54 protein-coding genes (2 of these 54 running past the window's edge) are annotated in these 56,185 nt (G+C 66.5%); 31 read left to right on the forward strand and 23 right to left on the reverse strand.

What is annotated here, in order from left to right; translation table 11 throughout:
* Nucleotides 1-295 carry the final stretch of a hypothetical protein gene (locus tag ACFWU2_RS07580; RefSeq protein WP_378603778.1) on the forward strand. 542 nt of this gene lie to the left of the window's left edge, so the window shows 295 of its 837 coding nt (coding positions 543-837); its start codon lies beyond the left edge, outside the window; its stop codon occupies nucleotides 293-295.
* 207 nt (nucleotides 296-502) lie between these two features.
* A complete protein-coding gene (locus ACFWU2_RS07585; RefSeq protein WP_378603336.1) occupies nucleotides 503-1,942 on the forward strand; it encodes an MFS transporter in 1,440 nt (479 codons plus the stop codon).
* Here ACFWU2_RS07585 and ACFWU2_RS07590 read toward each other — a convergent pair.
* Both ACFWU2_RS07590 and ACFWU2_RS07595 read right to left on the reverse strand, forming a co-directional pair.
* Entirely contained in the window at nucleotides 1,929-2,651 is a 723-nt protein-coding gene (locus ACFWU2_RS07590; RefSeq protein ID WP_378603339.1) for a DUF1906 domain-containing protein, read from the reverse strand. The genes ACFWU2_RS07585 and ACFWU2_RS07590 overlap by 14 nt on opposite strands.
* A gap of 111 nt (nucleotides 2,652-2,762) precedes the next feature.
* Nucleotides 2,763-3,695, reverse strand: coding sequence for a winged helix-turn-helix domain-containing protein (locus tag ACFWU2_RS07595; RefSeq protein WP_378603342.1), 933 nt, complete (start codon nucleotides 3,693-3,695; stop codon nucleotides 2,763-2,765).
* A 231-nt stretch (nucleotides 3,696-3,926) separates the two neighbouring features.
* Here ACFWU2_RS07595 and ACFWU2_RS07600 point away from each other — a divergent pair, with 231 nt between their 5' ends.
* Together ACFWU2_RS07600 and ACFWU2_RS07605 are read left to right on the forward strand one after the other, a co-directional pair.
* Entirely contained in the window at nucleotides 3,927-5,312 is a 1,386-nt protein-coding gene (locus ACFWU2_RS07600; protein WP_378603345.1) for a carotenoid oxygenase family protein, read from the forward strand.
* A gap of 26 nt (nucleotides 5,313-5,338) precedes the next feature.
* Nucleotides 5,339-5,926 carry a mismatch-specific DNA-glycosylase gene (locus ACFWU2_RS07605; RefSeq protein ID WP_378603348.1) on the forward strand — a complete coding sequence of 196 codons (588 nt, stop codon included), beginning with the start codon at nucleotides 5,339-5,341 and terminating at the stop codon, nucleotides 5,924-5,926.
* Here ACFWU2_RS07605 and ACFWU2_RS07610 read toward each other — a convergent pair.
* On the reverse strand, nucleotides 5,898-6,248 hold the full coding sequence (locus tag ACFWU2_RS07610) for a DUF1330 domain-containing protein (RefSeq protein WP_378603351.1): 351 nt from the start codon (nucleotides 6,246-6,248) through the stop codon (nucleotides 5,898-5,900). The two genes, ACFWU2_RS07605 and ACFWU2_RS07610, sit on opposite strands and share 29 nt — an antisense overlap.
* A 95-nt stretch (nucleotides 6,249-6,343) precedes the next feature.
* Between ACFWU2_RS07610 and ACFWU2_RS07615 the strand changes: the two genes are divergently transcribed.
* A complete protein-coding gene (locus ACFWU2_RS07615) occupies nucleotides 6,344-7,123 on the forward strand; it encodes a helix-turn-helix domain-containing protein (RefSeq protein WP_378603354.1) in 780 nt (259 codons plus the stop codon).
* 95 nt (nucleotides 7,124-7,218) lie between these two features.
* Nucleotides 7,219-7,434: a maltose regulon activator MalT gene (locus ACFWU2_RS07620; RefSeq protein WP_378603357.1), complete on the forward strand. Its 216-nt coding sequence runs from the start codon at nucleotides 7,219-7,221 to the stop codon at nucleotides 7,432-7,434.
* A gap of 52 nt (nucleotides 7,435-7,486) precedes the next feature.
* Here the strand turns inward: ACFWU2_RS07620 and ACFWU2_RS07625 are convergent, their stop codons facing one another.
* Complete coding sequence (locus ACFWU2_RS07625) at nucleotides 7,487-8,194, reverse strand: CPBP family intramembrane glutamic endopeptidase (protein ID WP_378603781.1); 708 nt, start codon at nucleotides 8,192-8,194, stop codon at nucleotides 7,487-7,489.
* A 315-nt stretch (nucleotides 8,195-8,509) separates the two neighbouring features.
* On the opposite strand from ACFWU2_RS07625, the gene ACFWU2_RS07630 reads away from it, so the two are divergent.
* Nucleotides 8,510-10,207 (forward strand): fumarate hydratase, encoded by a 1,698-nt coding sequence (locus ACFWU2_RS07630; protein WP_378603360.1) that lies wholly within the window; start codon nucleotides 8,510-8,512, stop codon nucleotides 10,205-10,207.
* 72 nt (nucleotides 10,208-10,279) lie between these two features.
* On the opposite strand, the gene ACFWU2_RS07635 is transcribed toward ACFWU2_RS07630, so the two are convergent.
* The gene (locus ACFWU2_RS07635) at nucleotides 10,280-10,666 is read right to left on the reverse strand and encodes a hypothetical protein (protein ID WP_378603363.1); all 387 of its coding nucleotides are present in this window, start codon (nucleotides 10,664-10,666) and stop codon (nucleotides 10,280-10,282) included.
* A 119-nt stretch (nucleotides 10,667-10,785) separates the two neighbouring features.
* On the reverse strand, nucleotides 10,786-11,616 hold the full coding sequence (locus tag ACFWU2_RS07640; protein WP_378603366.1) for an ABC transporter ATP-binding protein: 831 nt from the start codon (nucleotides 11,614-11,616) through the stop codon (nucleotides 10,786-10,788).
* Between the two features lie 344 nt (nucleotides 11,617-11,960).
* Here ACFWU2_RS07640 and ACFWU2_RS07645 point away from each other — a divergent pair, with 344 nt between their 5' ends.
* The 11 genes from ACFWU2_RS07645 to ACFWU2_RS07695 all read left to right on the forward strand — a co-directional run bounded on the left by ACFWU2_RS07645 (nucleotide 11,961) and on the right by ACFWU2_RS07695 (nucleotide 22,912).
* Complete coding sequence (locus ACFWU2_RS07645) at nucleotides 11,961-13,316, forward strand: 8-oxoguanine deaminase (protein ID WP_378603369.1); 1,356 nt, start codon at nucleotides 11,961-11,963, stop codon at nucleotides 13,314-13,316.
* Between the two features lie 79 nt (nucleotides 13,317-13,395).
* A complete protein-coding gene (locus tag ACFWU2_RS07650) occupies nucleotides 13,396-14,940 on the forward strand; it encodes an ABC transporter permease (protein WP_378603372.1) in 1,545 nt (514 codons plus the stop codon).
* An 11-nt stretch (nucleotides 14,941-14,951) separates the two neighbouring features.
* Entirely contained in the window at nucleotides 14,952-15,986 is a 1,035-nt protein-coding gene (locus tag ACFWU2_RS07655) for an ABC transporter substrate-binding protein (protein ID WP_378603375.1), read from the forward strand.
* 382 nt (nucleotides 15,987-16,368) lie between these two features.
* Nucleotides 16,369-16,623 (forward strand): hypothetical protein, encoded by a 255-nt coding sequence (locus tag ACFWU2_RS07660; RefSeq protein ID WP_169621603.1) that lies wholly within the window; start codon nucleotides 16,369-16,371, stop codon nucleotides 16,621-16,623.
* Nucleotides 16,620-17,276 carry a Rieske 2Fe-2S domain-containing protein gene (locus tag ACFWU2_RS07665; RefSeq protein ID WP_378603379.1) on the forward strand — a complete coding sequence of 219 codons (657 nt, stop codon included), beginning with the start codon at nucleotides 16,620-16,622 and terminating at the stop codon, nucleotides 17,274-17,276. Before ACFWU2_RS07660 ends, ACFWU2_RS07665 begins: the two co-directional genes overlap by 4 nt.
* Nucleotides 17,273-17,857, forward strand: a complete 585-nt coding sequence (locus tag ACFWU2_RS07670; RefSeq protein ID WP_378603382.1) for a glutathione S-transferase family protein — start codon at nucleotides 17,273-17,275, stop codon at nucleotides 17,855-17,857. Before ACFWU2_RS07665 ends, ACFWU2_RS07670 begins: the two co-directional genes overlap by 4 nt.
* 20 nt (nucleotides 17,858-17,877) lie before the next feature.
* Nucleotides 17,878-18,378: a thiamine pyrophosphate-binding protein gene (locus tag ACFWU2_RS07675; RefSeq protein WP_378603385.1), complete on the forward strand. Its 501-nt coding sequence runs from the start codon at nucleotides 17,878-17,880 to the stop codon at nucleotides 18,376-18,378.
* Nucleotides 18,375-18,998, forward strand: a complete 624-nt coding sequence (locus tag ACFWU2_RS07680; RefSeq protein ID WP_240955133.1) for a thiamine pyrophosphate-dependent enzyme — start codon at nucleotides 18,375-18,377, stop codon at nucleotides 18,996-18,998. Before ACFWU2_RS07675 ends, ACFWU2_RS07680 begins: the two co-directional genes overlap by 4 nt.
* Complete coding sequence (locus ACFWU2_RS07685; RefSeq protein ID WP_378603390.1) at nucleotides 18,985-20,535, forward strand: GMC family oxidoreductase; 1,551 nt, start codon at nucleotides 18,985-18,987, stop codon at nucleotides 20,533-20,535. Before ACFWU2_RS07680 ends, ACFWU2_RS07685 begins: the two co-directional genes overlap by 14 nt.
* Nucleotides 20,532-21,422 carry an aromatic ring-hydroxylating dioxygenase subunit alpha gene (locus ACFWU2_RS07690; RefSeq protein WP_378603392.1) on the forward strand — a complete coding sequence of 297 codons (891 nt, stop codon included), beginning with the start codon at nucleotides 20,532-20,534 and terminating at the stop codon, nucleotides 21,420-21,422. Before ACFWU2_RS07685 ends, ACFWU2_RS07690 begins: the two co-directional genes overlap by 4 nt.
* Entirely contained in the window at nucleotides 21,419-22,912 is a 1,494-nt protein-coding gene (locus ACFWU2_RS07695; protein ID WP_378603395.1) for an aldehyde dehydrogenase family protein, read from the forward strand. Before ACFWU2_RS07690 ends, ACFWU2_RS07695 begins: the two co-directional genes overlap by 4 nt.
* Before the next feature lie 46 nt (nucleotides 22,913-22,958).
* On the opposite strand, the gene ACFWU2_RS07700 is transcribed toward ACFWU2_RS07695, so the two are convergent.
* Together ACFWU2_RS07700 and ACFWU2_RS07705 are read right to left on the reverse strand one after the other, a co-directional pair.
* On the reverse strand, nucleotides 22,959-23,915 hold the full coding sequence (locus ACFWU2_RS07700; RefSeq protein WP_378603398.1) for an isopenicillin N synthase family dioxygenase: 957 nt from the start codon (nucleotides 23,913-23,915) through the stop codon (nucleotides 22,959-22,961).
* Nucleotides 23,916-24,004: 89 nt separating this feature from the next.
* Nucleotides 24,005-24,577 carry a helix-turn-helix domain-containing protein gene (locus tag ACFWU2_RS07705; RefSeq protein ID WP_378603401.1) on the reverse strand — a complete coding sequence of 191 codons (573 nt, stop codon included), beginning with the start codon at nucleotides 24,575-24,577 and terminating at the stop codon, nucleotides 24,005-24,007.
* Nucleotides 24,578-24,716: 139 nt separating this feature from the next.
* Here ACFWU2_RS07705 and ACFWU2_RS07710 point away from each other — a divergent pair, with 139 nt between their 5' ends.
* From ACFWU2_RS07710 to add, 5 genes are read left to right on the forward strand one after another with little or no spacing between them, the layout of a single operon-like run.
* Nucleotides 24,717-26,270 (forward strand): ABC transporter ATP-binding protein, encoded by a 1,554-nt coding sequence (locus tag ACFWU2_RS07710; RefSeq protein ID WP_378603404.1) that lies wholly within the window; start codon nucleotides 24,717-24,719, stop codon nucleotides 26,268-26,270.
* Nucleotides 26,267-27,346 (forward strand): ABC transporter permease, encoded by a 1,080-nt coding sequence (locus ACFWU2_RS07715; RefSeq protein WP_378603407.1) that lies wholly within the window; start codon nucleotides 26,267-26,269, stop codon nucleotides 27,344-27,346. Before ACFWU2_RS07710 ends, ACFWU2_RS07715 begins: the two co-directional genes overlap by 4 nt.
* Nucleotides 27,343-28,305 carry an ABC transporter permease gene (locus ACFWU2_RS07720; protein ID WP_378603410.1) on the forward strand — a complete coding sequence of 321 codons (963 nt, stop codon included), beginning with the start codon at nucleotides 27,343-27,345 and terminating at the stop codon, nucleotides 28,303-28,305. Before ACFWU2_RS07715 ends, ACFWU2_RS07720 begins: the two co-directional genes overlap by 4 nt.
* 54 nt (nucleotides 28,306-28,359) lie before the next feature.
* Nucleotides 28,360-29,382 (forward strand): BMP family protein, encoded by a 1,023-nt coding sequence (locus ACFWU2_RS07725; protein ID WP_378603413.1) that lies wholly within the window; start codon nucleotides 28,360-28,362, stop codon nucleotides 29,380-29,382.
* Between the two features lie 4 nt (nucleotides 29,383-29,386).
* Nucleotides 29,387-30,403, forward strand: a complete 1,017-nt coding sequence (add, locus tag ACFWU2_RS07730; protein ID WP_378603416.1) for an adenosine deaminase — start codon at nucleotides 29,387-29,389, stop codon at nucleotides 30,401-30,403.
* Between the two features lie 12 nt (nucleotides 30,404-30,415).
* Here the strand turns inward: add and ACFWU2_RS07735 are convergent, their stop codons facing one another.
* The gene (locus tag ACFWU2_RS07735) at nucleotides 30,416-31,462 is read right to left on the reverse strand and encodes an isopenicillin N synthase family dioxygenase (protein ID WP_378603420.1); all 1,047 of its coding nucleotides are present in this window, start codon (nucleotides 31,460-31,462) and stop codon (nucleotides 30,416-30,418) included.
* A 177-nt stretch (nucleotides 31,463-31,639) separates the two neighbouring features.
* Between ACFWU2_RS07735 and ACFWU2_RS07740 the strand changes: the two genes are divergently transcribed.
* The gene (locus ACFWU2_RS07740) at nucleotides 31,640-32,014 is read left to right on the forward strand and encodes a helix-turn-helix domain-containing protein (RefSeq protein ID WP_378603423.1); all 375 of its coding nucleotides are present in this window, start codon (nucleotides 31,640-31,642) and stop codon (nucleotides 32,012-32,014) included.
* A gap of 1 nt (nucleotide 32,015) precedes the next feature.
* Here ACFWU2_RS07740 and ACFWU2_RS07745 read toward each other — a convergent pair whose 3' ends face one another.
* The 4 genes from ACFWU2_RS07745 to ACFWU2_RS07760 all read right to left on the reverse strand — a co-directional run bounded on the left by ACFWU2_RS07745 (nucleotide 32,016) and on the right by ACFWU2_RS07760 (nucleotide 35,177).
* A complete protein-coding gene (locus ACFWU2_RS07745) occupies nucleotides 32,016-32,612 on the reverse strand; it encodes an ATP-dependent Clp protease proteolytic subunit (RefSeq protein ID WP_378603425.1) in 597 nt (198 codons plus the stop codon).
* A complete protein-coding gene (locus ACFWU2_RS07750) occupies nucleotides 32,609-33,220 on the reverse strand; it encodes a ClpP family protease (RefSeq protein ID WP_378603428.1) in 612 nt (203 codons plus the stop codon). The genes ACFWU2_RS07745 and ACFWU2_RS07750 overlap by 4 nt, the downstream gene beginning before the upstream one ends.
* Before the next feature lie 73 nt (nucleotides 33,221-33,293).
* A complete protein-coding gene (locus tag ACFWU2_RS07755) occupies nucleotides 33,294-34,643 on the reverse strand; it encodes an MFS transporter (RefSeq protein ID WP_378603431.1) in 1,350 nt (449 codons plus the stop codon).
* 60 nt (nucleotides 34,644-34,703) lie between these two features.
* On the reverse strand, nucleotides 34,704-35,177 hold the full coding sequence (locus ACFWU2_RS07760) for a VOC family protein (RefSeq protein ID WP_378603434.1): 474 nt from the start codon (nucleotides 35,175-35,177) through the stop codon (nucleotides 34,704-34,706).
* Nucleotides 35,178-35,462: 285 nt separating this feature from the next.
* On the opposite strand from ACFWU2_RS07760, the gene ACFWU2_RS07765 reads away from it, so the two are divergent.
* Nucleotides 35,463-35,888 (forward strand): ATP-binding protein, encoded by a 426-nt coding sequence (locus ACFWU2_RS07765; protein ID WP_378603437.1) that lies wholly within the window; start codon nucleotides 35,463-35,465, stop codon nucleotides 35,886-35,888.
* 129 nt (nucleotides 35,889-36,017) lie between these two features.
* Entirely contained in the window at nucleotides 36,018-36,518 is a 501-nt protein-coding gene (locus tag ACFWU2_RS07770) for a hemerythrin domain-containing protein (RefSeq protein WP_378603440.1), read from the forward strand.
* Nucleotides 36,519-36,543: 25 nt separating this feature from the next.
* Here the strand turns inward: ACFWU2_RS07770 and ACFWU2_RS07775 are convergent, their stop codons facing one another.
* From ACFWU2_RS07775 to ACFWU2_RS07800, 6 genes are all read right to left on the reverse strand, one after another.
* A complete protein-coding gene (locus tag ACFWU2_RS07775; protein WP_378603784.1) occupies nucleotides 36,544-37,977 on the reverse strand; it encodes a lipase maturation factor family protein in 1,434 nt (477 codons plus the stop codon).
* Nucleotides 37,978-38,058: 81 nt separating this feature from the next.
* A complete protein-coding gene (gene recD, locus ACFWU2_RS07780) occupies nucleotides 38,059-39,954 on the reverse strand; it encodes an exodeoxyribonuclease V subunit alpha (protein ID WP_378603443.1) in 1,896 nt (631 codons plus the stop codon).
* The gene (locus ACFWU2_RS07785) at nucleotides 39,951-43,283 is read right to left on the reverse strand and encodes a UvrD-helicase domain-containing protein (protein WP_378603446.1); all 3,333 of its coding nucleotides are present in this window, start codon (nucleotides 43,281-43,283) and stop codon (nucleotides 39,951-39,953) included. The genes recD and ACFWU2_RS07785 overlap by 4 nt, the downstream gene beginning before the upstream one ends.
* A gap of 14 nt (nucleotides 43,284-43,297) precedes the next feature.
* Nucleotides 43,298-46,588, reverse strand: a complete 3,291-nt coding sequence (gene recC / locus ACFWU2_RS07790) for an exodeoxyribonuclease V subunit gamma (protein ID WP_378603448.1) — start codon at nucleotides 46,586-46,588, stop codon at nucleotides 43,298-43,300.
* 161 nt (nucleotides 46,589-46,749) lie between these two features.
* Nucleotides 46,750-46,941 (reverse strand): hypothetical protein, encoded by a 192-nt coding sequence (locus ACFWU2_RS07795; RefSeq protein ID WP_378603450.1) that lies wholly within the window; start codon nucleotides 46,939-46,941, stop codon nucleotides 46,750-46,752.
* A gap of 119 nt (nucleotides 46,942-47,060) precedes the next feature.
* The gene (locus ACFWU2_RS07800) at nucleotides 47,061-47,339 is read right to left on the reverse strand and encodes a hypothetical protein (RefSeq protein WP_378603453.1); all 279 of its coding nucleotides are present in this window, start codon (nucleotides 47,337-47,339) and stop codon (nucleotides 47,061-47,063) included.
* A gap of 304 nt (nucleotides 47,340-47,643) precedes the next feature.
* Between ACFWU2_RS07800 and ACFWU2_RS07805 the strand changes: the two genes are divergently transcribed.
* Nucleotides 47,644-48,600, forward strand: coding sequence for a ferritin-like domain-containing protein (locus ACFWU2_RS07805; protein WP_378603456.1), 957 nt, complete (start codon nucleotides 47,644-47,646; stop codon nucleotides 48,598-48,600).
* 142 nt (nucleotides 48,601-48,742) lie between these two features.
* Nucleotides 48,743-49,447: a type 1 glutamine amidotransferase domain-containing protein gene (locus tag ACFWU2_RS07810; protein WP_378603459.1), complete on the forward strand. Its 705-nt coding sequence runs from the start codon at nucleotides 48,743-48,745 to the stop codon at nucleotides 49,445-49,447.
* Nucleotides 49,448-49,474: 27 nt separating this feature from the next.
* Here ACFWU2_RS07810 and ACFWU2_RS07815 read toward each other — a convergent pair whose 3' ends face one another.
* The 3 genes from ACFWU2_RS07815 to ACFWU2_RS07825 form a co-directional block, all read right to left on the reverse strand.
* Nucleotides 49,475-50,563: an alpha/beta hydrolase gene (locus ACFWU2_RS07815; RefSeq protein WP_378603462.1), complete on the reverse strand. Its 1,089-nt coding sequence runs from the start codon at nucleotides 50,561-50,563 to the stop codon at nucleotides 49,475-49,477.
* 57 nt (nucleotides 50,564-50,620) lie between these two features.
* Nucleotides 50,621-51,109: an FBP domain-containing protein gene (locus tag ACFWU2_RS07820; RefSeq protein ID WP_378603465.1), complete on the reverse strand. Its 489-nt coding sequence runs from the start codon at nucleotides 51,107-51,109 to the stop codon at nucleotides 50,621-50,623.
* A gap of 84 nt (nucleotides 51,110-51,193) precedes the next feature.
* Nucleotides 51,194-52,243 carry an ABC transporter permease gene (locus ACFWU2_RS07825; RefSeq protein ID WP_378603468.1) on the reverse strand — a complete coding sequence of 350 codons (1,050 nt, stop codon included), beginning with the start codon at nucleotides 52,241-52,243 and terminating at the stop codon, nucleotides 51,194-51,196.
* 151 nt (nucleotides 52,244-52,394) lie between these two features.
* On the opposite strand from ACFWU2_RS07825, the gene ACFWU2_RS07830 reads away from it, so the two are divergent.
* Complete coding sequence (locus ACFWU2_RS07830; RefSeq protein WP_378603472.1) at nucleotides 52,395-52,949, forward strand: TetR/AcrR family transcriptional regulator; 555 nt, start codon at nucleotides 52,395-52,397, stop codon at nucleotides 52,947-52,949.
* 222 nt (nucleotides 52,950-53,171) lie between these two features.
* Complete coding sequence (locus tag ACFWU2_RS07835; RefSeq protein WP_378603475.1) at nucleotides 53,172-53,696, forward strand: CarD family transcriptional regulator; 525 nt, start codon at nucleotides 53,172-53,174, stop codon at nucleotides 53,694-53,696.
* A 41-nt stretch (nucleotides 53,697-53,737) separates the two neighbouring features.
* Here the strand turns inward: ACFWU2_RS07835 and mqo are convergent, their stop codons facing one another.
* Nucleotides 53,738-55,192, reverse strand: coding sequence for a malate dehydrogenase (quinone) (mqo, locus tag ACFWU2_RS07840; RefSeq protein WP_378603478.1), 1,455 nt, complete (start codon nucleotides 55,190-55,192; stop codon nucleotides 53,738-53,740).
* 94 nt (nucleotides 55,193-55,286) lie between these two features.
* On the opposite strand from mqo, the gene ACFWU2_RS07845 reads away from it, so the two are divergent.
* Nucleotides 55,287-56,185: the 5' portion of a LysR family transcriptional regulator gene (locus ACFWU2_RS07845; protein ID WP_378603481.1), read on the forward strand. The gene runs 7 nt beyond the window's last position; the window shows 899 of its 906 coding nt (coding positions 1-899); it begins with the start codon at nucleotides 55,287-55,289; its stop codon lies beyond the right edge, outside the window.

A 56,185-nucleotide genomic window follows, 5' to 3' on the forward strand; every position in this document is an offset into this window, starting at 1 on the left:
GGCCGCCGGACAGGTCGGATTCGTCTTCACCGCTCTCGGCACCGCGCCTACCGCCGGTGAACAGGACCTGACCCTGAGCTGGATCAACGTCTCCAACGGCCGCAGCGGCACCCAGCCGCTCACCAACGAGGCACGCATCAACCCGGACGGTCCCGCCACGTTGACCGCCATCGCCGACACCGGCGCCGGCCAGGTCGTAGCGGTCGTCTCGGGTGGTATCACCACGCAGAAGGAAGGCACGGACCCGCGTTCGTGCACCTTCCTCCCCACCCTGGGCCTGGTGTCCGTGCCCTGACGGACACCGATAACAGAACAGCCGAAGACCGCCGGGATTCGTCCCGGCGGTCTTTGCGTGTCTGTACAGACCTTCGGTCCGGTGCGCTCGATCGAAACCGGTTGTGCATTAGCGGCATCCCCGTGCTAGACACGGTGGACCAACTAGTTGATATGGCGCACTAAAGTTTTCGGCCGCGATCTCGCCGGCCCGTGAGCGAGGAGAGGCATGGCCGTCGAAACTCCGATCCCGACGCGGGAGCAACCCTCTCCTTCCGGGATTGTCGCGGTCCTGGCCATGTGCGGGATCAGCGTCGCCCTCATGCAGACCCTGATCGTGCCGATCCTGCCCCGGCTGCCGCTCCTCGTGAACGCGTCCCCGGAGAACACGTCCTGGGCAGTGACGGCGACACTTCTGGCGGGTGCAGTCGTCACCCCGATCAGCGGCCGGCTCGGTGACATGTTCGGCAAGCGCCGGATGCTGCTCGCCAGCCTCGGCATGATGGTGCTCGGTTCCGCGGTGTGCGCGGTGGCGAACACACTCCTGCCCCTGGTGATCGGTCGGACCCTCCAGGGCGCCGCCGTAGGCGCGATTCCCCTCGGCATCGCTATCCTGCGGGACGAGCTTCCGCCGAAACGGGTTCCCGGCGCGATGGCCACGATCAGCGCGACCATGGGCGTGGGCGGAGCCATCGGTTTGCCCCTGGCGGCGCTGGTAGCCCAGCTCACCGACTGGCACATGCTGTTCGTCGCCTCGCTGGTGCTCGGCGCGGTCGGCATCGCCGCAGTGTGGAAGTTCGTCCCGGAATCACCGCGACGGAACCCGGGCCGGTTCGATTTCCTGGGAGCGGGTCTGCTCTCCGCCGCCCTGATACTGCTTCTCGTTCCGGTGACGAAGGGAAATTCGTGGGGTTGGACAGAGCCGGCCACCCTCACCATGCTCGGGGGAGCGCTGTTGGTCTTCCTGGGATGGGGTTGGTACGAGTTGCGCCTGGACCGGCCGCTGGTCGATCTGCGACTGTCCGCGCGCCGTCCCATCCTGATGACGAACCTGGCGTCGATCGCGCTGGGCTTCGCGATGTACGCGAACGTCCTCGCTTTCCCCCAATTGCTCATGGCGCCACCCGAAACCGGCTACGGGCTCGGGCAGACGATGGTCGCTGCCGGTATGGCCCTTGCGCCGAGCGGACTCGTCATGATGGCGTTGTCCCCGGTGTCGGCACGGATCACCGCCACGTTCGGCCCGCGTGTCACCCTCGCCTGCGGCGTCGTCTTCGTGGGAGCCGGTTATCTCACGGCGTATCTGCTGCACCGGGAGTTGTGGCACATCATCGCGGCATCGATGGTCATCGGAGCCGGCGTGGGTCTCGCCTACGCCGCCATGCCCGCGCTCATCATGAGTGCCGTCCCGCTCCACGAGTCCGCGGCGGCGAACAGTCTGAACACGCTTATGCGGTCCATCGGTACCTCGACGGCGGCAGCGGTGATCGGTGTCGTGCTCGCCGCGATGACCGTGCAGGTCGGCGACGCAGTCGTGCCGGAACTCAGCGGCTTCCGCACCACCTTCCTCATCGCGACACTCGCGTCGGTGGTGGCGCTCGTGTTCACCGCGTTCATCCCGCCCCCACCTCCGCGGGTTCGCGAGGTCGGACCGGCTAGAGGCGTGTAAGCGACCACTGTCCGTAATCGGCAGTGAAGACGCGGTTGACGTCGATACCGATTCCGTCGATGGTCCCGCCGCCCTTCTGGTGCAGGTGTGCGCGCGGATGGACGTAACCGGCCGGCGTGCCCCAGTCGTGCTGCCAGTAGAACGCACCGAGACCCACCGCGGACGCCCAGTCGATGGTCGGAGAGTTGGCATACACGCCGGTGTTCGCGGGGCCGACCACTTCCTGCCACGCGAGAAGGTAGGGCACGATCCGGGTGGTGAACTGCTCGAAGGTCGGGTTGTCGTCGATGGATGCGTAGATCGGCCGGTCGTCGGGTCCGCCCGCTGCGCGGTGCAGTTCCAGACCGCGTCGCGCGTGCCTCAGGCCCGCGTCGTAGCCACCGAGCCAGTCGGCGGTCTCCGCCTTGCCGAACTGGTAGCACGACACGACTTCCAGTCCGTTGTCGAGCAGGGCGCCGGCTTCTCCTCGGGTCAGCGGCTTACCGAGCATCCATTCGGCGCCGGGCCGTCGGTCGGATACGTATCGGATCGCCCCGATGTGTCCGGCGGCCCTGATCGACGCCGCCGACGGGACACCCGCCGAATAGTCGACGATGGTGCCGAGGACTTCCCGAGCCTGCGCCGCTCCCGGGGTCATGACCGCGGAGGCCACCACGGCGCCCGAGCCGATCGCCGCGTACCGCAACATGTCTCGACGAGAAAACGTCATGGCGCCCCGTTCCGGAATGTGTGACCGTGCCTCCGGATTGCACCACATTCACACCCGCCACACGCAGCACATGGGTAAAGGTGCTGGTCGAACCTACGTTGCGAACGGTTCTCAGCGGCCCGCCAACTCGGCGAAAAAAGCGGGCACGAGCGCGACATCTTCGACGGTGCGCACCGTCGTGCGTATTCCGAGTCCGTGCTCCTTGAGGAGGTCGCACAGACCCTCGCCGTCGACGAGATCGATGGGCGGAGCGCCGTGCCGGTGTGCCTCCGCTCGCGCATCGTCGGTGAAGGATCCGGTCGACACCAGCAGACCTTTCTCCCCTCGCCCGACCATCGCCGCACGGAATTCACGAACGACGTCGGCGCCCGCGCGCTCCTGTCCCCGGACGAACCGGAAGAACACCGAGAAACTGAGCAGGGAGACACGCAGGATGCCGGTGCCCTCCACCTGGGTGTCGGAGTCGGTGCCCCCACCCGGAGCGGGGACTGTCAGAGTGGTGAAGCCCGCGGACCGCAGCACAGCGGTGACGAGGCGCTCGAAACCCTCTGCGGGAAGGTCGGCGACCGCCCCGAGCACAGGCTCTCGCCACAGTTCGGGATCCTCGGGTGCAGCGGCGAGCGGCACGACCTGCGCGCCTTGCGACGAGTTGCGAACCAGGCGTCGGCGTCGCTTCTCCGCGGTGTACGCGACCTGCATGGGCTTGATCTCGGATTCGCGGACCGCGCGGCCGTCGTCGGTCACGCTCCACACGCCTCGACGGGTGTTCGACAGCAGGCCCATGCCCTTGAGGTAAGTGCGCGCCCAGGCGATCCGGTACTCGATTTCGGTGCCGGGACCGTCACCGTGCAGTACGGCCTGGTCCGCCTCGGACAAACCGACCCGGGCGATCACAGCCCCATCGATTTCCTCGATGACCCCGGATCCGCCGATTTCGATCACCGCCTGCAGCGTCGGCCACAGGAGATCCGTGTACGGCGGCAACGCGGATTCGTCGCCTCCGGCGTTCCGGACGGAATTACCGATCGCGTTCCGACGCTGCACACCTTCCCCTAACGTTGCGGCCACGCGGCCGCGGCTTCGGTCCTGGACGTCGGAAAATACCCTAGCGGATGCGGCACAGGCGCCGGTCGTCGCGCTCCGCCGAGCCCCGGCGTCCGGCGACCACCGGCCGCCGGCCGGGCGTGCGCCGAAACCGTCCGCTCGCACCGCGCTACCGACCTACCATGCGAGACAGGGACTCCACCCCTTTCTCCGCTCGCATGAGGTGACCTCATGAACCGCCCCGCACCCGTCGACATTGCCCACCACGCGCACCTGAGCGGCATGTTCGCGCCGCAACGCGACGAGGTGGATGTTCGGGATCTCGAGGTCGAGGGACATTTGCCCGACCTGGAAGGGAGTTACCTGCGCAACGGCCCGAATCCTCGATTCGATCCGATCGGGCAGTACGTCTACCCGATCGACGGGGACGGAATGGTGCACCGCGTCGCACTGTCCGGCGGTACCGCGCGCTACACGAACCGGTTCGTGCGCACCCCGCAGGTCGTGGCCGAGGAGAAGGCGGGACGAGCCCTGTGGGCCGGCATCACCGACCCGTATTTTCCGCCCGCCGACGAGGTGGGGTCCGATCTCGCGAACACCATGCGCGAACTTCCCGACATCAACGTGGTCCGGCACGGCGGCCGGTTGCTCGCGCTCGCCGAAGCCGCGCCGCCGTACGCGCTCGGTTCGGAACTCGAGACATTGGGCCGGGAGACATTCGGCGGGGCGCTACCGGTCGGTCTTACCGCCCATCCCAAGATCGATCCACACACCGGTGAGATGGTCGCGTTCTGCTACATGCTCGACGCGCCGTTCCTGACATGGTCGGTGTTCGGCCCGGACGGCGCCGTCGTTCGCGCGGCCACACCCATCGACGGCGCCGACCGCCCCCTGATGGTGCACGACATGGCTCTCACCGAGACATACATCGTGCTGATCCTGGCGCCGATGGTCTTCGACCTGGAAAAGATCTTCACAGGCGCCTCACCCCTGGACTGGCAACCCGAACTCGGGGTCCGGATCGCCCTCGTCCCCCGCGACGGTGGCGCAGTGCGCTGGTTCTCCACCGACACCTTCTGGATGTGGCACACCGCCAATGCCTTCGACCTCCCCGGAGGAGATGTCGCGGTCGACTACGTGGAGTGGCGGTATCCCGGCGCGTTGACCGAGCACGACGGACCCAACCCGTCGCTGTTGCGCCGGGCGGTCATCGGGCGGGACGGCGTCACCCGCACGACACTCCACGACCGCGACATCGAATTCCCCCGCATCGACGAGCGCCTGTGGACGGACCGTCACCGCGTCGTCGCCACGCTGGGCCGCAGCGGATCGCAACGATTGCCGTCCGGCTCCGCCGACGCGTTGTTCTGGTTCGACGTGGACTCCGGCGCCGACACGGTGTGGTCCGGGGGCACGCTCTCCCCCGGCGAGCCGGTGTACCTCACGAGCACGTCCGGCGCCGGTTACTGGGGCTCGATCGCGACCGACTTCACCGATCTGACGAGTTGGTTCCTGGTGTTCTCCGCCGATGATCCGGGTGCGGGACCATGTGCGCGGGTGCGGTTACCGATCCGGGTGCCGGCGGGGTTGCACGGCACGTGGGTGCCCTCGGGGTAGGGGCAGCCACCGCCTACTGTGGACCGATGGGTTTCACACGTGCCGAACTCGAATCCTTCCGCGACGCCGTGGTTCCCGACCTCGTCGGGCCGGGATGCCGCTTGCTGTTCGTCGGGATCAATCCCGGTCTGTGGACTGCGGCGACGGGCGCGCATTTCGCGCGACCCGGAAATCGGTTCTACCCCGCGCTCTTTCGCGCCGGGATCATCACGCACCCGATCGCCCCGTCGGAAGGGATGAGTGCGGCCGATCGCACTCACCTGATCGAACGCGGCGTGGGCATCACCAACCTGGCTCCGCGGGCGACTGCCCGCGCCGACGAGCTGACGCCGGACGAATTGCGTGCGGGTGCCGAACGATTGGCGTCGGTGGTGGCCGAGTTCCGCCCGCGGGTCGTTGCGGTTGCGGGGATCACGGCGTACCGGTCGGCGTTCGGGAAGCGCACGGCGCGCCCGGGTCTTCAGGACGACACCATCGGGGGCACACCGTTGTGGGTGGTGCCCAACCCGAGCGGACTCAATGCCCACGAGACCGTCGAGTCGCTGGCGGCGGCGTACGCGGAACCTGCTCGGGCCGCGGGGATCCTCAGCGCTCCGAGTTCACCCGCCCGCTGACCTTGTCGAGGTAGCCCGCCGCGCGATAGCCGGGTGGAGTTCCCTCCACGAGAATCGCTGAACCGTCCGAGTTCTCGGTCCTGAGCGGAAGGATTTCCTGATACGCGGGCGAGTCGTACCACCCGCGTGCCCGTTCGAGGTCGGGGAACTCGATGAGCACCAGGTGGCCGGGCCATTCCCCTTCGACGACGTGGGGGTCTGTTCCGTGGACGAGGAACCGGCCGTCGAATGCACGAACGGTGTCGTCGATCTTCGTCAGGTATTCGGCGATGGCGTCTCCGAAGGCGACGCTGCGGAGGTGGGCTACGGCGTATGCGGTCATGCCTCGAGCGTGCCGCGCCGGGCGGCGCCGGGCGGCGCCGGTCGATTACCTCAGAGGTAATGGCGGCCGTTCCCGGCGGCTCTATTCTCGAAAACATGACGGTCGTCGAGAGGGTTCGGCCCGGGGCGTTGCTGCGCGCGTGGCGGGAACGCCGAGGAATGAGCCAACTCGACCTTGCTCATCGGGCAGGCATCTCGTCGCGGCACATCAGCTTTGTCGAGACAGGGCGGTCGCAGCCGTCCCGGGACATCGTGGTGAGACTGAGCGAGCATCTCGACATTCCCCTACGGGAACGAAACTCGATTCTGCTCGCCGCAGGACTCGCGCCCGCCTATCCGGAGCACCGACTCGACGACGTGCCGTTGAGTGCGGTCGCCGATGCCATCACCCGGATCCTGGAACTCCACCGGCCGTTTCCCGCGCTGGTGGTCGACCGGCACTGGACGATGGTCGACGCGAACGACGCCGTCACGGCACTGGTCTCGGATTGTGCGGCGGACCTGCTCGAACCGCCCGTCAACGTGCTGCGGCTGACACTCCACCCGCGGGGACTGGCACCGCGTATCGCCAATCTCGGGCAGTGGCGCGCGCACCTGCTGGCACGGTTGCGTCACCAGATCGCCGCGACCGGCGATCCCGTGCTCGTGCGTCTGCACCAGGAACTCGAGCAGTATCCGTGCGACGACCCGGTCTCGGCCACGAATCCCCACGCGCTGGTCGTGCCGCTGCAGTTACGGGTCGGAAGCAGCGTTTTGTCGTTCCTGAGCACGACCACGCTGTTCGGGACCCCTCTGGACGTCACCGTGTCGGAATTGGCTATCGAATCTTTCTACCCCGCGGACGCCTCGACGGCTTCGGCGCTGCGCGCCGGGTAGGCACCGAAGAACGGGCCGAAGCGGTCTCGTGGCGGTGTCGTGCGCGCTACCGTTGGGACGGAAACTGTGTTCGAGCAGATCCGAAAGGCTTCGTCATGAGCACTACGAAATGGTGGGTCGTCGACGGACGCGACGACGGTTTCGCTCTCGAGCAGCGCGCCACCGGGGACATCGTGATCATGAACAACGCGACGTCGGAAGAGCATGTGCTGCCGGGATATGTGTGGAAGCACTCCCCGAATTTCGGCTTGCAGATTCAGAGCGACGGGCCTCCGCCCTATGGCTCCTGGATCGAGAACCCGGAAGACTGACGTCACCGAAAGTGACGAGCCGCGACCGGCACGCCTGAAGGGGCAGGCCCCGTCAGCCCATCGAGATCTGCCACACGAGGGCTGCGGCCAGCGCCCCGACGCCGTTGAGCGACCAGTGCAACGCGATCGGAGCGAGGATGCTCCCGCTGCGCCGGCGTAGCCAGGTGAAGACGAACCCCGCGGCGGCGGTCGCAACCACCGCACCGGTGACCCCTGCGACCTGTCCCCAGAGTCCGGAGCCGAAGATCGCCGTCAGGCCGGCGTTGCCCGAGGTCAAATTGAGGGAGGACGCGACATGCCACAGACCGAACAGCAGTGACCCGGCGGCGAATACTCCCCGCGCACCCCATACGCGTTCGAGGGTGCCGTGAAGGACGCCGCGAAAAGCGAGTTCTTCGGGAATCACGGTCTGTAGCGGAATGATGATCATCGAGGCGACGAACGCGCCGGACAGTGTTGCGTAACGCTCGGAAAGGAAGAACTGCCGGGTGAACGGGAGCGCGATACCGATCGCCACGACCGTGAGAACGAGCGCGACCGCGGCGAGCGAATAGAGCGTTCCGCGTTTCCAGTGTCGCGGTGACAAGCCGAGTTCCGACCATTGCATACCTCTGCGCCGCATCAGGACGACCAGGATCGCGGCGGAGACAGGCACCGTGGCGATCGACGCCCATACGGTCGTGAAGTGCGCGATCACATTGGTGGCGATCAGGACGCAGACCACTACCGCGACATCTATCCATGCGTGGAAGCGGGGCATCCAGGCCAGGGAGGGCAATCGTGAGGCTTCGGCAGTCACGCAGTCTTCTTCCGGGATTTCTCGTGCATCCATACAAGTGTAAGGAATCCGACCGGCAGACTGCATGACGCACGTCACCTCCGAGCTGCGAGATTCGGGTCCGGTTCGCAGACCCTGGGATGACCGCAGCGCCACCTCCCGAAACCTCGTCGTGTTCCGGAGATGTGGGCCACACCGCCTGCGTGTGCCGTCTGCGTCACATGCCCCGTTGTCGAGGTCACGATCCTGCGCGACTAATCTGTCTCCGGAACACCACCCCCTCTTCCAGGAGAAACAATGGCCGACTTCCTCTACGAGGACCTGCTGCCGATCGGGGAAGACCCCACCGAGTATCGGCTGCTGACCAGCGAGGGGGTGTCCACCGTCGAAGGCCCCGACGGCCGCACCTTTCTGAAGGTCGAGCCCGAGGCGCTGCGCCTGCTCACCGAAACAGCGCTGCACGACATTTCGCACTACCTGCGGTCGGATCACCTGAAGCAGCTCGCGAGCATTCTCGACGATCCCGAGGCCTCGGACAACGACAAGTTCGTCGCCCTCGATCTCCTGAAGAACGCGAACATCGCGGCGGCAGGGGTGTTGCCGATGTGCCAGGACACCGGCACCGCGATCGTCATGGGTAAGCGCGGCCAGCAGGTACTCACCCCCGGTGACGACGAGGAGTCGATCGCACGGGGCGTGTACGACGCGTACACCCGGCTGAACCTGCGGTACTCGCAGAACGCTCCCCTGACCATGTGGGACGAGAAGAACACCGGCAACAACCTGCCCGCCCAGATCGAGCTGTACGCGGACACCGCGAAGGGCCACGAGAACTCCTACAAGTTCCTCTTCATGGCCAAGGGTGGCGGGTCGGCCAACAAGTCGTACCTGTACCAGGAGACCAAGGCGATCCTGAACCCGGACTCGATGATGCAGTTCCTCGAGGCCAAGATCCGGTCGCTCGGCACCGCAGCGTGTCCGCCGTATCACCTCGCGATCGTCGTCGGCGGTACGTCGGCAGAGTTCGCACTCAAGACCGCGAAGTACGCCTCCGCCCACTACCTCGACGAACTGCCGTCCGAGGGCGCCATGACGGGTCGCGGTTTCCGCGATCACGAACTGGAGAAGAAGGTCTTCGAGCTCACCCAGAAGATCGGGATCGGCGCGCAGTTCGGCGGCAAGTACTTCTGCCACGACGTCCGCGTGGTGCGCCTGCCGCGCCACGGTGCGTCGCTGCCCGTCGCGATCGCAGTGTCGTGCTCGGCCGACCGCCAGGCGAAGGCGAAGATCACCCCGGAAGGCGTGTTCCTCGAGCAGCTCGAGTTCGACCCCGGCCGCTTCCTGCCCGAGGTCACCGACAGCCAGCTCGACGCGGAAACGTCCGGTGTTTCCGGGACCGGCAAGGGTGCGGCCGTGAAGATCGATCTCACCCGCCCGATGCCGGAGATCCTCGCCGAGCTGTCGAAGCACCCCGTCAAGACGCGCTTGTCGCTCACGGGACCTCTCGTCGTTGCCCGTGACATCGCGCACGCGAAGATCAAGGAGCGTCTCGACGCGGGCGAGGAGATGCCGCAGTACCTCAAGGACCACCCCGTGTACTACGCCGGCCCGGCGAAGACTCCGGAGGGCCTCGCGTCCGGGTCGTTCGGCCCGACCACAGCCGGTCGCATGGACTCGTACGTCGAGCAGTTCCAGGCTGCCGGCGGCTCGATGATCATGCTTGCCAAGGGAAACCGGTCCAAGCAGGTGACCGATGCGTGCCACAGGCACGGCGGTTTCTATCTCGGTTCGATCGGCGGCCCTGCGGCACGCCTGGCACTGGACTGCATCAAGAACGTCGAGATCGTCGAATACGAAGAACTCGGTATGGAGGCGGTCTGGAAGATCGACGTCGAAGACTTCCCGGCGTTCATCGTCGTCGACGACAAGGGCAACGACTTCTTCGCCCACACCGGTGAGGTGACGCTCACCGTCGGCAAGCGTCCGGGACTGTAAGACCCCGCGCCACAGCATGATCGGCCCCGGTGGGAGTTTCTCCCACCGGGGCCGATTGCTCGGATACGACTCTCAGGCCGCGCAGGCGTGCGTCCGCGAGAGCACCGCCGGCGACTGGGCGACCACCCGCAGGAGGAAGTCGACGATGGTCGCGGGCGCGGGCTCGGCACCCGGCGCGATCACCTCGCACAGCGCGCGGTAGGTATCGGCATCCAGCACCGGGACGGCGCGGAAGTGCGTGGTCATCGCGAGTGTGAAGTCGATGTGGTGTTCACGGGAACGAATGGTGAACTCCGGTCCGTGCGCACCCGCGATCACACACACATCGAGCACGGCACCCGGCGCGAGGTATTCGAACGAGGCACTGCGCACCCCGTTGCGCAGCATCTGGCGATACAGCGGCCGCAGCCCGCCGAGCACCAGCGGCGGCAGGGTGACCGATCGGTCGACGCTGAACATGTGACTCTCTCCTTCTTCCCCGGCCCCACATCATCCGGCTTTTCTGTAATTAATCCAGATCTGGAATTATCACAGAAAAAGGAGGGGGGTGCAACCCATGGCCCCGCGTACGTCCGGCGTCACCCCTCCACGGATTCACCACTGAACAGCAACTTGCTCAGGGCATCCACGTAGCCGTGGAATTCGGCGCTCCGCATCGTCTCGGCGGTGCGTGGCCTGGGGAGATCGATGGGCACCACATCGATGATCCGGCCGGGGCGCGCACTCATGACAGCCACGACATCGGAGAGCAGGACAGCTTCGGCAATTCCGTGCGTGACCATCAAGGTGGTCGCGCGCCGTTCGGTCCAGATCCGCTGCAACTCCAGGTTCAGGCGTTGCCGGGTCATGTCGTCGAGTGCACCGAACGGCTCGTCGAGCAGAAGTACAGAAGGCCGCAACACCAAAGCACGCGCAATCGACACGCGCTGACGCATTCCGCCTGACAGTTGTGCGGGCTTGGACTTCTCGAACCCACGCAATCCCACCAGGCCGATGAGTTGCCGAACCAACTCGGGGTCCGCCGGCAACCCGGCGACCTGGCGTGGAAGAGCGATGTTGGCTTCGACGCTGCGCCACGGCAGTAAGGCGGAATCCTGGAATGCGACACCGAGTTCATGACCCTCGCGCAAATCCTGTGGGCTCATGCCGTTGACGAGGACACGACCGGCGTCGGGGCGGTCGAGGCCCGCCAGAATCCGTAGGACCGTGGATTTGCCACATCCGGACGGACCGAGCAACGACAGGAACTGGCCCTCCGAGGTTCGGATGTCGACATCGTCGAGCGCGGTGACGCGCGTTCGCCCGGACTGGAACGTTCGGGTCAGACCGGCGATATCCAGGCCTGTACCCGGAGGACGAAGTCCACCCCGTGAATCCGGCGGGACAACGGACGAGGAGAGAGAAGTCACGGTGCCGAACTCCGATCCGTAGGAGATGCATTGACGGGGCGTGTCACGACAGACACCGCCGACGGGCTCCTGATCGATGCCCGGGAGGATACCTACGGTGCCGCGCCCACCATCGCGTGTCAAGAGGGCAGACGAGTAACCCATCGTTTACATCCGCGCAAAGCCACCGTTCAAGAGTTCTCGTAACTTCTTGCGCCATAGGGCATCAGAGAGCGAGCCCACCGTCCGTCCGGCTCGACCGGTACACGATCTGGAGCTCCCCTCCAGAGGAGGACACCCTCTCCGGTGATGGGTGCGAGGGCCATCACAGACAGGTCAGGTCTGCCAGGAGAGGGAGAAGAGGCATGCACGATGTGCTTGTGCGCGATATCGGCTATCTGATACTCGAGCCCGGGTCCGAAATCGCCGACGCCTGGCTGGCGATCTCCGCCGGCCGCGTCGCCGCAGTCGGGACCAGAGGAACAGAACCCGTTGCACGACAAACTGTCTCGGCGGGCCAGAGAACGGTTACCCCAGGACTGATCAACACGCATCACCACATGTATCAGAACCTCACCCGATCTTATGGTCCGGCCGTAAACGGATCGCTGTTCAAGTGGCTCACCGAGTTGTATCCGATCTGGGAGAACCTCGACGAAGAGGCCGTATATGTCTCGACGTATGTCGGGCTAGCCGAGCTCCTGCTGGGAGGCTGCACGACCACCACCGACCATCTCTACGTGCATCCCCGACCCAACCTCATCGACGCCCAGATCCGTGCGGCCCGCGATATCGGATTCCGCTTCTACCCCACTCGTGGGTCGATGTCGCTGTCGATCGAGGACGGCGGCCTCCCTCCCGCGAGCGTGACGCAGGATGCCGACGCCATTCTCGCCGACAGTCAGCGACTGATCGACACGTACCACGACCCACAGCCGGGAGCGATGACTCGAATCGCTCTCGCGCCGTGCTCTCCTTTTTCGGTCGACGAGACCCTCATGCGCCGCACCGCAGAAATGTCGGAACGGACAGGGGTGCGCTTGCATACTCATCTTGCCGAAGATCTCGACGAACACACCTACTGCATGGAACGGTACGGTCGCACCCCCGTCGAACATTTCGAAGATGTCGGATGGGCCGGAAACCGTTCGTGGGTCGCACACTTCATCCACCCCTCCGACAGCGAGATGCGGCGGCTTGCCTCTGCCGGAGTCGGCGTGGCGCACTGTCCCAGCTCGAACATGCTCATCGGCTCCGGAACGGCCCGCGTGGCGGCCCTGCACAGCGAGGGTATGGCAGTCGGACTGGGCTGTGACGGCTCGGCGTCGACCGATCACGCGTCACTCTGGCTCGAAGCCCGTACCGCGTTGCTCCTCGGTCGATTCACCGGGGGGCCGACCAGCATGACGGCGCGCGACGCACTCGGAATCGCCACAGTCGGATCGGCACGGTGCCTCGGTTGGGACGACGAACTCGGCAGACTGACACCGGGTTCCGTTGCCGACCTGGTCGCGTGGCATATGGATCCCGTGTCGCTGGCCGGAGCACACACCGATCCGGTCGAGGCCCTGTTGCGTTGCGGGCCGGCGCGCGCGTGGATCACCGTGGTCAACGGCCGCGTTCTCGTGGAGTCGGGAGAGTTACGTGTCGCCGGACTGGCCGACGCGCTGGTCGAGCACCGCCGCATCTCGACGCGGATGCAGCACTCGTTCGCGCACTGAGTCCAGACGTTCCCCTGCTCAGGATCGGAGGTATGAAGCCGTGTCGATATTCAGTCCCACCCGCCAGGGGAATTCTGCAATGGAACAGCACAAGTGGCGAGCTACCAATCGCGTCGCGGGAATCCTCGTGTTACTGGCGGTATGGCAATTGCTCGCCGCCACGGTCTTCTCGTCCTACTTTGCCCTACCGACCCCTACTGCCATCGTCGCCCAAGCGGTGACGGATTGGCCGATGGTCTTTCCGAACCTCGCACAGACCGCCTCGGAAGCCGCGCGCGGGTGGCTGTTCGGTAATGCGGCGGCATTCGTGTTGGCCACGGTGTTCGTTGTCATCCGGCCGATCGAGAGAGTTGCGACCCAGCTGGCGCTCGCTCTGTACTGCCTCCCGGTGATCGCGATCGCACCGATTCTCACCGCGGTGCTCGACGGCGACCGACCCCAAGTCGTCATCGCCGCGCAAAGCGTCTTCTTCACGACGCTCGTCGCGGTCATGGTCGGCGCGAAGGCTGCAGACCAGGCCGCGATCGATGTGGTACGCACCGCCGGGGGCTCACGCTGGCAGGAATTCGTCCGGGTAACTCTGCCGTCTGCCTTACCGGCTACCTTCGGCGGTTTGAGGATTGCAGCCCCCGCAGCGGTGCTGGGCGCAATCATCGGTGAGTATCTCGGCGCGGACTCGGGACTCGGCGTTGCGATGGTTTATGCGCAGCAATCCCTGGACGTGGAACGCACCTGGGCACTGGCGCTGTACGCAACGATGCTGGCGGGTGCGGCGTATCTGGCCACGGCGGCAGTCGAACGCCGTGTGTGCTCCTGGTCGACAACCACGACCGGCGGAACCGGCCCGAGGACAACATCGGGATCGATCCCCAAGAGGATTGCCCTCACCGCGGGTACCGCAGCCGGAGCCGTACTCGGATCGCTGGTGTTGTGGCAGGTCGCGATCATCGGGCTGGATCCATACTTCGCCAAAGGACCTGCGGACGTGTGGCGCTATCTTGCCACGCCGGGTAGTGAACGAGACCAATTGATCTCGGCGCTCGGCACGACAACACTTCACGCGAGTTACGGGTATCTGGTCGGGACTGTCGCCGCCTTCGTCGTCGCCGTCTCGGTGGTCTCGTGGCCCGCTGTCGAAGCTGCCGTGATGCCGGTGGCGGTAGCTCTGCGCGCCGTACCGCTGGTTGCGATGACGCCGTTGATCGCGTTGGTCTTCGGTCGCGATGTCGCGACTGTTGTCGTGATCGCCGGCATCGTCACGTTTTTCCCGTCGCTGGTCACTATTGTCACCGGCCTCCGTTCGATGCCGTCGGGAGCAATCGATCTGCTGAGCGCCTACGGAGCTTCCAGATTCGACCTGATGGTTCGCGCCCGCATCCCGTACGCGCTGCCGAGCGTATTCGCCGCGGCACGGATCGCGGCTCCCTCTGCCGTGATGGGGGCACTTCTTGCCGAATGGCTGGCGACCGGAGACGGTATCGGTTTCCTCATGCTCAGGGCATCTACAGGAGCAAATTACGGCCGACTGTGGTCCTCGGTCGCACTCATCACGGTCGTATCCCTTCTTGCCTACGCTCTCGCCACCGCAGCCGAGAACGCACTCAGTCGCAACCGCTTCCAGTAAGGAGTTCTACGATGACCCCTGCGAAATACCCGCTTTCGCGTCGCGCTCTGCTCCGCCGTGGGCTCGGGCTCGGTGCGCTGGCCCTCGGAGGGCCCACGCTCCTGTCTGCATGCTCATCCGGGAGCGGCGCAACCACCGCGCCTGACGGGACCACGGCCATCAATTACCAGCTCAGTTGGCTTCCCACCACGGAGCACTCCGGAAGCTGGATCGCCGCGGACCGCGGCTACTATCGAGAGAACGGACTCTCGGTCAACTTCCTCAACGGGGGCCCGAACACAAGCCCCGACACGGTCGTGATGTCCGACAAGGCACTCATCGGCGGCAGCAACGCCGACGTCGTGTCGAAAGCGGTGATGCAAGGGGCAGATCTGCGAATCTTCGGCACCCGATTCCAGAAAAGCCCCTTCTGCCTCCTCTCTCGTGCCGACAATCCCATAAACTCACCCCAAGACATGGTCGGTAAGAAAATCGGTGTCGCCGCGTTGAACGAGACCGCGTTCAACCTCCTCCTCCAGATCAACGACATCGACCCCGAGTCCGTCGAGGTCGTTCCGGTCCAGTTCGATCCCTCACCCGTTGCGAATCGCGAGGTCGATGGGCAGGTCGTTTTCGTGATCAACGAACCTACCCAGTTGGAAGTCAAGGGCATCGAGACTCACACGTTCCTCTTCGCCGACTACGGATACGCGGTGTTCTCCGGTGTCTACTTCGCGAAGGCACGGACGGTACAAGACAATCCTGAGCAGCTTGCCGCCTTCCTCCGAGCAGAACGACGCGGATGGGAAGCCAATCTCGCCGATCCGGAACTCGGGACGAACCTCACCGTCGACGTGTTCGGTAAGGACCAGGGATTCGACCGGGCCCAGCAACTCTTGGAATCGAAGATTCTGGAACAGATTATGGTCACGCCGGACACGGACTCGCTCGGATTGCTGACACTTCCCCCGGTGCTGATCGAACAGAACATCAAGACGCTCAATGCCGCCGGGATCGACGTGTCGGCCGACCAGTTGTTCACGACCTCGGTTCTCGACTCGCTCTGACGCGCTGGATCCGGTGGCTACGCATCCCGCGACCCACCGGATCCGCGGGTACAGGCATCCCGCCGGTCTCCCGTCTGCGTACTGCTCACCCGTCACCTACCTGCCGAACGCGAAAGTCACACGGCCGTAACGAGAATTTCATTCCCAGGGGACGGTCACATTCCAGCACTGTGTAATACTTTGAACCGCATCGCACATCGAGGCGCTGCTGTCCGTCCGGCCCTGCCGGCGAACGATCCGGAGCTCCCCTCCGGAGGAGGACATCTCCGGAGACGGGTGCGAGGGCCGTCCCAGACGAAGCACCACACGTCTCCCGGAGGACTCATGAATCACACAGCCACCACCGCAATCGGACTCGGCCGGCACACCTGCTCCTGTTGACATGAGCAGCGCAATCTCGTCCACGCTCACGCTCGTCGGACGATTCGATCCCGCTGTCATGATCCGGTTCTCGGTGTCCCGAGCCGAGCTTCTCCGCATTCACGCCACTGTGGTGACCGCGACCGAACACCGGATCGAACTCCACACCCACGGCGACCCCGACCTCGTCGGGGCATTCGAGGCAGCGTGCGCGCTCGCACCCGACGACAACGTCGTCCTCGACCTCACATCGACCGAGAGGAGAGTCCTGCCATGACCGTCTGGCTTCCCGTCGCGCTCGGTCGCGACATCGAACCAGGTGCCGCGACCGGCACCACCGTTGACGGGTCGTCCGTCGCCCTGTGGCGCGATGCCGGCGGCACGCTCCACGCCTGGGCCGACCGCTGCCCGCACCGCGGAATGCGCTTGAGCTTCGGATTCGTCCGCGAAGACCGGCTCGTATGCCTTTACCACGGTTGGCAATTCGACGGCGACGGTGCATGTCGCCATGTGCCCGCACACCCACGAATGGAACCTCCGGGCTCTGTCCGGCCGACGCGGTACCGGGCGTTCGAGCGCGGCGGTCTCGTCTGGGCGAGTTCAGCGGATCCCGCCGACGACACAGAGCTCTCCCGTATCCCCTCCGTGTCCACCCCCGTCCGCTCGGTCTGGATGAGGGAGGGCAGGGAGCAGGTTGTCGATCGGTTGCGTTCCCTCACTGAGGATTTCCAGGACAAGGGCACGGTCGCAGTGGGCATCCTCGACGGAACCGCGATCCTCGCAGGAATTCAGGTAGTCGACGCGCACACCACCGCCTTGCACCTGACCGCTCCGGGGGCGGTGCCGGATGACACGGTGCGTGCACTGGTCCGCCGGATGCACGACCTTCGCGACAGCGCAACCGCTTTCACTTCGGTGGCCGCATCATGACGATTCCGGTACTCCACGACTTTCCGCTCGACCCGCGCTGTTATTCGGTGCGACTTGCGGCGTCGGTGCTCGGTTACGAACACCGGATCGAACCCGTCGACGTGATCCCCGGCGGGGCGCATCTGACCGGCCGGTACCGCGAACTCACACCGTCCGGTGTGCTCCCGGTGCTCGAGACCGGTACCGCCGTGCTCGTCGGCACCGTGGACGTCCTCACCCATCTGGCAGCGGGAACCGATTGGGCACCAACGACACCGGAATGGCTGACGTTCGCGTCGGGTCCGCTCGAACACGTCTACGCCTGCCGCGACACCGCGCTCTACACCACCGAGGCAGTCGACACGCACGCTGCGCTCACGGTTCTCCAGACATTGGACGACCACCTCGCTCTCCACGCCGAGCACGACTGGTTCACCGCCGACCGGCCCACGGTCGCCGATCTGGCGCTGTACCCCGCCGCTGCGCTGAGCCGGGACATCGGCATCGACCACGACACGTTCCCCGCACTCCGGCGCTGGATGCGGCAGGTCAAACGCCTGCCCGGCTTCGTCGAGATGCCCGGAATCCCCGTCTTCCCCTGACCACCACCGGAAGGACCGACATGCAGCAATCCACCGTCGACGCGGTGATCCGCGGCCTCGAGCAGGCCGGCGTGACTACCGTCTGCTATCTACCGGATTCCCTGTTCAAAGAGCTGTATCCCGCACTCGACGCACACCCGGGGATCCGCACCATCCAGGTGACCAACGAGGGTGAAGGTGCCGCGATCTGCGGCGGAATCTTCCTCTCCGGCAAGCGAGCCGCGCTCATCATGGAGAACTCCGGACTCCGCGCCTCGGTCGAACCCCTTGCCCGGATGGGACTCGGTGCCGGCATCCCGGTCATCATGCTCATGAGCTACCGCGGCGAACTCGGCGAGAACAACTGGTGGGCCGTACCGCACGGGATCACCATGGAACCGATCCTCGACGCTCTGCGCATCCCGTACCGCATCGTGCGCGAGGAAGAAGGCATCGAGCGCGCCATCCGCGACGCATTCGAATGGTCCTACTCGGCCTACCACCATTCCGCCATCGCTCTCGGAGGAGGACTCGTCCGATGACCACCATGCGCATGACCCGATTCGAGTGCATGCAGGCACTCGCCGCCCGTCTCGAGGACGAACTGGTCATCCTCTCGCTCGGCGCCAGCGTCGACGAGTGGTACAACGCCGCTCCACACATGCGGCAGGCGAGCCTGTTCCAGCAGCAACTCGGTTGTGTGACCCCGCAGGCGTTCGGACTCGCCGTCGGCTTGCCGCACCGCAGAATCATCTCCCTCGACACCGACGGAGGCATGCTGTTCAACCTCGGCATCCTCGCCACACTGGCCAACGAGAAGCCACGCAACCTGTTCACCGTCGTGTGGGACAACGAGTGCTACCAATCCATCGGTGGCCCACCCACGCATACGGCCCGCGGCAATGTCGACATCGCGGCGATCTCTCGCGGTTGTGGAATCGAGAAGTCCTATACAGCAACGACGCTCGAGGAGTTCGACAAGCACTGTGTTGCCGGACTCGCCGCCGACGAACCATACGTGCTCGTCGCCAAGGTCTCGAGCTCCGTACAGCCCGGCATCAAACGCAAGCACAGCGACGGCCGTGAAGACAAGTACATCTTCGTCCGGCATGTAGAGGCGACGGAGGGCATCACCATTATGGGGCCCAGTGAACACAATTGACCGCTACGACTACGTGATCGTCGGTGGCGGTTCGGCAGGTTGCGTCTTGGCCGCCCGATTGACGGAAAATCCGGACATCACCGTGATGCTCCTCGAGGCCGGCCCGCACCATGCCGGCGTGGCCGCATTGGACCGTCCCGGCACGTGGGCCGACCTCCTCGGCGGCGACTACGACTGGGGATATCACTACGCCCCGAATCCCCTACTCGACGGCCGGGCCGTCCCGATCCCGCGTGGACGGGTACTGGGAGGATCGAGCAGCATCAACGCGATGCTCTGGTACCGCGGACATCCGTCCGACTACGACGCGTGGGAAACGGCCGGCGCCAAGGGCTGGAACTACGCGTCTCTGCTCCCCTATTTCAGGAAGGCTGAGGACTGGGAGGGCGGAGCAACCTCACTACGAGGATCCGGCGGTCCGATCCGCATCACCTGTCCCTCGGACCCCCATCCGATCGCCCTCGGATTACTCGAAGCCGCCGCAGAACTCGGCATGGCCGTGCTCGACGACTGCAACGGGCCGGAGATCGAGGGGGCCGCGCTCGCGAACCTCACTGTGGACGCGGGCCACCGCGAGAGCACCGCACGTTCCTACCTCGATCCTGCGCTGTCCCGGCCCAACCTGACGATCCGCACGGACGCAACGGTCGTGGGCCTGACCTTCGACGGTGACCGGTGCACCGGCGTGCGGTATCGGCACGACGGGCGCGAGACCGAGGTCCGCGCCGTCGCCGAAACCCTGTTGTGTGCCGGTGCGATCGCGAGTCCACATCTACTGCTGCTCGCCGGCATCGGCGATCCCGCGCAACTTCGCAAGCACGGGGTGCCGGTGCGTGCAGCGTTGCCCGGGGTCGGACGCAACTTGCAGGACCATCCACTGCTCATGGGGGTGAACTTCCGCGCCCGCACTTCACTGGGCCGGGTGCGGGACAACGGCGGCGGAGCAATTCTCAATTGGCGTTCCGACGCTTCCCTCGATCTTCCGGATCTGCATGCATTCGTCGTCCAGGGACGTCACGCGACCCCGGAGATCGCCGACCGTTTCGATGTCACCGGAGAAGTATTCGCGATCTCACCGGGACTCATGCGGTCCCACAGCATCGGGGAGCTGACGCTGCGGTCGCCAGACCCGGGTGTTTCGCCGTGCATCGACCCCCGGTACCTGTCCGATCCCCGCGACTGCGACGCGCTCGTCGCCGGGCTCGATCGTGTCTTCGACCTGGCCGAGACCACTGCCCTGGCGACGCTGATCGAATCACCCGCCGCACCCGACCGGCGTCTCGGGCGTACCGACGCCGAAGCCTTCGTGCGCGCAAGTTGCTCGACCTTCTTCCACACCGGTGGCACATGCGCCATGGGCGCGGGCCCCGATGCGGTCGTGGACCCGGATCTCCGGGTCCACGGCGTGGCCGCTTTGCGGGTGGTGGATGCGTCTGTGATTCCAGTCCTGCCGTCATGCAACACCAACGCCCCCGTCATCGCGCTCGCCGAACGAGCGGCAGACATCATCTCCGGAACGGAAGGGAGAACCTCGTGACCGGTCCCGTGACCTCGACGATCTGTGACGACCCAGTCGTGCTCGACCAGTGGTATCCGGTGTGCGCCGAGAACGAAGTCTCCGGTGCAGCTGTGCACACGCGGCTCCTCGGTGCCGAAGTCGAGATCAGTACGGGCGGCGACGGGGAGCCCATGGTGCTGACCCGCGGCCGAAAACTGCCCGTACGAAAGCAGTTCGGGTTCGTGTGGACCACACTCGGCGCTCCGGAACGCGATGTCTTCACCATCGACGAGGCGGATGAACCCGACCGCCGCTACGTGCCCTGCGGTTGGGTGACAATGCGCGCGTCACCGGGGCGGATCGTCGAGAACTTCTTGGACATGGCACATTTCCCGTTTGTGCACACGGGCATTCTCGGAGGAGAGGCGGCCACCGAGGTTGCGCGCTACAAGTGGGAGATCCGCAAGGAGTCGGATGAAGTGTGGGCAACGGACTGCACGTTTTTCCAACCGCAGGTGTCCGCCGCGTCCGAAGGGTCCTTCGCACATCTGACCTACCGTGTCCCTGCTCCGTATCAAGTGATGCTGTACCGGGTTTCACCGTCGGATCCCTCCCGATTCGACGCGATCGCACTGTTGATCCAACCGATCGACGAAACACTCTGCCGTGCGCAGCCGGTGATGTATCTCGTCGACCCGGATTCGCCGCACACCGATCTCGTGCAATTCGAGCAGATCATCTTCCTTCAGGACCGCATCATCGTCGAGAACCAGCGGCCCCTGCTGTTGCCGCTCGATCCCCGCGACGAGATCCCGACCCGGGCCGACGCGTCGTCTGTCACCTATCGGCGCTGGCTCAAAGCCAAGGGCCTGCGCTGGGGCGCGCTGCCGTTCCGCCCCGCCCACTCACGAGGAGCCGACTCATGACCACCGCCGTTCTGCCTCGCTACAGCGCAACCTTCCTCACCAGCGGCGACAAACGACTACTGGTCGACGGCGAGTGGATCTCGGGATCAGGCACGCCGTTCGAAACGATCGATCCTGCTACGGGAAAGCCTCTCGCCGTCCTCGCCTGCGCCGGCCAGGACGAAGTGGACGCCGCGGTCACCGCTGCCCGCCGGGCGCTGAGGGAGGAATGGGCGGCCCTCGCCCCCTCCGCTCGAGCACGGGTGCTGTGGCGGATCGCGGAAGCGATCGACGGTCATGCAGACGAACTCGCCGAACTCGAGACCCTCGACCAAGGCAAGTCCTGGGCAACATCCCGCTTCGCCGAGATACCTTCTTCCGCCGAACAATTTCGCTACTACGCGGGTTGGGCAACGAAGATCACCGGGACCACGGTGACACCATCGATCACGTACCAGCCCCTGGGCAAGCAGGTCATCGCCCACACACTGCGTGAACCGGTAGGGGTGGTGGCTGCGATCGTGCCGTGGAATTCGCCGCTGCTGATGGCCGCCATGAAATTGGCTCCGGCACTGGCCGCGGGGTGCACGGTGGTACTCAAGCCGGCTGAGGACACCTCGCTCACCGCACTGCGGCTCGGCGAACTGCTCGCAGAGGCGGGACTTCCCGCCGGCGTGGTGAATATCCTCACCGGTGGCGCAGATGTGGGGCGGATGCTTGCCGAGCACCGAGGTGTGGACAAGGTGACTTTCACCGGGTCGACGGAAGTGGGAAAGAAACTCGTGACGTCGGCCGGTGCGGGGCGCCTCGCGCGTCTGACGCTCGAACTCGGCGGCAAGTCTCCCGCGGTGGTGTTCGGCGACGCAGAGTTGGCGCAGACTGTTCCCGGCCTCGCTCGCGGCATCTTCGCCAACTGCGGGCAGGTGTGCGTCGCAGGGTCGCGGGTGTATGCCGAGCGTGCCGTCTACGAGCAGGTGGTCGACGGCCTTGCCGAGGCTGCCGCCGCACTCCGACTGGGGCACGGACTCGACAGTGATACCGACCTGGGACCGCTGGTGAGCATGCGGCACCGACAGACTGTGGCCGCCTACGTCGACGACGGTGTACGCCGGGGCGCGACTGTCGTGACGGGCGGACGCGCGGTGGGCGAGTCCGGCAGTTTTTACGAGCCGACGGTCGTAGTCGACGCCGCGCCGGATCTACCCATGATGCGCGAGGAGATTTTCGGGCCCGTCGTGACCGTCACCCCGTTCGACGACACCGACGAGGTGATTTCCTGGGCCAACGACACCGACTACGGTCTCGCCGCGAGCGTGTGGACAGCGGATCTCTCCCGAGCCCACCGGATGGCCGGCGCGATCCGCGCCGGCACCGTGTGGATCAACTGCCACTCTTACTTCTCCCCCGAACTGATCAAGGGAGGTCACAAGCAGTCCGGGTGGGGGTACGAGAACGGTGCGGCAGGACTGGAGAACTACCTCGAGACCAAGACCGTATGTCTCACCGTCTGACGATCCAGACCCGCATCCCGAGCAATCCGGGGTCGGGGCCGACACCTCATGACGCCTTATTCTTGAGGTAGTCGTGCGTCGCGTCGAACCGCGACAGCATGTACTCCCCGACCGTGATAGGCGGGTAGATCGGCTCCGCCCCCTGTTCCACGCACGTCGGGATCGCCTCGATCACCGCATGGAAATCCGGGGCCACGAAGTACGGCAGTGAATACCGGTCCGTCCCGACGGGGTTGAGCACCCGGTGACGGGTCGACACGTATCGGTGATTGGTCCACCGCGCGATCATGTCGCCGAGGTTGACGACGAGCGCATCCGGTGGGGTGACGACATCGATCCACCCTCCTCCGCGCGCCGCGACCTGCAGGCCTCCGACATTGTCCTGTGCGAGCAGCGTCAGGGATCCGTAGTCGGTGTGGGCTCCCGCGCCCGGCGCGGTGTCTCCCTCCCGGACCGGCGGGTAGTGCAGCATGCGCAGGGAGGCGATCGGATCGGTGAACATGGGCTCGAAGGCCTCGCGTGTCAGGCCGAGGGCGAGGGCGAGCCCGTGCATGAGGTGCGTGTTGATTTCGAGGCAGGACCGCGCGTACTCGTCGGCGACGCTCTTGAATTCGGGCATCAGTGCGGCCGGCCACTGCGCCGGCCCGTGCAGCGGTGTGCCCGCGACGACCTCGGGATGGTCGGGGCCGCGGTCGAAGGTGATGTCGAGGGCTTCCTTGGCGTCCGCTCCGATCGCCGCGTCGAGAGTTTCGGCCTTCGGCGGGACGTAACCGCTGTGGCAGGACGATTCGGCGATCGAGATCTGCATCTTGTCCTCGAACGGCAACGAGAAGAACCGTCGCGCCTGCTCCATCGTCTCTGCGCGGAGCCCCGAATCCAGGCCGTGTCCGGTCACGACGAAGAACCCGAGGTCGGTGCACGCGGCGTCGAGCGCGCGAGCGACCGTGCGCGGGTCGCTTCCGTCGCGTAACGGCCGCAGGTCGATGACGGGCAGTGTGTCCATGGGTGCTCCTGGGAACGGTGTCGGCAAGTGATCGCTATCAGTTAATTCCTGCGATGCTGCCGTGTCGTCTCGTTCCGGTGAGGTGCGTGTTACGACGGTTCCCGCGGCGCGCCCACGCACAGCACCACTCGCGCGCGTTCCACTCCCCGGTGCTCCCACTGCATTTCGGTGCCGGCGGCAGCGAACAGGCAGTCCCCCTCCCCGAGGACGACGGATTCACGGTTACGCATTTGCACTTCGAGGCAACCGCCCGTCATCACGAGTACGAGGTCGTCCGCGCGGCGAAACCACCCGCTGACATCGTCCTCGGGGGCGATGACGTACTGGTACACCTCGCCGATCGCTCCGTTGCCCTGCGCCATCCATGTTGTCGGGGTGGTCGGCGCCCCCGTCACAGCCTGTGCGACGCGCCGTTCCGCCCGAACCACCAGCACGTCTCCTTCCGGTGCCGCGTCGAGAAAATGCGAGGGCGAGCACTCCAACGCATCTGCGATCTTGTACAGCGTCGCCAGCGACGGCACGTTGAGTCCTCGCTCGACCTGACTCAGAAACGCCTGGCTGATCCCCGCACGCGACGCCAGCGTGCGGGCGCTGAATCCGGCCTGCCGACGAGTGGCTCGAATAGCTGTGCCGACACGGGTGACCCGATTCTGCTCCGGCATCACACCCACCTCTCCCTCACCACGAAACCCCCAGCCGGCCTCCGAAACACAAACGTCACGGCTCGGACACGGGGGCTCAATTATGACCCTGCAAGGTCTGGACTTAACAAATAGCGATTACTCGGAAGGGTCACATCGAATGGTGACACCAGTTTCTCCCTCGCGCAGCGCCACCGCTCCGGCTGCCGAAGACGGCTCGGTCGACGGCGTCGTGATGCGCGGTATCGCACGATCTTTCGGAGACAGCATCGTCCTCCGTGATGTCTCGCTGCACATTCGGCCCGGCGAGGTGTACGCGCTTCTCGGGGAGAACGGCGCGGGCAAATCCACGTTGATGCGCATCCTGACAGGATTGCTGCCCCCGGATTCGGGTTCGATCGAGGTCGACGGCATGCCTCTCGAGGCCGGAGGACGGGACCGAATCGCCATGGTCCACCAGCATTTCATGCTGGTGCCGACCATGACGGTTGCCGAGAACTTCTTGCTCGGCCGCTCTCGCGGGGTGGTCGGACGAGGACGGCTGCGTCACACCTGCGACGAGATCGCCGCACTGGCCGAGGACACCGGACTCGGTTGCGACCCCACTGCCCGCGTCGATTCGTTGTCGGTGGGTGAGCAACAGCGAGTCGAGATCCTGCGGGCACTGCACCTGGGAGCCCGATATCTGCTGCTCGATGAGCCCACCGCGAATCTCGCCCCGGCAGAGGTTCATTCGCTACTCGCGCAGATCCGCAACCTCGCTGTCGAGCGCGGCGTCGGCATCGTCCTCATCACCCACCACCTCGAGGAAGTCCTCGAAGCCGCCGATCGGGTGGGCGTACTCCGCGGCGGCAGACTCGTCGCCGAAAAACCGGTCGCCGGTGTGACCACCGCCGAACTCGCCCGCGACATGGTCGGGCGCGATGTCGGACTCGGCGTCCGCCGGGCTGCCACCGAACCGTCGGGAGGACGCATGCTCGAACTCGTCGGAGTGTCGGTCCCGGACCGGTTGCACGACGTGACCCTGCGGGTGGCCGCCGGGCAACTCGTCGCGGTCGCCGGCGTCGAGGGCAACGGACAGTCCGCGCTCGAGGACGTGCTCTCCGGCCTCGCCGCGGATCCGTCCGGCGCCGTTCGCATCGCCGACCGCGAAGTGGACGTCTCGACGCCACGCGCTCTCCGAGATGCGGGAGTGGGCATCGTCCCCGCGGATCGCTACACCCGCGGTCTGGTCAAATCCCTCGGCATCGACACCAATCTGGCGGTCGACAGTTACACCGCCGCCCCACTTGCCCGTCGAGGGGGACGACTGTCCCGCACTGCCATTCGCGACCGCGCCGTTCGCATCATCGCCGCACTGTCCGTGAAGGCCTCGAGCCCTCGCACACTCGCCGGCACGCTGTCGGGCGGTCACGCCCAGCGCGTCGTCCTCGGCCGGGTCCTCGACGGCGCTCCCGACGTTCTGGTCGTGGCTCAGCCGACACGCGGTCTCGACGTCGGCGCAACAGAATTCGTGTGGGACACGCTCGTCGAACACCGGGCTCGCGGCGCCGCAATCCTGTTGATCTCCTCCGACCTCGACGAGATCTGTAGCCTCGCCGACCGTGTCGTGGTGCTCTATCGCGGACGTATCGTCGCCGAGTTCGACGATGGCCCGTTCGACCGCGAGGCTCTCGGTTCCGCAATGGGCGGATTCCAGGATGTCGCCGCATGAGCGCGAACACACTCAGCCCGCCGGCGTCCACACCGACACCGGAAGCGCCTGCGCCACGGCGACTCCGGGGAGCTGCGACGACAGTCGGGGTCCCCGTGCTCGCGGTGGCCGTAGGACTGGCCGTCGGAGCGGTGCTCATCGTCCTCGCAGGTGGCGACCCGGGAGAGGCGTACGCCACGATGCTCGGTGCCGCCCTCGGCGGTGATACCCAGCTCGGCCGGTTGCTGACGGGCATGACACCGCTGGTGCTCATGGGCCTGGGCTACGCGATCGCATACCGCACGGGATTCATCACCATCGGCGCGCAGGGCCACTACGACGTCGGAGCGATCACCGCTGCGGCCGTGGTGCTGAGCATCCCCCTCGGCACGAGCTGGGTCGCGATCCCGGTCGTGGCCGTCACCGCGGCCGCCGCGGGCGCATGCATCGGCGGGATCGCAGGCGTGCTGAAGGCACGACTCGGGGTGAACGAGATCATCTCTTCGCTCATGCTCAACTACCTCGTTTTCTATGCCCTGGCCTGGGCGGTGCGCAAACCTCTCGCCAATCCCAACGGGTTCACCCCGGAATCGGAGCGCATTCCCGACTGGGCAGCACTGGCGACGATTCCCGGCACCCGCATCCACATCGGCGTGTTCGTCGCTGTCGCGGCCGTGCCACTGGTGTGGTGGCTCATGCGATCCACCCGTTTCGGGTTCGCCTCGCAGATCGTCGGTGAAAGCCCCACCGTGGCCGCGGCCAACGGCATCTCCGTCGCGCGGACGATCGTCACGTCGGCTCTCGTCAGTGGTGCTCTCGGCGGGATCGCAGGCGCGATCATGCTCCTCGGGAGCGAGTTCCGGCTGTCACTGGCCGTCTCCTCCGGCATCGGTTTCACCGCGATCGTGGTGGCCTTGCTCGGACGACGGAATCCCTTCGGCATCGTGCTCGCGGCGGCGCTGGTCTCCGGCCTCACGCTCGGCAGCCAGGCGGTTCAGCGAACCCAGGAGATCCCGGCGTCCATCGGCACCGTCGTCCAGGCCGTGATGATCCTGACGGTGCTGCTTGCCAATCGAATCGTGGAGCGTGCCCGATGAACTGGTCCGACGTCCTGGGAACCGGGGCTCTCATCCCTCTCTTCACCGCGGCGCTGCGTCTCGCGGTACCGATCATCCTCGCGGCGGCGGGCGCCTGCCTGGCAGAACGCTCCGGGCTCATGAATCTCGGCATCGAGGGCCAGATGATGGTGGGCGCCGTTACCGCGTTCATCACCGTCTATTACACCGGGAGCCCGATGCTCGGCGCGGCCACCGGTGCCGCGGCCGGCCTTCTCACCGCCGCGGTCGTCGGGTATCTCACCATCACGATGGCAGTCGACCAGATCATCACCGGGATCTCGGTGGTCATCCTCGGCACCGGGCTGGCGTCGTTCCTCTACCTGCAGGTGTTCGGTATCACCGGCACGCCACCGCGCGTACAGGGCACCACACCTGTCGACCTGCCCGTACTCTCGGACATTCCGGTGATCGGCCGGATCGTGTTCTCACAGTCACCCCTCGTCTACGTCGCGCTCGCGCTGGTCGTGGCGTTGTGGTGGGTGCTGTCCCGCACCGCCTTCGGGCTCTCGGTTCGTGCCGCCGGCGAAAGCCCCGAGGCTGCCGACTCGGTCGGCGTCTCAGTCGCGCGGACTCGCTGGATCACACTGCTGATCTCCGGTGCCGCAGCCGGGATGGCCGGCGCACTGGTCATCGACAGCCTGGGGTTCTTCCAGGACGGCATCACCGGTGGCCGGGGCTGGATCGCCCTCGGCGTCGTGATCCTGGCGAGGTGGAACCCGCTCGGCGCCATAGCCGGTGGCTTCATGTTCGGCCTCGTCGACGCATTCCAGCTCCGCGTTCAAGCCGCTTCGGGTGGTCAGGCCACCTCGGTGCCCTACGAACTGTTCCAGGCGATGCCGTATGCGGTGACCCTGCTCGCAGTCGTCGCCACGACCGTGGGATTCGCCCGCAACAACGCACCCAAGGCGCTCGGCGTTCCCTTCGTTCCTGCCAGATAACTACCCCCCGAGACAGGCTCGTGTACACGAGTCTCCGTCCCCTAGGAGAGATACGTGAAGAAACTGGGTACCGCTGTCGCGGTGATCGCCGTGGCCGGCGTCGCCGTATCCGGATGTTCGAGTTCGGCCTCCGGGACGGAATCGTCGTCCGATGGTGTGGTCAAGGCCGCCATCATCACCTCCGGCCCGGTCAACGACCTCGGGTGGAACCAGGGCATGGTCGAGGGTGCCGAGAAACTCGAGGCTGAAGGACTCATCGAACTGACGGTGGTCCAGCAGGATTCGGGCGCCACCTCCGAGCAGATCGCACAGATCGTGACCGATCTCGCCGAAGACGGACACGACATCGTCGTCGGCCACTCGTTCAACTACGGCGAACCCATCAAGAACGTGATTGCCGACTACCCCGATGTGTTGTTCGCGTACGCCGGCGGTTTCGGCGACATCACCGCGAACCTCGCCGACTACAGCCAGCCGTTCTACGAGGGCTCGTTCCTGTCGGGCATCCTCGCGGGTGACCTCACCGAGACCGGCATTCTCGCCGGCACAGCCGGTTTCGAGATTCCGGTGTGCAAGGCGCAGATCGAGTCGTTCGCCGACGGCGCGCGATTGACCTACAAGGGGCCCGGTGAGATCCAGCTCCGGCCGTCGTACATCGGAGGCTGGTCCGACGCCGCGGCTCAAACCCTCGAAGCGGTCAACGCGCTCGTCGACCAGGGTGCCGACCAGTTCACCACGTGCGGTGTCGATGCTGCCACCATCGAAGGCGCCAAGCAACGCGGTGTCGGTGTCGCCGGGTACGCCATGGACCAGACTCCGCTCGCTCCCGAGAACGTGGTGTCTTCCATCGTGTGGAATCTCGACGAGGTGCTGCGCGCGATGGTCGCCGATGTCGAGGCAGGCAACATCGATCCGGCGAAGTACTACGAGGTGGACTTCGCCGAAGGTGGCGTCGATGTCGCGGTGAATCCCGCTTTCGCCGACCGCATTTCGCCCGAAGCCATGGCACTGTTCGAGGAGTACCGCGAGAAGATCAAGTCCGGCGAGTTCGAGGTCGAATACAAGGGCGGAGCATAATCCCATGACGGTGACCCTCGAGGTGGTGCGGGCACTGCCCAAGATCGAACTCCATCGTCACCTCGAGGGCACCGTCCGCCCTGGCACGGTGCATGCGCTCGCTGTGGCGAACGGTATCGATTTGCCCGTAGACGACATGCGCACCCTGTACACCTACCGCGATCTGCGGCACTTCCTGGACGTGTACGAAACGGTGTGCAGCACACTCGTCTCCCCCGCGGACTTCCACCGCATCGCATACGAATCGGTCCACGACGCGGCCGTCACAGGCATCGTCCACACCGAAATGTTCTTCACCCCGCACGTCCACCTCTCGCGCGGAGTGCCCGCGGCCCATGTGTGGGACGGGATCACCGCGGGGTTGCGAGACGGGATTGCGGACACCGGAATCGGTGTCCGAATGATCATGGACTGCACCAAGTTTCTCGGTCCCGCACTCGCGCAGATCGAACTCGATCTGTTCACCTCACTGCCCGATCCCGACGGGTTCCTCGTCGGCATCGGCGGTGACGGTATCGAAGCCGGTGTCGATGACGCCGCGTTGGCCCCGGTGTTCGCCGAGGCCGCGCGGCGCGGGTTGCGCCGGACCTACCACGCCGGAGAGTTCAGCGCCCGAAGTGTCGCCGATGCGATCCGAGTCCTCGGCTGTGAACGCGTCGATCACGGTCCGCTCGTGGTCGAGGATCCTGCGCTGGCTGCCGAGGCCGCAGACCGCGGCATCGTCTTCACACTGTGCCCCAGTTCGGACGTACTGATCTCGCAGGTCTACCCGTCGGTGCGCGAACATTCGCTCCCACGGATGCTCGAGGCGGGGCTGCACGTGACCGTCAACAGCGACGACCCTGCGATGCTGGGACGCGATATCAGCGACGAGTACGTCACGGTCGTCGAGCAGGGCCTCGTTACCGCCGAACAACTTCGGGACATCGCTGTCGGCGCCGCGGACGCCTGCTGGCTCCCGGACGCCGACAAGGCGGCCCTGCGCGGACGGATGACCGCCGCGTGGTCCGCGTTCTGCTAGCCCCGGCGCGACCTACGGCCGGCTCTCGCCTACCGCCGCGCGCACTCGCGCTGCCTCACGTACCGCTGCGGTGTTCGCCTTCCCATGGCGTGAACCGGCGAGTTTGGCCTTGATGTGGTCGCGGACGACGATCGGCTCGTACGGTTCCGGCCCGGCGTACTCCGGCAGCGTGGAGATCGTCGCGTCGACGTTGCCGTCGTGGAAGTAGGCCACCGAGCGGCGCCGCTGGATGCGACCGTCGACGATCGGGGGCTTGACCCGGTGCATCGTGGACATCCACCGGTCGTCGGTGATGCGGGCGGTGAGATCGCCGAGATTGACCAGGAGCGCGCCGGGGAGCGGCGCGACATCGTGCCAGAGTCCGTCCCCGCCGAGCACCTGTAACCCGGCGACCCGATCGGCCCACAGGACTGTCACGATCCCGAAGTCGGTGTGCGCACCCATCCCGGTGAGGTCACCGTCGAGGTTCACGGCGCCTTCGGGAAGGGCGTAGTTGTTCATCCGCAGCACATCGATCGAGTGATCGGTGAGGTCGGCGAAAAAGGTGGACGGCTGCCCGAGCGCGTCCGCGAAGATGCGCGTGAGGGTGCGGGCGACGCGGCCGGCCTCGTCGTAGTAGGCCAGAACCCGATCCTCGAACCCGGTCACGTCGGGCCAGAGGTTGAGTCCGTAGTCGTCTTCCGACAGGTCCAGGTCCGGGAAGGACCGGGCTTCGGTCCCGACGTTGTACGCCTCGAAGAAGTCGTTCATGCGACTTGCGGACTCGACACCGAGGCTCAGACTGAGTGATTCGCTCTTCGGCGGGCTGTAGCCGCGGTTGGCGCCCACGACGCGATAGTGCTGCTTGGTCTCCATCGGCAAACCGAAGAAGTCGTCGACGGCAGAGGCGAGGCCCTCGATCACGGCATCCGGAATGCCGTGGCCGAGGATCTGGACGAATCCCACCCGCGTGCAGGCTTCGTCGATGGCACGAGCCACGCGGGCGCGTTCGTCGGCGCTGCCGCCGTGCACATACGGCCCGATGTCTACGGTGGGAACTTCGAACGGTTGCGGACTCACGTACTACTCCTACGGGCTGTATACAGGGTCGGGTACAGCCTGGACGTGGGAGTTTGCCATCTCGAGTCCGAATGTTTCACTGCGGTAAGAAGAGTCTCACCGCTGCGCGGTGGACGTGGATGTTCGTTGACAGCTGAACCCCGAATGCACGGGCGGTCGCGGGAGCACAATGACGGCATGGAGCCGAAGCAGCGCAACGTCGTGCACCTGGCAGCCGTGCGAGAGGCGCGCGAACCCCTGCCACGCCGGTCACCGTCCCCCGCGCCCGAGCCACGGTTGCTCCGGCAGATCTACGGCGAAATCCTTCGTGACGAGCGCCGCGACCAGGATCGCAGCCTCGACGATGTCGCACGCGCCGTCGGAATGTCGAAGCAGTACCTGTCGGAGGTAGAGCGGGGACGCAAGGAAGCGTCGTCGGAGATCCTTCGGTCGGTGTGTGACGCGCTGGAACTGCCGATAGAGCAGTTGCTGGGCCGGGGGATCCGCCGGATGACCGCACACCGCACGCTCCGGGCGGCCCGGAGCGGCGGCATCGAACTGTGCGCGGCGTGAACTAGAAGCCGTCCCGCTCGAGCAGGACGTGATCGGCGAGCCCGTACGACACGGCCTCCTCGGGCGAGAAGATGCGGTCGCGGTCGGTGTCTCGGCGCAGTTGCTCCACGTCGCGTCCGGTATGCGCGGCAAGGATGCTCTCGGTTTGCGCCCGCACGCGCATCACTTCTGCGGCTTGCAGCGCGAGATCGGAGATCGTGCCCTGCCCTTGCGCCGACGGTTGGTGCAGCAGCACCCGGGAGTGGGCGAGCACGTGCCGTCTTCCCGGTGCGCCGGCGGCGAGAAGCACCGCTGCCGCCGAGGCCGCCTGGCCCATGCAGTATGTGGCGACGCGTGCTCGCACGAACCGCATGGTGTCGTAGATCGCGAGCATCGCGGTCGACGATCCGCCCGGCGAATTGATGTAGAGGCCGATCTCGAGATCGGGGGTCTCGGCTTCGAGGTGCAGCAGCTGTGCCATCACGACGTTGGCGACACCGTCGTCGATTTCGGTTCCCAGGAAGACGATTCGCTCGTTGAGGAGCCGGCTGAAGACATCGAACGAGCGTTCCCCTGCCGGTGTGCGTTCGATGACGTTGGGGATCGTGTAGGTGCTCATGACAGTCCGATCGGTCGGCCCGCGCCGAACGGCGCGAGTTCGGCGAACGACGCGGCGACGTCGTCGATGATCCCGTACTCACGTGCCTCATCCGGGGTGAACCAGCGGTCCCGGTCGCTGTCCCGTGCGATTTCCTCCACGGATCGGCCGGTGGCCTCGGCGAGAATCTGCTGCGACTGGTGCTTCATGTATTCGAGGTTCTCGGCCTGGATCGCGATATCGACGGCAGTGCCCGCAAATCCGGCCGACGGCTGGTGCATCATGATGCGGCTGTGCGCCAGTGCACTCCGTTTGCCCTTGGTTCCGGCAGCCAGCAGGACCTGGCCCATGCTGGCTGCGAAGCCCACGGCGACGGTTGCCACGTCGTTGGGCACGAGCATCATCGTGTCGTAGATCGCCAGCCCGGCGTGCACGGACCCGCCGGGTGAGTTGATGTGCAGGACGATGTCCCGGCGGTCGTCGGCAGAGGCGAGAAGGAGCAGTTCCGAGCAGACACGCTCGGTCGTCTCGTCGTTTACTTCGCCGGTGATCTGCACGATGCGCTGGCGGAGGAGCCTGTCGGCCAGCTGGTCGCGGTAGTTCGATGGTGGGGGCGATGTAATGGTCATGGATCCACCTTCGCCGGATCGGGCCACGCGGCAGCGGCCTGTCCGCTCACGGCAGACGAGCACCGGGGCAACCCTATTCGAGAACGGTTCCGGCCCTCTCGGGAAGTGTGATCGCCGCACATGCCGCCACGACGAACGACGCCGCGAACACACCGAACACCAACGCATTACCGCCGGAGTCGAGCAACAGGGGCACGAGCAGCGGTGCGACGATCGACGCGAGTCGACCGAATGCCGCCGCCGAACCTGTGCCCGAGCCGCGGACCGACGTCGGATACAGTTCCGGGCCGATCGCATACAACGCGCCCCACGCGCCGAGGTTGAAGAACGACAGCGCCATCCCTGCCGCGATGACGGTCCCCGGCGTCTCGGCGAGACCGAAGAGTGCCGCCGCCACTGCAGAACCGGCGAGGAAGGTGGCGAGGGTTGCGCGCCGTCCCCACACCTCGATCAGCCAGGCGGCCACGGCGTAGCCGGGCAACTGCGCGAGCGTGATGATCAGCGTGTAGCCGAACGACGTGACGAGGTCGAACCCCTGGGCGACCAGCAGGCTCGGCAACCAGATGAACGCACCGTAGTACGACAGATTGATGCCGAACCAGACGATCCACAGCGCTGCGGTACGGGCGCGTAGTGCCGGTGCCCAGATCGAGACCCTGCGATCTGTTTTCGGAGGGGCAGCGGGTTCGGCGCCGTCCCCCACTCCCCCTTCCGGTGGCTCCGCAACCTGCGGATCCGGACCGGACGCGCCACGGGCGGCCGACGCTTCGTACTCGCGGACGATCGCTTCGGCCTCGTCGTATCGCCCCTTGCTCTCGAGAAACCGCACCGATTCGGGCATCCCGAACCGGACGACGAGCGCATACGCTGCGGGCACGAGGCCGACTGCGAGCGCCCACCTCCACCCGTCGTCGTCGAGCGGCACGATGAAGTACCCGATCAGCGCCGCGAGAAGCCAGCCGACGGCCCAGAACGCCTCGAGCGCGACGACCACCCGGCCGCGTATCTTGCGGGGCGCGAATTCGCTGACCAGGGTGGAGGCGACCGGAAGTTCGGCGCCCAGCCCCAGACCCACGACGAACCGCAGGGCGATGAGCATCGCCACCGAGGTCGACAACGCGGCCGCGCCGGTCGCGAGCCCATACACCAGCAGAGTCGTCGCGAACACTTGACGACGGCCGATCCGGTCGGCGAGAAGTCCACCCACAGATGCACCGATGGCCATCCCGGCGAAGCCGATCGACCCGATCCACGACAACTGTGTCGACGACAGATCCCACTGCACCGCGAGCGCGGCCATGACGAAGGAGATCAGGCCGACGTCCATCGCGTCGAGCGCCCAGCCTGCACCGGACCCGGCCAGGAGACGGCCGTGCTTCCGGGTGAACGGCAAATCGTCGAGGCGCTGAGTACGAGTGGGCACAACCGCGAAAAGTACACGGCGCGGTGCCCGGCAGGCACTGCCGGGCACCGGGCCTGGGTCTCAGCCTCGTGCTGCGGCCTCGAGCGTCTCCACGTCGATCTTGCGCATCGTCAACATCGAATCGGTGACGCGCTGCACGACAGCCCCGTCGGAGGATTCGAGTAGGTCATTGAGCCGTTGCGGAACCACCTGCCAGGACAATCCGTACTTGTCCTTCAACCAACCGCACTGGGATTCCTCTCCTCCGTCTGCGGTCAGCGCGTTCCAGTAGTAGTCGACCTCGACCTGGGAAGGGCAGTCGATCTGGAACGACACCCCCTCGGTGAAGGGGAATTGCGGACCGCCGTTGAGCCCGTAGAACACCTGACCGTCGAGGAAGAACTCGACCGACATCACCGTCCCCTCCGGAACCGGAGCGCCCTGCGTGTAGTACGTGATCTCCCCGATTCGCGAGTCGGGGAACACGCTCGTATAGAACTTCGCGGCGTCCTCGGCGTTCATGTCGAACCACAACCACGGCGTGATTTTCGGCATGGTCTCTCCTTTCGGCACGCACCCTTTCTCGACGGTATCCGGTCGGTCCGTCAGGGTGGTCCTTCCTGTATTGGGACCAGGGAACCCCGCCGAAGTGATCACGGTGACCCCGTTATTTTCTTCGTGTTCATCCGGAGGTGGATTCACGCACCCGACTGGGTATGCCTCCGGCGTGCAGTTGTCGAAGAGCGCCCCCGAAAATGCCGGCTTCGTATTTTGCATGCGAGGAAAACCTTGGATGCATTCGGCCGAATTGCGGCTACCCGTCGTCCCGGTGGGTGTGCGGTGCTGACGGAGAGCGACGGCTCCGCCTCGTTCGCATCCGGGGGGATCTTCTTCCGGGGTGTCCGCGCCGATCCCGCCTACATCTCGGACCTGCGTCGTGCCATGCGGCAATGGCTCGAGCAACTGGACGTCGACGACGACCGTAAGCACGATGTCGTGCTGGCAAGCTATGAGGCCCTGGCCAACGCGGTGGAGCACGCCTACGACGCCGACGACGCGTCCGCTTCCCTCGACTTCGAGGCGACGTACCTGCCGCGCGATCATGTTCTCGAGGTCCGGGTTGCGGACCATGGATGCTGGCACGACGCCGACGGATCCCCCAGCTCGCGCGGCCACGGTCTTGCCTTGATACGCGGTCTCGCGACCCATGTGGTCATCACCCCGAGCTCGCAGGGCACCCACGTGACGATCCACTGGTCGCTGTAGCGCGCGTCCCGTCACCGCGACGCTCGGCCGGCCTCGGTGGGAAGTGTTTGCTCTCATGCGAGCTCGGGTAGTCCCCGCAATACTGCGCCACTGCCGACCCTGCGGCGGGCCCGAACCTATGAGGTGCCCATGTCCACCGATGCGCTCGTCATCCTGAAGAACGACCACAAGGAGATCCGGAAGTTGTTCCGCGATTTCCGCAGCGCCGGCGACAACGCGGTCAAGACCAAATCCGCGATCGTCGACAAGATCATCACAGCGTTGACGGTCCACACCTACATCGAGAACGAGGTGCTGTACCCGCGTGTCCGCGACCTCGTCCCCGAGCTCGAGGACGACGTGCTCGAGTCGTACGAAGAGCACCACGTCGCCGATGTCCTCATCTCCGAACTCGCCGCAATGTCGCCCGACGACGAACGTTTCGATGCCAAGACCACCGTGCTGATCGAGAACGTCGAGCATCACATCGAAGAAGAAGAGGACGAGTGGTTCCCGCAGGTACGCGAGAGCCTCGGGCGTAAGACGCTGCAGGAGATCGGGGCAGAACTTCTCGAATGCAAGGAGAAGGCGCCGACATCACCCGCGCAGCCGTCGGCACTGAAGAAGGCCGTGGACGCGGTCGTCGCCTAGAAGGTGCAGGTTCGCCTGTCCCGGTTCACGGCATCCGCATGTCCGACAACGACATCGGCATCATGAACTCTCCGACGGGCTCGCGCACCCACCACGCTCCTGTTGCCCTGCATTCCGCTCGGGTCGCGTAGCGGTACCGGAACAGTCGCGCCCGAATGCGGGCCGGTGGATGATCGGGGAACGGGTTGTGCCGCAGCAGCTTCAGAGTCTCACGATCGTTTTCGAGTAGCTTGCGCACGAAGCGGGGAAACCAGACGGCGGCGTAGTCCCGCGAGATCGCGGCGAACCACATCAGCCAGTCGAGCCGGAGGTGGTACGGGGCGTACTGGCGGGGCCGCCGCCGCACATCACCCGGCTTTCCCTTGAACTCGTACTCCCGCCATTCGGTAGCGGGGGTGTCCACCCGGTCCGCCGTCCCCTCGACGATCACCTCACGGCGGGTCCGGGTGATACTGCCGAAGGCCCCGTAGGCGTTGACGAAATGCCACTGGTTGAACGAGGCGTTCATCGCTTGCCGCTTCGACGCGAGATTCCGCGCGGGGCGGTAACTGAGCACCACCGTCACGACCGTCAGGGCCACCACCGCCACCGTGAACGGGAGCGGGGTCGGCCCGTAGTCCGTTTCCACCGGGACGAGCCGGGCGTAGAACTCGTCCGGCAGTACCGAGAACGCCAGGACGATGGTGATCCAGTTGAGCCACGCGAAGTTCCCGCTGGCCACCAGCCACAACTGGGTCAGGATCATCACCGCGGCCGCGAGTCCGGCAACTGGCTGCGGGAGGAACAGCGCGAACGGCACGACCAGCTGCGTGACGTGGTTTCCCGCCACCTCGACCTTGTGCACGGACCGGGGGAGGAGATGGAACCAGCGGCTCAGCGGTCCCGGCATCGGCTGTGTCTCGTGGTGGTAGTACAGGCACGTCAAGTCGCGCCAGCAGGGATCGCCCCGCATCTTGATCAGCCCGGCCCCGAACTCCATCCGGAACAGCACCCAGCGCATGAGGATCAGCACGAGAAACGGTGGTGCGACGTCGTCGTTGCCGAGAAAGATCGCCAGGACACCCGCTTCGAGCAGCAACGACTCCCAGCCGAACGAATACCACGCCTGGCCGACGTTGACGATGGACAGATAGAGCGCCCACATCACGAACCAGACGCCCATGCATACGATCAACGGCATCCGCTCGGTGAGACCCACGAGCGTGAGCGCCGCCAGGATCGCGCCGAGGGCGGCGAGGGCCGCGAAGAGACGGTCGGAGTACCGGAAGTGGAACAGACTCGGCGAACTCCTGAAACCGCGTGTCGCGAGATAGTCGGGCACCGGAAGCAGTCCTCGCGTACCGATCAGCGCCCGGAACTGCAGGAGTGCGACAAGGAACGCAACCAGGTACAGCGCAGCGAGCCCGCGGGTGACCAGAAGCCGCCCGATCGTGTAACCGTCCGCTGCCGCCCACTCCATCACGTCAGCCCGTGTCCGCTTCCGCTCCGGTGTCCCCGTCCACCTGTACGAGCATGGCACCGTCGGAGCCGGGCGGGACGACTACGCTGGGATTTCCCGGCGTAGACCGCTCGCTCGCAGCACCTGCCGTGCCACACCGGCGCGCACCGATTCCTCGGTACCGATGACCCGGACGTGGACGCGAGCCCGGGTGATCGCGGTATAGAGCAGTTCCCGGGTGAGGAGCGCGGACTTCGCTTCGGGCAGCACCACCGACACCGTGCCGTACTGGCTGCCCTGACTGCGGTGAATCGTCATCGCATAGACCGTGTTCACGGCGGACAACTGGCTGGGGTGCAGCAGATACGGTTCCTCTCCCCGCGCGAAAGCCGCGACAAGTTCGTCCCCGCGCCGGACGACCACGCCGGTGTCACCGTTGTAGATGCGCATGTCGTGGTCGTTCGCCGTGACGAGCAGCGGCTGTCCGGGATACCAGCGTTCCGGATCGAGATAGCGTCCGGTGGCGGCCCCGATCCATTCGGTGGCCTGGCGTGCCCACCGTTTCACACCCGCCGGACCGTCGCGATGCGCACACAGCAACCGGTGGCTCTCGAACCGCTCGAGTGCTGCGGCGACGTCGCCGCGCTCTGCTGCCGCCGTCACCTCCTCGGCCGACCGGACCACGTCTGCCCGGAGTGCGGTGAGATCCGACGGGCTCACGAACGACACCTCGGGGCTGCCGCTCGCGAGGATCTCCATGACCTTGTCGCCGTCACCCTGCCGGACCGCGGTCGCCAACTCTGCGATTGCACCGCCGAAGCGGCGTCCCCGGCTCAGACGCACCACACCGCCACGCAACCGTGCGTGTTCCCGGACGCTCAGTCCGCGCTCTGCCAGATCACCGGGGGCGGCAAGGTCGCGCGGGACGGCGAGGTCGTGCGGCACCGCACGCTCGAACACCGGGTTGAGCGTGCCGGTGATGGGCCGGCCGACCAGGTCGGCGAGCACCGCACCGGCGTCCACGGACGCGAGCTGATCGGGATCGCCCACCAGCACCAGCCGCGTGTCTGGACGTACGGCTTCGAGCAGACGGCACATCATCGTCAGCGACACCATCGACGTCTCGTCGACCACGATCACGTCGTACGGCAGGTGGTTGCCGGCGTGATAGCGGAACCGGGTGCGGCCGCGTTGCCATCCCAGCATCCGGTGCAGGGTCATCGCCGTGAGGTCCGGAGGTAGTTTCAGCTCGGTTTCCTGCTCGCGCACCGATTCCTGCAGGCGGGCTGCGGCCTTTCCGGTGGGAGCGGCGAGGCCGATCCGCAGGTCGCGCCCGTGGAGCGTGGTGAGCAACGCGAGGATGCGTGCGACCGTATGGGTCTTGCCTGTGCCCGGGCCACCCGCGATCACCGTCGTCAGATGGGTGGCCGCGAGCGCGGCGGCGATGCGCTGCCGGTCGGGGGCAGGAGCGGGAAGGGACGGGTCCACCTGGTCCCGGAACAGGTCGGTGAGGGTCGAACGAAGTTGCTCCTCGTCGACCTCGGGGAAGCGGCCTTCACGCTCGGCCAGGACCCGCCGGATCGTCTGCTCCTGCCGGAAGTAGCGGTCGAGGTACAGCAGCGGCCCGTCGGCGGTCTCCACCAGACGCAGTGGGCGCAGTGCTCCCGGGCCGCCGCCCACGACGAGCGGGCTCCGGCGCAGGGCGGCGAGGACGTCCTCGTCTCGCGGCCACGGGAGGTCTTCGGGAGCGACCAGGGGATTCCCGTTTTCGTCCTCCTCCACGGTGACGTCACGCAGGCGGGTCAGGTCGAGGCACACGGAACCGGCGCGCACCGCGCGGACCGCGAGTGCGGTAGCGAGATGCACGTTTGCGTCCGCTTCCCCGCCCAGGGTGGCGAGGCGCACGGCGACGTGCACGTCCGCGGCAGCGAGGGCGCCCGCCTCGTTGAACGTCCGGAGGGCGCCTTTGCCGCGCTGGGCTATTCGCGCATCTGTCACGACACGGCCTTTCCGGCGAGCAGGTCCGACAGATCGGTGACGAGGGCGGCCGGAGGCTGCCAGTCGAAGACACCGCTGCCGAGTGGGCTTTCCGGGCCTGCCATCCCCCGGACGAACAGGTACTGCACCCCGCCGAGATGCACCTCGGGGTCGTACCCCGGCAGACGCCAGCGCAGGTATCGATGCAGTGCCACCGCATACAGCAGGGCTTGCATCGGGTAATGCGCACGGATCATCTCGGCGGCCATCGCCTCACGGGTGTAGTGCGCGGTGGTCAGTTCGTCGACGCGCGCAAGACGGTTGGTCTTGTAATCCACGATGACGAAACGGGATTCGGGCGTACGCAGTACCGCATCGATACTGCCGGTGAGGTAGCCCCGCAGCGGCACCGGCTCGAGGTGCCGCACCGCATCGGCATACGGCAGCATCGGATCACCGGGGGCGAGGTGCCGGCGCATCAGGCTCGCCACGCCCTCGAGCGTGACCGTGATCGGCGCCGGGGTGTCACCGCCGGTCAACGGCAATTCGAAGTCCAGTTCCGCGAGCCTGTCGGCGGGGCGGAAATCGGCGAGGGTCCGGCCGAGCGGGCCGAGCGGGGTGCGCAGCACCGGGAGCAACGCGGCGGCCAGTTCGTCGGCGTCGATCTGCGACAAGCGCTGCGCGACGACCTCCCGGCAGCAGGCACGAAGTTCGGCTTCCAGGTCGGCAGCCGAGGTATCGACGACTTCCAGCACCGCGTGCACGAGGGTGCCGAACACCGTGCCGCCGGGGAGATGGTTCATCGGGGACGGAATACCCGCGGCGGTTGTCCCGGTGACGGCAGTGTCCGCACCGACGAGCGGAGCCTCTTCCGGCTCGTCGTCCTTCTCCGGCTGTTCCACTTCGCTGCCCACACCCGGCTCGTCGTGCGCGGCGGCGGTGAGCGCCGAATAGGATGTACGGCGCCATGTTTCGTCGATCACCCGGTCGAACGTCGCCGCGGCGAGCCGGCCGTATTCTTCCCGGGGCGCCGACCAGGTGAGGTGAGGAATCGGGAACTGTCCCACGGGTTCGACGGCGATCAGTCCGCCCGCGGGGGCGGCCCACTTGTGGAACTCCTCCGCCATCGCTTCGTCGTGGGGCACTCGTCCCTCCGCGGCCGGCTCCGGTGAGCCCGGTTCGCGGGCGAACAGCAACCGGTGCAGCGGTGATCGCGACGTGGGAGTCGACGGTGCCCAGGAAAGCGTGAGCTGGCATTTCGCCCGGGTGACAGCGACATACAGCAGTCGCAGTTCTTCGCCGGCCTCTTCCTCGTCGTGCGTGCGCTTACGTTCCGCGTAGCCGGGACTGCCTTTGCCGCCCACGTCGAGGATGCGACGTCCGTTCTCGTGGAGCAGGAGCCTGTCGGGCTCGGGGTTCTTCGCGGCGTCCCAGCCGTACGGAACGTAGACGACCGGGAACTCCAGGCCCTTGCTGCCGTGCACGGTGAGGATCTGCACGGCAGCGGCGTCGCTGTCGAGACGCCGGATCCGGTCGGCCGAACCGCCGTCGGGGTCGTTGATCCTGTCTTCGAGCCACCGCGTCAGTGCCGCGAGCCCGAGCGACTGGCCGGCGGCCGCATGTTCGAGCAATTGTGCGACGTGCCGCAAGTCGGTGAGCCGGCGTTCGCCCGACGGCTCCTCGAGCAGTCGCGCCTCGAGCGCGCCGTACGCTCCGATGCGTTCGAATACCGCGGAGAAACCCGATCGGATGTACACCGCGGACAACTCGCGCAACAAGCTCCCGATTTCGGCGACCAGTTCGTCGCCGCGTTCGTCGACGTCGGACACGGTGCGCCCGAGCAGCGGGGTCAGCGCCGCAAGCCGGACGCGATCGGCCCGGTGCGGCTGCTCCAGCGCGTAGAGCACCCACAACCACTCCCTGGCCGCCGAGGTGGAGAACACACTCGTCCCCCCTGCCAGTACACACGGCACGCCGGCGGCCACGAGCGCGTCGTGGACGAGGGAGACCTGCTTGTGCTTGCGCAGCAACACCGCGATGTGAGCCGGCTCGACACGCTCCGGGCCACGCCCGAGATCGATTGTGACATCGTCGTTGTCGAGGATCTTCACGATGTCTGCCGCGACATCTTGGGCGACACGCGCCCGGAGCCCGTCGAGGTTCCTGGGGAATCCCCAGTCGTTGAGGGGACCGGCCCCGGCGCGCGGAAGATGCCTCAGCCGTATCGGGGCAAGACCGGTTATCCGGGATTTGGGTTGTGCGGCATCGACCCGGTTCGCGACGATACGCGGATCGCCAAGCGCGGCACCGCCGTACACGTACTCGCACGCTGCCACCAAGTCGGCGTCGCTACGCCAGTTGGTGGTCAGCTCGCAATGCGCGTCGGACGAGGACACCGCGTCGAGGTAACTCAGCACCTCCGCGCCGCGGAAGGCGTAGATCGCCTGCTTGGGGTCGCCCACGAGCACGAGCCGGCAGTGCCCGTGGAATGCCCGCCGCAGGATCTCCCATTGCTTGGGGTCGGTGTCCTGGAACTCGTCGATCAGCACGACACCGAACCGGTCGCGCACGCGGCGACACGCATCTTCCCCGTGGTCGGGGTCGAGCAGAACGCGGTGCAGGAGAGCGAGTTGGTCGTCGAAGTCACGCAAGCCCATACGCCGTTTACGGTGCTCGACCTCGCTCCGCACCTCGCGCGCGAAGTCCACCCGCTCGCCCGCGGGAGTGCCGTCGGCGCCCTCGGGAGCCAGTTCGGATTGGGGATCGAAGATCGCGGCGCGTGCTGCGGTCTTCGCCTCCGCAAAACGGATCGGCGCCTCACTCCGCCCGTACCGGCGCAAGTACAGATCGGTGACCACCTCGGCGGTGAGGTCGTCGACGTTCTCGACCACGGTGACATCCGGCTCGCGTTCACCGGCGATACCCAGTTCACCGAGCATCCTCTGGCAGAAGCCGTGCGTGGTGGAGATGGTGCCGGCGTCGAAATCCGACAACGCCTGACGCAGTCGCGCGCGGCGGTCGTGGACGTCGTCCGCGGCGAGGTAGCGGATCAGCGGATCTGCGCTCCCCCGGGCCTCGTCCGGGTCGGCGAGAGCGGTCGCCACCTCCGCGAACCGGTTACGGGTACGTTCGCGCAGTTCCTGGGTTGCGGCACGGCTGAAGGTCACCAGCAGAAGCTGGGACAGGTCGACCACGCCCTCGGCCACGAAACGCGTCGCGAGCCCGACGATGGCGTAGGTCTTGCCCGTACCGGCACTGGCTTCGAGGACGGTGGTGCCCTCGGGCAGGGGCGCGAGCAGATCGAAACTCGCTGTGGACACGCTCGATGTCGCCGACGACGATGCGGACACGAAATTTCCTTCCGTCACGGCCTGGCCTGATTCTCCGACGTGAGCAACGGTTCCCACAACCGGCGCGCGAGGACACCGAAACGACTGGGATCGTCGAACCAGGAACGTTCGTCGTCGAGAGGCTTCGGGTCCGTGAGAGCACCGAGCGTCACTCCCGATCCGTGCAGGTAGCTCACGTGCCGATCCTGCCCGTCACCGAATGCACCGCCGAAAGCCCGGCTCGCCGCGGTGATCGCCATCTCGACAGAGTCGCCCCGGTGCCGCCGCTCGGCATATTCGGAAGACGCTCCGGTGACCATCGGCAACGGTGTCCGCAGTCCCCGGTCGCGCAGGTCTACGAGGCGCCTCAGTTGCTCTGCGGCATCGGCGGGGGCGAGCAGCGTGGACCGCCACGCCGGCAGCCGCGAGCGGCTTCGCCCGGTGGTGACAGCCTGCCACTGCCCCGGCCGGCCGGACGCAGCAACGGCAAGCAACTGCACCCACGCGGTGAGTCGATGTTTGGGACCGAGCTTGGAGTACGTGCTCCGGGCGATGACCGTGCCGTGCACACCGCCTACTGTGCCGGTGAATCTGCGACCGTCCCCGAGATCGAAGACGACGTCGACGGTCTGTGCGCGTCCGGCATGGACCGGCGCACACGCCGCGACGAGGCCTTCGACCTCGTACGTCACGTCGTCCAGCACCTTCTCGCCGAGCGCATACGGGGGCAGCGTGCCGCGGCGCCACTCCGCCGCCCGGAAATCCGCGGCCGACATGCCCGCCAGCCGCGCTTCGAGCATGCGGTCGCCGAGGTTCCACTTTGCCAGCGGGTCGAGTTCGACATCGAGAGCATCCACGATGCCTTCGTCCAGCTCCGGGATTCGTACGCCGAGACGTTGCCGCAGAAAGCCCTGGCTCGGGTGAACCAGGAACGCGACGAGGTCGTCGAGGTCGACGTCCGTGAGCACCGGAGGAACGAGCGTATCCACCGCCAAACCGGACGGTGCTACCGGATCGCGCGAATGCCGTTGTGTTGCTCGGGCTCCCGCCAATTCGGCAGCATCGAAACCGAACGGGGCGTCGGCCCGGAAGTTGCGGGGATCGAAAGGCTGCAACGGATGACGGCGCACGATCGCCTCGTCGTCGGCGGTCGTGCCGGCCATCGTCGTGATCACGTCGCGAATCTCCGTGAGCGGGATGGCGGGTGGCCGCGCGGCACCGGTGACGGCGTCCGCGCCGGTGTAGAACAACAGAACCCGCTCTGTCGCGGACATCACCGCGTCGAGAAGCAACTGACGATCCTCGCTGCGGGAATCCCGTTCTCCGACACACGGATTCTGCGCAAGAACATCGTCGCCGTCGATGTGCGCATTGCGGGGGAAGACATCGTCGTCGAGGCCCAGCAGCACCACCACGCGATGAGGTACCGACCGCATCGGCACCATCGTGCACACGGTGAGTTCGCCTGTGCGGAAATTGGCCCTGGTCGGGCGCCCCGCGAGGCGGCTCGCGAGCATGGCGCGCACATCGGCGAGCCGCAGTTCCGCGCCACCCGCGTGCTCGACAGCGGCCCCGATCTCACGGTGGGCCTGCGCGAGCTGCCATGCGTCCGCGGGCGCGGCATCGGTGAGCAGATCGAGCGCCTGTGTGAGCGCGGCCGACCACTTCTCGGCCGCGTGCGGACCCCGGATCCCCAGCAGCGACACCGTGAGCCTGTCGATGTACTCGGCGAACCTGCCGGCCAGGTCGATGTCGTTGCTGTCGACGTCGTCGAGGGGCAATGCGAGAGAGAGCCATTCACCGCCGGACTCGTCGGCGGCGACGCCGAGAAGGATCCGGTCGAGGGCTGTCCCGAAGGTGTTCTGCGGGAAGTCCGCCAGACCGAACGGGCGGCGTTGCCACGTGCCCAGTCCCCAGCGCGCTCCGGTCTCGGCCGCCCACTCCTGGAGCCGTTCGAGATCGTCGTCGTCGAACCCGAACCGGCGCCGAACCGGGGCCGACGCCGCGAGATCGAGCACTTCGCTGGCCGTGACGCGGGCGTCGGCGAGGCCGAGGAGGTTGTCGAGCACCGACAGGACCGGATTGGTCTGGCGCAGCCCACGATCGGCGAGTCGCACCCGCAGCGTGTGCCCGGGGTGCTCGCCCACTCCCCGCCCGAACGCGGCGTGCACGAGAGGGGCGTAGGTCTCGACGTCCGGGCACATCACGACGACATCGCGCGGCTCGAGGGTGGGGTCGTCCTGGAACAGGTGCAGCAGACATTCACGGAGGACCTCGACCTGACGGGTCGGTCCGTGACATGCGTGGATCATGACGGTGCCGTCCGCCTGCGCCGAGCCCGGCTCCGGGGCGCGGTCCGCCCGGATGTCCGACTGCACTCGGCCGAGCAACGTGGCGGGCGGCTCGGGGGTCGTGTGGGTGATCTCGGTGGCCTCGAGGCCCGACAGCCGCCTTTCGAACTCGCGCACGTCGCGCCCGAGCGCTGCGAGCAACGGGTGCCGGACACGGAGCGCGCTGTCGTCCTCGGCGCGACACAGCGGAGTCTTTCCGTCCGCGAGCGCAGTCCACATGGCAGGACTCGGGTGCGGAACCCACAGGTGGACGTCGCGGTGGGCACCGAGCGCCGAGACCACCGCGAGTTGCACCGCGTCGAGACGGGTGGGGCCGAACAGTGACACGCGGCCGGGCAGGCCGACGATCTCCGGTTCGGCACGCAACCGCGCGCACAGGGTGCCGAGTTGCTGGGAAGGGCTGTCGGTGCCGATGCGGTCGCGCACGCGACGCCACAATTCGGCCTGCCAGCGGAGGTGGTCGGCGAGCGGAGCGCCCGTTCCGTCGGTGTCCCGCCCGGCCGCCCACTCGGCGATCATGTCCGGTCGCTGTAGTCCGTAGCTGCGTAGGAGGTCGGCGAGATGTGCGGCGGTCGCATACCGGCGACCCGCCCGATGGTCGTCGGCGCCGTGGCCGAGGTGCCGTGCCAGCGCGGCGCACCACGGCTCTCCGACGGAGTCGTCGATGACGTCGAGCACGGTCCACAACACTCGGGAGTGGAGCCAGGGGTCGTCTTCGGCGGTGGTGTCCGACGCGGCGGCGAGCACCTCTGCCACCAACCGGGACGGCGACGGGAAGTCGATGTTGGCGGCGACACCGTCGGTGTGGGTTGCGCCCAGCACCGTGGACAGACGCTGTGTGAGCCAACGCTCGATGCCGCGAGCGGGCACGGCGACGATGTCGCGTGCGAACGGGTCGTCGAGCGGCGCCGTCAGCAACTCGCCGAGCGCGTCGGCAAGGATGTCGGTGCGTTCGGCACGGTGCAGCGTGAGCACGCGTGGGCCCCCTCGTGGTCGACTCGGTCGTCGCTACGGCTTACCACATGCGACGGACACCGCAACGATTGTGCAGGTCGAACGCGAGGGCCGCCTGAGCGCACCACACGAGACTCGATGACGGGCCGGGCTCGCAGGACAGGATTGCAGCGCGGACGACGTCACTCGGGAAGGTCGAACAGCGGAATCTGGTCGCGCATCGTCAGCCGATCGATCTCCGCCCGGTATCTCTCCCCGAGCTCCTCGGCGACGTGCGGCGGGCATCCCAGCTCGCTACCGATCTGTTCCCAGCTGTGGCCGGCTTCGCGGCGCTCCCACGCGAAGCCGCCGTCCTCATCCCACGGCGCCGACATGAACAGATAGTGCACGTCCGCATGCCGGCCCGCAGCGGAAATGCCAAACGGAAGTGCCGTGCGTGGCCCGGGCCCCGTGAGCCGGATCTCTCCGCCTTGCGCGGCGACGACGATCCGGGTCAGAGACAGGCGACGAGGAGTGCTGCGAGACCACCGATCATCGCGGCGAACGCCATGCCCGCACCGAGGGATCCCATGAGGACCCCTCCGGCGATGCCCCCCAGCAGCATCAGGCACGCGAACAGCGTGGGGCCGGCCCAGGAATGCTCGACGAACACGGTTTCCGACAGATCCGGCGCACTGTGCCGCGTACCGGCGACGCTCGACTGCGCCCAAGAACCCGGACTATTGGGACTTTTCGGACCCGCCAACGGACTAGGGGGTACTACGGTCGTCATTCGCTGTCTCCATTTTCGTCTCACTCGAGTGCCGAGCAGAACACCGGAGAGGCCTTGCGGCTCGATCTCGTAGGTTCTCTGGCTCACCGACGTGCTGGGAGCTATGCCCCGGACGTCGCGCCCCTAAACAACGCGCGCACGCCCCTGGCCCGGGAGACCGGGCCGTGAAAGGAAATTTCTGCTGGGTCAAGCGTACTCGATTGTGTCCTGCATCACGCGATGTTAGGGATCACTCTCGCCGGGTAGCCGTGACAAGTGACATCGCTGGAGCCCATCGACCCCAAGCGCGAAGGAGCAACACACGATGACCCAGACCAACACCGCGGCGCTGCTCACCCAGCTCCGCACCTTGCACCAGCTCACCCACGCCGAAACCCAGGTGGCAGAGACCCGTGTCGCGCAGGCTCGTACCGAAGCGGTGCGCCGGGAGCTGACCGAGAACGCTCAGAACTGCCGCGTTCGCGCCATTGCGATCGAGGAAGCCATCCGCGACCTCGGCGGGCTGCCCGACGTGATCGGCCCGGTCCTCGGCCGGGCGACCACCGCCGTCAAGACGCTGACCGAACAGGCGCAGCCGTTCGACGAAGCGTTGCTCGGTGACCTCGCTCTCGAACATCAACTGCTCGACCGCGCCCGCTACGTCAAGGCGCTGGCGACGGCGGACGGCAACTCGTCGATCGTGTCGCTCGCGGACAAACTCATCAAGGCGCACAGCGCGACTGTCGAGTGGCTGACCACCGTGATCGCCGAAGAAGCGCTCGGCGGGCCCGCAGCCTTGCGGCGCACCCCTCTTCAGGCGGCAGCCGGCGCGGCGGTGCGCTTGATGAATACCCCGGTCAACTGGTCCACCCGTGGCCTGGACCGCGCGATCGACGCCGCCCGCTCGACCCGTCCGCGGATCGAGTCGATCCTGACGCGCGGCGCACACGCCGGTGACGTCGCGGCCAAGACCCTCGGCGCCAGCCGGGATTCGGCTCTCGAGACGGCGGAACGGGTCAGTCGGCGCGAGGGCGCCGACGGCACGGCGGAAGCCCTGCACCGGGTGCGCACCGCATCGGGTGTCCTCACTGCGGACGAGTTGCCGATCGAGGATTACGACAAGCTCAACGTCAGCAGCGCCGTCGCAGCGGTCAAGGAACTCACCGAAGCGTCCGACATCCGCGCAATTGTTGCGTACGAGGAAGCACACAAGAATCGTCACGGCGTCGTGTCCGCCGCCCAGACGCGCCTCGCGGCCATCGCCCAAGAGGTGCTCAGCTAGTCCGAAACATGGGCGCAAACCCCAGCGGGTCGCCGGGTCCGGAGTATCCGGGCCCGGCGATCGCCGTTCGTGCAGTGCCCCGTGTCCGCCGCACCCCGAGTGGGTACGCGGCAGAACGGGGAATCAACCGGAGAGGACCATCATGACCAACGTGCTTTTCGCGGTCTCCGCAGCCGACCACTGGACGCTGAGCGACGGCTCGCAGCATCCCACCGGGTTCTGGGCCGAAGAGCTGGTCGAGCCGTACACCGTGTTCGACCAGGCCGGTTACGACATCACGGTCGCCACGCCGGGCGGTCGTACGCCGGTGGTAGACCAGGCCAGTCTCGAGCCCGATGCAGCGGGCGGCGAGGACCGCGCCGCGGAACTGAAGAAGGCCCTGGAAGAACTTCAGCCGACGCTGGCCGGCGCGGCAGTCCTCGAAGACGTCGACGCCGCCGACTACGACCTGCTGTTCGTCCCCGGAGGTCACGGGCCCATGCAGGACCTTGCCGTCGACGAGCGCTTCGGTGAACTCGTGCGTCACTTCATCGAATCGGGGAAGGTCGTCGCGATGGTGTGCCACGCCCCCGCCGCCCTCCTGCCCGCTTTCGCCTCCGGAGGCCGCTGGTTGTTCGAGGGCTACAAGCTGACCGGCTTCACGAACATCGAGGAAGTGCAGGCCGGGCTGGCCGGCAAGGCACCGTGGCTTCTGCAGGACCGGCTTCAGGAAGCCGGTGCCCTGTTCTCCTCGGGAGACGCGTGGCAGCCGCACCTGGTGGTCGACCGCACGTTGTACACGGGTCAGAATCCGGCCTCGTCGCGGCCGCTCGCGGAACGCGTGGTGAGCGACCTCGCCGCACGGTGACCCCCGCGCCGTCCGGCCGGTGACCGCTCAGGCGGTCACCTTCCGGACGAAGCCGATCGTGCGCGCGAGCGCGTCCCGGGCGTCGAGGGTGGAGAGGTCGAACTGGTACTCGTGTTCCAGTGCCGGCTCGTGGCCGTCCGGGTAGAACAGCGAATCCACGTCGACGCCGAGGCCGGTCAGCCTCTCCGCAAACGGTCGCGACTGCGTCGCGGTGAGTGGGTCGGCATTGCCGCCGGTGATGTAGGTGGGCGGGAAGTCCGCGGTGACGAGATCGAGAGTCGACATCTGCCGCGCGGCCTCCGACTCCGCGAACTTCCGTTCCCCGAGGTAGGCCCACATCGCCTGCTCGACACCACAGCGGACCAGGTCGCTGCCGCCGTCCAAGGCGGCCACGTTGTAGATTCCGCAATTGAGAACCACGCCCCTGACCTGGCCGGACGCGAAGTGAGGCGTGACACCGAGCGCGGCGGCGTAGGACGGATCCGTCACAGCCAGTGCGAGCTGAGCCGTCAGCTGAGCGCCGGCCGAATCTCCCGCCAGAACGATGCGGTCGGTGTCGATGTGCAGTTCTTCGGCGTGGTCGAGCAAGTAGCGCTGTGCGTCCGCCAACTGTTGGACCGCGGCGGGGTAACGATGTCGCGGCGCGAGTGAATAGCCGACCGAAACGACGGTGAACCCGGCGTCCGCCAGGCGCCGGTAGTAACCGGCGTAGTCGGCGCGGCTACCGGCGATCCACGCTCCGCCGTGCACCCAGACGATCGTCGGGAGCACCGAGGTGGTTCCGGTGGGACTGTAGACATCCAGGCAGGCGTCCACGTCTCCCTCCCGATACCGGAGACCCCCGACGAACTGTGTCTCGGGGGCTCCCTCGTCGAGTTTCGCCGTGAGCCGCTTCGCGTCACGCTCGAACACGGCCCGAACCACGAGTGCGCCGGGAACCGGCGTCAGGGCCAGCGCGGAATATCCCCGGGCGACCGCGTCGGCGACGGCCCCGGCGATCCGCGGTCCGGCGCCGCGACGCCGAGTGGGGGCCGTATCTGTTTTTGCTTGCGACACCCGTGGCTCCTGCTCGTCGTCACCGTGGAAACCCGCACCGTCCGGGGCACCACCGATCATGCCAAACAATGCGGCGGCGTCCCGGAACACGACTGCCCGCGAGGCTGCACGAAACCGTCAGTGAAAGAGCCCGTCCACGAACGCGTGGAGATTCTCGCGAACACGCGCGATCTTTTCTTCGGGGCCGAGATCCTCGCGGTACCGGCTTCCGAGTGCGGGCTTCTTCTTGCCCCGCGCATACAGCGAACATGCCAGGTCGATGCACATATAGGTGCCGAGAGTGTTGCCTGCGCGACCCGCGTCACCGACCTTCCCGGCACTCATCAGGGCGATCCCGCCTCGCGTGTGGGTGGTCAGACACACCGTGCACATCTGCGACTTACCGGAACCGTTCGGTTCGAATCGCATCGCGATCCCGACGAGACCGGTCTCGCGGGGTACGACGATGTATCCGCGGCCGGGGTACGCGGGGTCGGTCCATCCCAGGAAATCCAGGTCCTCCCAGGGCCGGTCGGCAAGGTCGCGGGGCGCCGGCAGCCGCTTGGCCTCCCCTTTGGAGCAGTTGACGAACGAGGCTCTGATGTCCCGCTGGGTGATCGCGTCCATGCGGTGTGTCTCCTCGATCGTTTGCACGGCTAACCGAAAGGACGGTACGCGCGGGGGCCGAGCGGGACAAACGGTTTTCGGCCTTCAGGTTGCCGGAACGGGAGAGGCAGTCACCGGCGCTTCCACCCGGGTGCGGCGCATGCCGATCACATACAGCGCCAGTCCGACGACGATCCATGCCGCGAGAGTGCACGCCGCCACGAGCCCGCCCGCCCCCTGGAAGTAGGCCGCGGAACGGACGAGGGTTCCGGCTGCGCCGGGGGGAAGAATCTGGCCGAACGTGCCGAGCCCGCTCGGGAGCCACGCCGAGGTCGTGGAGATTCCGGCGAGGGGATTTCCGAGGAACATCATCGCCATCGCACCGATGGTGAAACCTTTGGCCCCGAACAGCTTCTGGAGCCCGGCCAGCGGGAACGCCAGTGCCGCAATCCCCATGGCGATAGAACCTGCCACTGCCCAGAATCCCGTGTCCACGCTGCCGAACGCATAGGTGAGAACGGCGGCGACGATGGTCCCACCGACGGCGGCGAAGGTGAACAGCCCCGCCAGGTACCAGCCGTTGCTGCGCGGGAGAATTTTGCGGAACGCGACGACCGGGACGATGCCGCCGAACACGAGAGGGAAGGCCAATCCGCCGATTCCGACACCGGTCGGGTCCGATGCTGGGAGCGGGACCACGTCCTCCACCGTGACCGGCGAGGCCGTCACCTGGCCCACAGCGTTGGCCGTACCGGCGAGTGTGCCGGAGATGGTGGCCGAACCGGCACTGGCGACCAGCGCGTGCACCCCCGAGTCTTCGACGACGAACCCTCCGACGACCTCGCGGTCGAGGATGGCGTCGCGCAGATCCTGTTCCGAGTCGTACCGCTGGGGTGCGTACGCGTCGGGAGCGGCGGTCACGAGGGCCTGCTCGAAGTCGTCGACAACCCCGGGCGTCCCAGCCAGGCCGACGCTCAGGTCGTGTGCCCCGCTCTCGAGCGACGGCATGATGAAGACCATCAGCAGGAGTACCAAGATCACGCCGAGGCCGGCGGTCATGCCCAGCAGCATGAACGCCGAGTGGGGTTTGCGCCTGTTCACGACGGTGGACGGGTCCGCGTCACGAGCGGGCGTATCGGCGGTGGGGTGGGACATCGACTCTTCTTTCACAAGAAACCGGGACTAACCGGATGACATTCCTCCGATTATAGCGGAAGATAATCCTCCGGTTAAGGTTCTGGTGTCAAATGGACCACGACCCGTTCCCTCGTGCAGCCATCACCGGCACCCCGAAGAAAGAGAACTCATGCGTTCCGATGCCGCCAAGCGTCGTCAGGCGATAGTCCGGGAAGCACGGCGCCTGTTCGCCGCAGAAGGAAGCGACGTCGCGCTCGAGCACATCGCCGAGGCCGCGGGAGTGGGGATCGCCACCCTGTACCGAAACTTCGAGTCGCGGTCCGCACTGGCCGACGAGGTGTCGCTGTCCATCCTCGGCGAGATCCAGGACGCCGCCGACGAGGCACTCGATCTGATCGGCAGCGCTCCGGACACCGCGTGGGTCGACTTCGTCCACCGGCTCGTGGATTTGGATCTGGGCGCCCTGGCCGCGGCACTGGCCGATTTCGTCGCAGACGAGATCTCCGGGCCTGTCCGGGATTCACAGGCGCGAACGCTCGCCGGGGTCGAGAAACTGCTCGCCGCTGCACGATCCGAGGGACTCGTCCGCCCGGATCTCGGCGCACTCGAACTCGTCCTCGCAATCGGTATGATCACCCGCCCCCAGCCCGAAGCGATTCGCGAGGCGACGCCCGGCCTTGTCCCGCAACTTGTTTCGATATTCGTGGCGGGGATGCGGCCGTGACGCACACCGCGTGAGAGATCTCACCCGGCACGACGTGTCGGTCCAGTGGGACAATAGAAGAGTCGGCTCGCGGGCTCCGGCACGTCCATCCGTATGGGTGCGGCGCCCCGTGTCTACGTCACTGCGTTTCCCCGCAGATGGCGCGACAATCGTTTCGGTGCCGCGATAAACGCCCACCGGACGGTCGATTCCGACGTCCGTGTGCACAAGAAAGCAGTCCCCATGCAGTTCTCGACCGGTCAAATCGTTGTCCATCCCCACCACGGCCCAGCAACCGTCATCGAGATCTTCGACCGGACGATCAAGACCACTCGACTGTCGTATCTCCGGCTCGCCGTCCACAGGTCCGATCTCACGATCGACGTGCCCGTCGCCAAGGCGGAGGAACTCGGGCTCCGCGAAATCTACGACACCACGGAACTCAAAGATCTCTTCGACGTTCTCCACGCACCCACACCCCCCGAAGACAACGGCTGGTCGCGCAGGTTCAAAGACCACCAGGACAAGTTGAGGCTCGGCGACCTCCTCGTCACCGCAGGCGTCGTCCGAGACCTGACTCGCCGTGAGCACCGGTGTGGACTCTCACTGGGTGAGAAGAAGATGCTCCGGTCCGCGCGCAACGGTGTTCTCACCGAGCTCTGCCTGGCACTGTCCATTCCGGACGACCAGGCCGAGACACTCCTGGACTCGGCCATCCTCGCGCCCCGACCGGCCCTGGAACAGCAAGTCCTCGCTGCCGCCGGCTGAGCCGGCGGACAGTCACGGGTCCGTCGAACCCCATCATCCGTTCACACTCGACTCTCCGACGGTTCTTCACCGGCGCTACCGGACCGCGCGAGTCCCGGCATCAACTGCTGGAGCGTCGCCGCCCAGTGGCGAACACGGTCGGGGAAACACGCGGTGAGCACGTCGACCATGGCGGCGGGCGCGACGGACGCCCCGGGTGACGCCCCCAGCAGACCCGCGATGGAACCGTCCGCACCGGTGACGATCTCGGTTCCGAACGTCAGCACTCCCACCTTGCGCCGATCCGGCTTGATCAGTTGTGCGCGCTGACCCGCGTCGATCGGGTACCAATCGCCGGGCGACGCTGCCGGATGAAACCGTTGCAGCTGACCGAACTTCCGTTCCGGTGTAGCCAGAAGCTGTCCGACGAGGTAGCGAACCAGCGACACGTTCCGGATGCCCACCGCGAGAAGCGAACAGATGTTGTGCAGTCGAATCGTTGTGAGCAGGTCGGTGAGCCGGCCGTGTTTGAGCAGACGCGTGCTGAAGGTGGCGTACGGGCCGAACATCAACGCGCCGTGGCCATCGACCACCCGCTTGTCGAGGTGCGGCACCGACATGGGCGGTGCGCCTGCGTCCGCCTGGCTGTAGACCTTCGCGTCGTGACGGGACACCAGATCGGGGTTGTCGGTGCGAAGGAACTGCGCTCCGATCGGGAAGACCGCGTAACCACGAACCTCCGGGAGGCGTGCTTTCTGGAGGAGTGTGAGTGCGTACCCTCCTGCCCCGACGAAAACGAACCGGGAGCGGACCGTGAACCGGCCGTCCTCGGTGTTGCCTCGTCCCGACACGGTCCATCGTCCGTCTCGATCGCGGCGTAGCCGCGTCACCTCGTGGCCCGTCCGAACTTCCGCGCCGGATTCGAGCATTCCTTTGAGCAAACCCCTGGTCAGGGCGCCGAAGTCGACGTCGGTGCCGCGCTCGTTGCGGGTGGCCGCGACAGCACCGGACCCGGTTCGACCGTCCATCAGCAGCGGTGCCCATCGCGCGATGATGTCGGGATCCTCGGTGTATTCCATGTCCGAGAACAGCGGCGACCGGCGCAGTGTTTCGTATCGTTGCCGCAGATAGCGGACGTCCTGCTCCCCGAACACCACGTTCATGTGGGGTGTCGTATTCGTGAACGACGCCGCGAGATCACCGGATCCGACGAGTGACCCCCAGAACTGACGAGAGATCCGGAACTGCCGCCCGATTTCTGCGGCCCGGGACGGATCGCCGGGATCTGGCATGTAGTTGAGTTCGCAAAATCCCGCGTGGCCGGTTCCGGCGTTGTTCCAGGCGGCACTGCTTTCGGCCGCCGTGTCGTCGAGGCGCTCGAGAACGAGGACCGACCAGTCGGGCTCGAGTCGGGTGAGCAACGCCCCCAGCGTCGCGGACATGATGCCGCCGCCGATCAGTACGGCGTCGTAGATCTCCGGTTGTGTCGGCCCACCGGTGGCGCGAATCTCCTGCACGTCTGCACACCTGCTTCCGTATCGAGGTGCTTCCAGAGTGCGCGCCAGGTGACTATTCCGTCCAATGAAATCCTCGCTGGCATACGATCCGAATATGGATCGGTTTCTCTCCGACGAGACGGCCTCGGTAGTGCCACTGCTCGCTGCGTTCGACGCCGCAGCGAGAGAGGGGCACATCACACATGCTGCGGACAGGCTGGGCGTGCCGCAGTCGTCGGTCAGCCGCCGCATCAAAGCCCTCGAGCACGCGATGGGCGTATCCCTGTTCCAGCAGGTAGGACGCGGAGTGGCGCTGACAACGGCCGGGCGTGAACTGCACGAGCGCACCCGGGAGACGATCCGGGACCTCGACGACGCGATCACGACCGTGCGCAGCCACGCCGATCCCGACAGCGGTGTCGTCCGGTTCGGCTTCCCCCTGACACTCGGGCCGGTCAGCGTCCCGTCGCTGCTCGCCGAATTCCATCGCGACGCCCCCCGCATTCGCCTCCACCTCGTTCAGGCACACGGTGAAGCACTGGCAGCGATGGTCCGAGACGGCCGACTCGATCTGGCCGTGATGATCCCTCCACCGGAGGATCTCTTCGTCACTCCCCTCGGCAGTCAACCGTTGTTGCTTCATGTCGCCGACACCCACCCGCTCGCGGAGCGAGACCGAGTCGACCTCGGCGAGCTCGCCGACGAACACTTCATCGCGAGCCCACCTGCATACCACGTCCGCACCGAACTCGACAGTTACTGTCGCGCAGCTGGATTCGACCCCTATATCGCTTTCGAAATCAGCGAGTTCGACACGATCCGCGCACTCGTCGCGCAGGGACTCGGCATTGCTCTCCTGCCGCGAGCGGAGATCTCACCGCGTGGCCTCGCGACGGTGCGGGTGAGCGGCATCGCCGACCGCCCGATCGGACTGGCGATGGGCACGCGCCATCCCTCCCCCGCGACCCTTCGGTTGCACACGCACATCACGACGCGGGCACAGTGGCCGCCGGA

This window comes from Rhodococcus sp. NPDC058639 (assembly GCF_042717545.1).
GTDB lineage: Bacteria > Actinomycetota > Actinomycetes > Mycobacteriales > Mycobacteriaceae > Rhodococcus.

What these genes read in the sequence shown, in the direction of transcription:
- ACFWU2_RS07615 (WP_378603354.1), top strand. Translation starts at nt 6,344, where the DNA reads ATGACGGTCGTCGAGAGGGTTCGGCCCGGGGCGTTGCTGCGCGCGTGG.
- ACFWU2_RS07610 (WP_378603351.1), bottom strand. Translation starts at nt 6,248, where the DNA reads ATGACCGCATACGCCGTAGCCCACCTCCGCAGCGTCGCCTTCGGAGAC.
- ACFWU2_RS07705 (WP_378603401.1), bottom strand. Translation starts at nt 24,577, where the DNA reads ATGCCGGAGCAGAATCGGGTCACCCGTGTCGGCACAGCTATTCGAGCC.
- ACFWU2_RS07650 (WP_378603372.1), top strand. Translation starts at nt 13,396, where the DNA reads ATGGAACAGCACAAGTGGCGAGCTACCAATCGCGTCGCGGGAATCCTC.
- ACFWU2_RS07710 (WP_378603404.1), top strand. Translation starts at nt 24,717, where the DNA reads ATGGTGACACCAGTTTCTCCCTCGCGCAGCGCCACCGCTCCGGCTGCC.
- ACFWU2_RS07660 (WP_169621603.1), top strand. Translation starts at nt 16,369, where the DNA reads ATGAGCAGCGCAATCTCGTCCACGCTCACGCTCGTCGGACGATTCGAT.
- ACFWU2_RS07815 (WP_378603462.1), bottom strand. Translation starts at nt 50,563, where the DNA reads ATGATCGGTGGTGCCCCGGACGGTGCGGGTTTCCACGGTGACGACGAG.
- ACFWU2_RS07630 (WP_378603360.1), top strand. Translation starts at nt 8,510, where the DNA reads ATGGCCGACTTCCTCTACGAGGACCTGCTGCCGATCGGGGAAGACCCC.
- ACFWU2_RS07620 (WP_378603357.1), top strand. Translation starts at nt 7,219, where the DNA reads ATGAGCACTACGAAATGGTGGGTCGTCGACGGACGCGACGACGGTTTC.
- ACFWU2_RS07715 (WP_378603407.1), top strand. Translation starts at nt 26,267, where the DNA reads ATGAGCGCGAACACACTCAGCCCGCCGGCGTCCACACCGACACCGGAA.
- ACFWU2_RS07825 (WP_378603468.1), bottom strand. Translation starts at nt 52,243, where the DNA reads ATGTCCCACCCCACCGCCGATACGCCCGCTCGTGACGCGGACCCGTCC.
- ACFWU2_RS07695 (WP_378603395.1), top strand. Translation starts at nt 21,419, where the DNA reads ATGACCACCGCCGTTCTGCCTCGCTACAGCGCAACCTTCCTCACCAGC.
- ACFWU2_RS07830 (WP_378603472.1), top strand. Translation starts at nt 52,395, where the DNA reads ATGCGTTCCGATGCCGCCAAGCGTCGTCAGGCGATAGTCCGGGAAGCA.
- ACFWU2_RS07605 (WP_378603348.1), top strand. Translation starts at nt 5,339, where the DNA reads ATGGGTTTCACACGTGCCGAACTCGAATCCTTCCGCGACGCCGTGGTT.
- ACFWU2_RS07670 (WP_378603382.1), top strand. Translation starts at nt 17,273, where the DNA reads ATGACGATTCCGGTACTCCACGACTTTCCGCTCGACCCGCGCTGTTAT.
- ACFWU2_RS07820 (WP_378603465.1), bottom strand. Translation starts at nt 51,109, where the DNA reads ATGGACGCGATCACCCAGCGGGACATCAGAGCCTCGTTCGTCAACTGC.
- ACFWU2_RS07835 (WP_378603475.1), top strand. Translation starts at nt 53,172, where the DNA reads ATGCAGTTCTCGACCGGTCAAATCGTTGTCCATCCCCACCACGGCCCA.
- ACFWU2_RS07775 (WP_378603784.1), bottom strand. Translation starts at nt 37,977, where the DNA reads ATGGAGTGGGCGGCAGCGGACGGTTACACGATCGGGCGGCTTCTGGTC.
- ACFWU2_RS07770 (WP_378603440.1), top strand. Translation starts at nt 36,018, where the DNA reads ATGTCCACCGATGCGCTCGTCATCCTGAAGAACGACCACAAGGAGATC.
- ACFWU2_RS07745 (WP_378603425.1), bottom strand. Translation starts at nt 32,612, where the DNA reads ATGAGCACCTACACGATCCCCAACGTCATCGAACGCACACCGGCAGGG.
- add (WP_378603416.1), top strand. Translation starts at nt 29,387, where the DNA reads ATGACGGTGACCCTCGAGGTGGTGCGGGCACTGCCCAAGATCGAACTC.
- ACFWU2_RS07795 (WP_378603450.1), bottom strand. Translation starts at nt 46,941, where the DNA reads ATGTCGGCGCCGTGGGATGAGGACGGCGGCTTCGCGTGGGAGCGCCGC.
- ACFWU2_RS07665 (WP_378603379.1), top strand. Translation starts at nt 16,620, where the DNA reads ATGACCGTCTGGCTTCCCGTCGCGCTCGGTCGCGACATCGAACCAGGT.
- ACFWU2_RS07585 (WP_378603336.1), top strand. Translation starts at nt 503, where the DNA reads ATGGCCGTCGAAACTCCGATCCCGACGCGGGAGCAACCCTCTCCTTCC.
- ACFWU2_RS07635 (WP_378603363.1), bottom strand. Translation starts at nt 10,666, where the DNA reads ATGTTCAGCGTCGACCGATCGGTCACCCTGCCGCCGCTGGTGCTCGGC.
- ACFWU2_RS07720 (WP_378603410.1), top strand. Translation starts at nt 27,343, where the DNA reads ATGAACTGGTCCGACGTCCTGGGAACCGGGGCTCTCATCCCTCTCTTC.
- ACFWU2_RS07810 (WP_378603459.1), top strand. Translation starts at nt 48,743, where the DNA reads ATGACCAACGTGCTTTTCGCGGTCTCCGCAGCCGACCACTGGACGCTG.
- ACFWU2_RS07760 (WP_378603434.1), bottom strand. Translation starts at nt 35,177, where the DNA reads ATGCCGAAAATCACGCCGTGGTTGTGGTTCGACATGAACGCCGAGGAC.
- ACFWU2_RS07655 (WP_378603375.1), top strand. Translation starts at nt 14,952, where the DNA reads ATGACCCCTGCGAAATACCCGCTTTCGCGTCGCGCTCTGCTCCGCCGT.
- ACFWU2_RS07805 (WP_378603456.1), top strand. Translation starts at nt 47,644, where the DNA reads ATGACCCAGACCAACACCGCGGCGCTGCTCACCCAGCTCCGCACCTTG.
- ACFWU2_RS07680 (WP_240955133.1), top strand. Translation starts at nt 18,375, where the DNA reads ATGACCACCATGCGCATGACCCGATTCGAGTGCATGCAGGCACTCGCC.
- ACFWU2_RS07645 (WP_378603369.1), top strand. Translation starts at nt 11,961, where the DNA reads ATGCACGATGTGCTTGTGCGCGATATCGGCTATCTGATACTCGAGCCC.
- ACFWU2_RS07750 (WP_378603428.1), bottom strand. Translation starts at nt 33,220, where the DNA reads ATGACCATTACATCGCCCCCACCATCGAACTACCGCGACCAGCTGGCC.
- ACFWU2_RS07800 (WP_378603453.1), bottom strand. Translation starts at nt 47,339, where the DNA reads ATGACGACCGTAGTACCCCCTAGTCCGTTGGCGGGTCCGAAAAGTCCC.
- ACFWU2_RS07600 (WP_378603345.1), top strand. Translation starts at nt 3,927, where the DNA reads ATGAACCGCCCCGCACCCGTCGACATTGCCCACCACGCGCACCTGAGC.
- ACFWU2_RS07740 (WP_378603423.1), top strand. Translation starts at nt 31,640, where the DNA reads ATGGAGCCGAAGCAGCGCAACGTCGTGCACCTGGCAGCCGTGCGAGAG.
- ACFWU2_RS07625 (WP_378603781.1), bottom strand. Translation starts at nt 8,194, where the DNA reads ATGCCCCGCTTCCACGCATGGATAGATGTCGCGGTAGTGGTCTGCGTC.
- ACFWU2_RS07675 (WP_378603385.1), top strand. Translation starts at nt 17,878, where the DNA reads ATGCAGCAATCCACCGTCGACGCGGTGATCCGCGGCCTCGAGCAGGCC.
- ACFWU2_RS07700 (WP_378603398.1), bottom strand. Translation starts at nt 23,915, where the DNA reads ATGGACACACTGCCCGTCATCGACCTGCGGCCGTTACGCGACGGAAGC.
- ACFWU2_RS07590 (WP_378603339.1), bottom strand. Translation starts at nt 2,651, where the DNA reads ATGACGTTTTCTCGTCGAGACATGTTGCGGTACGCGGCGATCGGCTCG.